Source organism: Ruegeria sp. CI8 (assembly GCF_056536865.1).
In genome coordinates, this window is record NZ_JBQFQL010000001.1 from 1512438 (window position 1) to 1567518 (window position 55081).

A 55081-nucleotide genomic window follows, 5' to 3' on the forward strand; every position below is an offset into this window, starting at 1 on the left:
CGGCCCCGACGTGCAGGGTAACATGGGTGAACTCGACTCCCCGATCCACAAGGGCCTGCAACAATGGCTCGTCAAAGTGCAGAGAGGCGGTCGGTGCCGCGACGGCCCCGGCCTGCCGTGCCCAAACGGTCTGGTAATCGGTCTTGTCACGCTCATCCGCCGGCCGTTTGGCCGCGATGTAGGGGGGCAAAGGCATTGCTCCGGCCTGCTCGAGCGCCCGGTCGAAATCATCGCCCTTCAGATTGAAGCGCAGATTGGCCTGGCCGTCGGCGACCCCTTCCAGAAACGCGCTGAGGTCGTCGGAGAACACGATCTCTTCGCCCACCCGGATCTTCTTGAGCGGTTTCAGCAATGCGCCCCAGGTGCCGTCCGCGCGGGGCTCCAGCAAGGTGGCCTCGATCGCGGCCGAGACCGGACCCTGGGCGCTGTCACGGTGGCGCCGGCCGCTCAGTCGGGCCGGGATGACGCGCGTGTCGTTCAGCACCAGCCGATCACCGGGGCGAAGCCAGTCGGGCAGGTTGAACACCCGATCATCCGAGATCGCGTCACCCTGTGCCACCAGCAGGCGCGCCGAAGACCGCGGACTGGCGGGCCGCGTGGCAATCAGGTCATCAGGCAGGTCGAAATCGAAATCACTCAGCTTCATGGCCGCGCCATACATCGCCCGAACAGATTCGGCCACACTCTGCGTCAGCGGTCCTCGCCCCGGCTACCCACCGACGGGCTGGGTCCGTCCGGTGCGACAGGCGTTGCGTTGGGGCCGTCGGAAACGGTTGGGGCAGGTTCTCGTAGCAAGTTGCGCAGAAACAGTGGCGCCAGACCGGACAGCGGGTTCACGGACACTTGCGGGGCCGAGATCGGGCCCACCAGCGTATAGTTGAACGCGAATACGCCCTCGCCCTTCTTGGTCAGGACGCTGCCAATCGCGTTCACCATATAGATCGGAGAGATCGCGCCGCGCAGGTTCAGGAACTTTCGTTCGGTATCCACAGTCCCGTCGAAGGACAGCCCCATCGACGGTCCAACCGCACTGCCGCTGAGAATCTTGACCTCGGTCGGCGTGATCCGCATCTCGCTGTCGATTGATGAGAAGTAGATCCCCTGCCCGGCCATCTCGGTCAGTAGACCGACCAGACTGATGGCATTCAGCAACGCCGCCATGGCCGGAGCATCCTGGATCCGCGTGTCCGTGATTTTCAGGGTCAGATCGTAGTTGCCGGGGCCAGCCACCGGATTCAACCGGAGTTGCAGCTTTCCCCCTCTGGCCTGGGTTAACAAACCGGCAGACCGCAGTACCGCACCGGCGTCCACGGACTGCAGGCTGACCGCGCTGCGCGAACCGCTGGGCACAACCTGCCCCTGGACCGGGGCGCCTCCGTTGACCTGAGCGGAAAATCCACCCTTCAACCCTCCGGTCGTTTCGAAATTGCCCTTCAAACCGGTCAGGGCTACTTCCTCGGTCACCTGCAGCCGGTCCAGCGCCACGTCAAGGTTCGGGCCTCGACCGGATGACGCGCCGCCGCCGCTGCTACTGCCGAACGTCGCTTTGCCCAGGTTGAGAACGCCCCCCAGAACGCGGATATCCGGCGCCGCGGCGCCACGGCCGATCAACTCGGCCGGAACAGCCAACCAATCGCCCAGTTCAAAAGAACTGAACTGAACCCGATCCAAAGCGCCATTTGCGATCGAGATCGAAGCCACCGCGCGCAATCCGGCGGCATCAATCCGCAGGCTGTCCACTCGCAGTTGATCGCCCAGCGTCGCCTCGGTGACCAACGTCCCGGCAGTGGCTGCGGATTTTTGCCAACCCAGTTCGGGAATTGCCATTCCGACGCCGACCAGATCAGAGGTCGCGGTCAGCTTTGTCGGCTCTCCCCCTCCAATTCCAAGACTGATCTCCGCCACGCCTTGCCCAGTCAGCATACCGGACGGCAATCCGGCCTTCAGTTCATCCATCAGCCGCGGGGACAGTTCGATCTGCCCGCTGAGTGTGCTGCGTTGTGCTGTCTTGCCGCCGATCAGTTGTCGCCAAGTTGCCTTTATCGGCACCTCTCCGAACAGACCGTCTCCGTCTATGGCCACCTGGGTCTGATCCCCGCTCAGGCGCAGTTTGGCAGCGCTGATGCGAAAGCCCGGAACCAGTTTTTCCGTATCCAGATCAATCAATTCACCCAGAAAGTGAAATTGCGTGTCCTCGAATTTCAGCCCCTTGATCAAGGGCAGAGACAGAGTGCCGCCCAGTCGCACGCTGCCCGAAGCCAGATCAACCGGAAGGTTTGCCTTGGTCAGCAATTGCAGTGGCGCCCGGTCAAGCAACGACAAGGCCGAGGTCACACTGCCACTGGCCTGAACACGCACGATGCCCGGTGTGTTCTTTTTGATGTCGGTATCTGGGATGATGAACGACGTCCCAGAGGCATCAACCGCGCCACCGTCATCAGCGATCACGACGCCCTTGCGGGCCGTCACCGTGAACCGACGGCCAATCAGCGTGGCCTGCCCACGCCCGCCTTGGATCGGCGGCAAGGTCTTGGCAAACCGAACCAGAGCATTATCGAAATCGAAATCAAGATACAGTTCGGGCTTGGAGTCTCCGGGCCGCAGCCTCAGAACAAAGTCCATGTCCGACAGATTGCCTTTGTACAGGTTCTCGGTCACCCATTTGCGCGGCTTCGGAGCCAATCGGGGCGGCCAGTAATGCAGCAGCTTGTCCGAAGCCATGTGCCCCAGCCGCGCGTTCAGATCCACGCTCCACCCCTCCGGCAGGCCCACAAGCTCGCCCGAAGCGCGCAACAGGTCTTCGCCATCTTCGACCACGACCTGCCCCAGCTGCAGCCGGAACGGGTTCAGGCGCACTTGGAAGTCCAGATCGGCCTGCTTGACCTCTAGCGCATCAACGAACAGGTCGGCTGGGTTCACCCGGATACCGTTCAGACGGAACTGCACCGCCATGCTTTCCAGCGCGCCGGCCTCTACACCCTTCAGATAGGCTTTGCCCTCGCCCTGTACGCTGCCCCAGCCCGACACCACGGAAACCTCGTTGAAATCCAGAACCTGCTGCGCCGGGTCATAGGTGAAATACGTGCGGGCCGAGTCGAACGGAACCGGTCGGGTCTCGGGGTTGGGCTGAACGGCCCCGGCCCCAAGGTTCAAGGTTGCAAATACCGGCCCGAGCGCCCCGGCCCCGTCGATACTGCCGCGCAATGCGCCCGAGATCGGCGTGTCCAATACCTGCAACCAGGCCAGTGCCGGGGATTGCGCCGCCACGTCGGTCGCCGGAAGATCGGTGATCGAAATCCCGAACTGCGCCTCGGGTGAGCCGAGCGTGCTGGTGTAGTTCGCTTCGATCATGCTGACATAGTCACGGCCCGCCAACACCGAGAACCCGGTCGCCAAGCGCAGGGCGCCTTCGCTCCGCGTCGCCAGAATATGCCCGCCGTCCAGAACCCAGGACCGCCCAAGGCGCAGATCCCGATAATCCAGCGTAATGGCGTCAAGCTCGACCGAGGTCAGGGCCGACAGGACCGGTGACAGGAACACCTGATCGGACTGTTCGATCAATTCGGCCAAGGTTGGCGCATTCTGCACGGGCGCGCTGCCGGAACCGACGGTCAGCGAGAGCGATCCGTCCTCGGCTCGGGTCAATGCGATCTGCGCGCCGTTGAGGGTGATCCGCTTGGGCCGGACATGGCCGCGCAGCAGCGGGCGCATCGCCAGGCTGGCCTGCATGCTTGAGACCTGAGCGATTTGGCGCCCCTCGGCGTCGCTGATCGAAACATCGCTGAGCCGCAGACGCGGGCGCCATTCCTGATTGATGATAAAGCTGACATCGCCGAACCGGATCTGCAGGCCGCCCAAAGCGTTTTCCAGACGCGTTTCGACCCGGTCGCGCAGCCATTCCGGCGCGTGGATCCGATGGCCAAACACCATGACCCCGGACAGGACGGCCAGAAACACCAGCAGGAACACCCCGCGCAATGCCCACAGCCCGGCTGTCCGCCGACGGGATCGGGGGCGCGGCGGTTTCCCGCCCTTCTCAGCCTCGTCCTGTTCGTCTTGCGCCAATTTGCCGTCCACGTCTTTCAACCTGCCCGAGCCGCCCTATGATACGCGGCATCACCTACAAATCCTGACCGGAGTTCAAAATGCCTGACGTTGCAGACATCGCCCCCGATTTCACCTTGCCCCGCGATGGCGGCGGCACGGTTACCCTGTCGGACCTGCGCGGTCGTCCCGTTGTTCTGTTCTTTTATCCCCGCGATGATACGCCGGGCTGCACCAAGGAATCCATCGGTTTCTCGGAGCAGCTTCAAACCTTTGCAGACGCCGGCGCACAGGTTTTCGGCATCTCTCGCGACAGCGTTGCCAAACACGACAAGTTCGTCGCCAAGCACGGGCTGACCACTCCGCTGCTGTCCGACGAAGGTTCGACCGTGTGCGAGGATTACGGCGTCTGGGTCGAAAAAAACATGTATGGCAAGAAGTCGATGGGGATCGAGCGCTCGACCTTCCTGATCGACGCCGACGGAAAGATCGCCCGCGTCTGGCGCAAGGTCAAAGTTCCCGGCCATGTGGATGAGGTGCTGGAGGCCGTACGCGCGCTTTGACGCTGCGGGCCATCCGGTCTAAGAGGCGGCAGTTTTCATCCAACCCGAGGATTACCGTGGCCAAAACCCTGACCCAGATGGCAACCGAGGTTCTGACCACTGCGGATGGGCGGTCCAAGACCGCCCTTTCCAAACGCTATGCCGCCGAATGGTTTGCAGCGCGCAACGGCGACGCCCCCGCGATCGAAGTCGGAACAGCCACGCCACCGTTGCATCCGTCGCGTCCTGACAAGCCCGAGCTGCTGTCGCCGCGCGACGTGCCGCGCCGTCGCCCCGGCTCGGAGGCTGGACGCATCGCGCTGCTGCACGCTGTGGCCCATATCGAGTTGAATGCCGTGGACCTGCACTGGGACATCATCGCCCGGTTCGGGCATGTGCCGATGCCGGTCGGTTTCTACGACGACTGGGTAAAATGCGCCGAGGAGGAATCGCGCCATTTCGAAATGGTCTGCGACTGCCTGGAAGCGATGGGAAGCCACTACGGCGCCCTCCCGGCCCATGCCGGGATGTGGCGTGCGGCCGAGGACACCGCCGAAGACCTGATGGGCCGGCTGGCGGTGGTGCCGATGGTGCTCGAGGCGCGCGGCCTCGACGTGACACCGGGCATGATCGACATCTTCCGCAAGGCCAAGGCCGATCAGGCCGTGGCCGCGCTTGAAGTGATCTATGCCGAAGAAGTCGGGCATGTAGCCTATGGCTCGAAATGGTTCCACTTTCTGTGCGGCCGCGAGAATGCCGACCCCAAGGACGTGTTCCACCAACTGGTCCGGCGCTATTTCCATGGCGCGCTCAAGCCGCCCTTCAACGAGGAAAAGCGGGCCGAAGCCGGCCTGCCGCCCGATTTCTATTGGCCTTTGACCGAGGATCTGCCGCCCCCGGGAGACGCGTAACGCTGACGGAAACGCGCCGCTTTCGGCAATTTTCTGCCGATGACGTGCGGGAAAACACCGTAATTGTCGACCAATCGGTTAACAAACTTGCCCAACCGGGACCGGCCCTTTAAGCAATCGGCCCAAGGGGCGGCGATCCACTCACGACCGGTCCCGACATTGGGGATGAGAGGTAAGGCGCGTGAGAACACGTCTGGCAATCAAACTACACTCACTGCTCGAACGGCACTTCCCGGAACGCCGGGTCTTCCTGAAATCCGACAATGACACGCGCTTCATCCGGCTCAGTTCGGAGACACAGATCGTGGCCGCACTTGGCGTTTCGATCATGGTCGGCTGGACGGCGGTCGCCACGGCGATCCTGCTGATGGACAGCATCGGGTCGGGCAATTTCCGTGAACAGGCCAAACGCGATCAGGCGACCTATCAGGAACGGCTGAACATCCTGTCGCAGGAACGCGACGCGCGGGCTCAGGAAGCACTGGCCGCACACGCCCGGTTCAACTCGGCGCTTCAGCAGATCTCGGCGATGCAGTCGGAACTGCTGGAATCCGAAAACCGTCGACGCGAGCTGGAAACCGGCATCGAGGTCATTCAGACCACCCTGCGGTCGACCATGAAGCAACGTGAGGAAGCCCGGGCGCAACTCGCCGAGCTTCAGGAGAAATCCGATGGCGCATCGGTTGCGATGTTCGCCTCTGCCGCTCCGGCACAGATCGAATTCATGGCTGACGCCCTGACCCGGACAGCACAGCAGCGGGACCAGATCGCAACTGATGCACAGGCGGCACTGGACCAGCGCGATGAGCTTGAGCTGGAAATCCTGCTGATGCAGGAACGCAATGACGAGATCTTCCGCCAGTTGGAAGAAGCCATGGTGATCTCGGTTGAACCGCTGGACAAGATGTTCCGCGAGGCCGGAATGCCCACCGACCGGATGCTTGACGAAGTGCGGCGCGGCTACAGCGGCATGGGCGGCCCGCTGACGCCGATTTCCTTCAGCACCCGCGGCGAAGAGCTTTCGGCAGATGAGGTGCGCGCAAATCAGCTTCTGCAGCAGATGGACCAGCTGAATCTGTATCGCATAGCGGCCGAAAAGGCCCCGTTTGCCACACCGGTCAAATCGGCGTTCCGGTTCACCAGCGGATATGGTTATCGCCGCGACCCCAAAACCGGCGGGCGCCGGATGCACAAAGGCACCGACTTTGCGGCTCCGACAGGCACGGATATCTTCGCCACCGCCGACGGTGTCGTGGCCCATGCGGGCTGGCAATCCGGCTATGGCCGTCTGGTCAAGATCAAGCACGCCTTCGGGGTTGAGACACTTTATGCCCATAACTCGAAGATCCGCGTGAAGGTCGGCCAAAGGGTCTCGCGCGGGGATCACATTGCTGATATGGGTAATTCCGGACGGTCGACCGGAACGCATCTGCACTACGAGGTGCGCGTGAACGGAAAACCTGTAAACCCAATGGACTTCATCAAGGCTGCGAACAATGTTTTCTAAAAGCAAAATCAACGAGCCCGCACCCAAGGCATCCGAAACGGCCAAGCCGGCAGCCCCGGCGCCTCAGGCGACCCCTGCCCCGACCGAACAGAAGGCCGCAAGCACCGCGCCCAAGCCCAAGCCGCCGGCATCGGTTCTGTCGTCGGACCTGCACATCACCGGCAATATCAAGACCACCGGTGACATCCAGGTCGAAGGAACCGTCGAAGGCGACATCCGTGCGCATCTGCTGACTATCGGCGAAACCGCGACCATCAAAGGCGAAGTGACCGCGGACGACGTGGTTGTGAACGGCCGCATCGTGGGTCGTGTACGGGGTCTGAAAGTACGTCTGACCTCGACCGCCCGGGTTGAGGGCGACATCATCCACAAGACCATCGCCATCGAAAGCGGCGCGCATTTCGAAGGCTCGGTTCAGCGTCAGGACGATCCGCTGAACCCGGGACGCAGCGGCAAAACCGGAGCCAATCCGGCGGCTGAAGTCAGCCAGTAAACCGCTCCGAGTACCGAATTCCAAGAACGCCGCGGCCACTGTCCGCGGCGTTTTTCTATGCCCATCAGGCAACAATCCGGACCCCTATCAGGGCCGCAAAGCCCTGCACGCGCGATACATTTTCACAAAAGGTGTTTTTTGAATTAAACTTCACCTCGTTGAAATTGGGAGGTTTTATCATGCGAGCAAAACTGATGGCCGAATTCTTCGGCACGTTCTGGCTGGTTCTCGGCGGTTGTGGCAGCGCAGTGCTGGCTGCCGGGGTCGCCGATGTGGGCATCGGATGGCTGGGCGTGTCGTTCGCCTTCGGCCTGACGGTCCTGACCATGGCCTTTGCGGTCGGCCACATATCGGGTGGTCACTTCAACCCCGCCGTCAGCCTCGGGCTGATGATCGGTGGGCGTTTCCCGTCCAAGGATCTGCTGCCCTACTGGGCTGCGCAGGTGCTTGGAGCGATACTGGCCGCAGCCGTTCTGTACGTGATCGTCAGCGGCGCACCCGGCTTCGAAGGCGTTGGCAGCTTTGCCTCGAACGGGTATGGCGAGGCCTCGCCCGAAGGATACTCGATGATGTCGGCGCTGGTGATCGAGATCGTTTTGACCGCCTTCTTCCTTATCATCATTCTAGGCGCGACATCCGAAAAGGCTCCGGCCGGGTTCGCGCCCATTGCCATCGGTCTTGGGCTGACGCTGATCCACCTGATTTCGATCCCGGTCACCAATACGTCGGTGAACCCGGCCCGCTCGACCGGGGTGGCGCTGTTTGCCGATGGCCCCGCCTTGGCGCAGCTGTGGCTGTTCTGGGTCGCCCCGCTGATCGGCGGCGCTTTGGGAGCCGCGATCTGGAAGATGATGGCCTCGGACGAATAGAAACTCGTCCTACTAATGCAAGACCCCTCCCGGCCCACGCCGGGAGGTGACTCTGTTATACGGTTGCGTGGGCCACACCCGCGGCAAGAATTCGACCGGTCGGATCAGGGTGGTTGAATTTCCGGAACGAACCGCCAGAATTCGCAGAACTCTGTGAAAGACCTGATCATGATTTCCTGGCCAAAGTTCCGGCGCCCCGCTTCCGCAATTCCCGCATCCACCGCCTGGATTGCGATGGCCAGTATTCCGCTGGTTCATTATCTCTGGCCAGACCTCGGCGCGGTCTCTGATCGGGATCAGACTGTTCTGTTCGCTCTGACGATCTTTGCCATTCTGGCCCTATCCGAGATTTTCATAGCGCGAATTCATCGCAAGCCGGGCAGCGGCTTGGTCTACAACCCGGAAAACTTCAAAGACCCGGCGTATCTGGCTGATTTCTGGATCAAACTTATTGGTCTGTCGGCCAGTCTTGCGCTGCTTGCGCTGTTCTACTCCACCGCCGACCTCTACCGGGATGAATGGTATCAGCCGTTCTTTTCGCTGTTCGGCGACTACTGGCCGCTGATCCTTGCGATTGTCCTTTCCGTTGTCACGGCGGTTCATTTCTCGATGCGACATCCTCGCGACGGCATGTGGCATCTGGGGCGTGTGGTTTTGTCTTTTGGTCGCCAATCCACCGGGGCCCGCGAGTTGAAATCCTTTCTTCTTGGGCTGGGCGTCAAAGGGTTCTTTCTGCCACTGATGTTCTGCTATCTGGTTTATGACTGGAGCTTTCTGCAGACCCGTTCGCTGTGGGATGCGCAGGACTTTCAGCAGGTCTATGCATATCTCTACCGCTTTGCCTTCTTTCTGGACCTGACAATCGTCACCATCGGCTATGCCACCGCCACACGGCTTCTGACCTCTCACATCCGCTGGACCGAGACGACGGTGAGCGGATGGCTGGTCTGCGTGATCTGCTATGCCCCGTTCTGGCAACTGCTGTCGCGCAGCTATTTCAACTATGTCGAGGATGGCTTCGCCTGGGGTGTCTGGCTGTGGGATTACCCTGTCCTCTACGGATTGTGGGGCGGCACCATCCTGTTCTTCCTGGCGGTCTATTGTCTGACCGCCGCGCGCATGGGTCTGCGGTTCTCGAACCTGACCTATCGCGGGCTGGCCTGCGACTTTCCCTACAACATCAGCAAACACCCGTCCTACATCAGCAAGAACATCACCTGGTGGATGATTTCGATCCCGTTCATCGCGGTCGACTTCTGGGCAGGTCTGGCCAACTGTCTGGCCCTGCTGGGTGTGAACCTGATCTATTTCGCACGGGCCTGGCACGAAGAGCGCTGCCTGTCACGCGCACCGTCCTACCGAGCCTACAAAAAGCATGTGAACGAATACGGTCTTTTGGCCCGCATCCGACGCGGCCTGAGCGGCTGGACGCGGAGCGTTGCCAGACAGGTGAATTGATCGCGCGGCGCGCGGGTCAGCGCCCTGTCATCCAGATACCGTCGGGCCAGAAGGCGTGGAAGGCAAACGCGAACATCACATCATGCACGACATCCCGTCCGGCACCATCCATGACGCGGATCGATCCTATGTCACGTCCCTTGTCGACGCGCCCGGCGTCCAGAGCCGAAGCCTGCCCCGCCGACCAAACGATGACAACGCCTGCTTCTAACAATCGCCCAGCCGCACGCAATCGCGTCAGAGGCCAGGCCCGCTCACCGACACGCACCACCCGTTCGAGCGGTTGAATACCATGCGGAGGCAGCGCGCCGTCATACAGGAACGGTCTGCGCGCGCTGTCATACCCGCGATAAGGGTTGCGCCCGTAGTCCCGCGCAAAATTCGGCTCGGCCATCACCAGACCGTCGGGATTGCGCTTGCGGAACTGATCCCACCCTTCCATCCACGCTGGCAGCGCTGTCAACTGAGCACCGGTCAACTGGCCCACAATCGCCTCGCCGGTGGCTTGCTGCCACCAGCTTTCGGTTTCGCGGTCATACATGATCATGTCCGAATTTCGCAGCTTGCCGGACACGCCGAAACTGAGAACCCGTCCCGGGATACGCCGATCAAAAACCAGCCCCGAATTGCACAATGGGCAATATGTAACCGCGACTGGACGGTTGCCGATCCGATCATTCACGATTTCATGCCAGATCAGGTAACGCAGGGGATAGGCGCGCGGGCGCGTACCGGGCAGTTCCACCGTGATCACGGCCTCGGTCAGCCCCAGCACGGTTTCCGCCGTAGCTGGGCCAAACTCGGGCTTGTCGATGGCCGGGATGCCGTCTTTCGGCGGTCCGCCGGACCGGACTTCGGACCAGTCACCGATCGTGGTGACCGAAAAATCGGTTTTGGGCCATTCGTCGCGCCACAGGTTCGGGTCCGCGGACACCGCGGTTGCGCAGAACAGCAGAAGGGCAAACAGACGGCATCGCATGAGGCACCTTTGGCTACCTGCCATCGTGCGTCAGGCCGTGCGGCCGGGCCAAGCCCCTTACACAGGGACGTGAAGCGCCGTGCGCGGGCAACCCGGCGCGCAATCCGCGCCGGGTCTAGAGATCATTCGGTGACGGTCACCTTGGTCATGACGTCCGGTTGACCGACCACAGCGCCGTTCGGGCCTGTGCCGCGTTTGATCGCATCAACCACATCCATGCCGTCGGTCACCTTGCCCACCACCGTGTACTGGCCATTCAAGGTCGGGGCCGGTTCAAACATGATGAAGAACTGCGAATTTGCGCTGTTTGGATTGCTTGCGCGAGCCATTCCGACAATTCCGCGCTCGTATGGAACTTCGGAAAACTCGGCAGGAAGGTCCGGACGGCTTGAACCGCCGGTACCGGCGCGACGCATGTCGCTGCCCAGTTTACCGTATTCCACGTCCCCGGTCTGTGCCATGAACCCCTCGATCACGCGGTGGAACACCACCCCGTCATACTTGCCTTCGGCGGCCAGAGCGGTGATCTGCTCGACATGCTTGGGCGCGACGTCTTCGAACAGGTCGATGGTGATCGTGCCGTTGGCCTCACCCTCGACTTCGATCTGCAGGCCTGCGGCCAGCGCGGGGCTGGCCAACAAGGTAAAAACGGCGGCCAGCTTATACATCGGCGGCCACCTTGACGCTGATCATGCGGTCGGGGTTCGCAGGCGGCTCGCCCCGGGTGATGGCATCGACATGCTCCATCCCCTCGATCACACGGCCATAGACGGTGTATTGGCCGTTCAGGAAATGGTTGTCCTTGAAGTTGATGAAGAACTGCGAGTTGGCCGAGTTCGGGTTGGCCGAACGGGCGGCACCCAGCGTGCCTCGGTCATGCGGCAGCTTGGAAAACTCGGCCGGCAGGTTCGGCAAAGACGACCCGCCAGTGCCTGCCATGCGGATGTTGAAGCCGTCTTCCATGTCGCCGTGCTGCACGTCGCCGGTCTGCGCCATGAAGCCGTCGATCACCCGGTGAAAGGCCACGTTGTCATACTCGCCCGCGCGCGCCAGTTCCTTCATGCGCTCGCTGTGCTGAGGCGCCACGTCTGGCAGCAGCTCGATGACGACGTTGCCGTCCTTCAGCTCGATGATGATGGTGTTTTCGGGATCCTTGATCTCGGCCATGGGGCCCTCCTGTGGAATTGATTTGCGCAAATACCTATGCGCCGGACGCGCGAAAGCCAAGTGACGCATTGACCTGAGGGCAAAATGCAGGAAAAGAACCGCTTACGCGTGGTGACAACGGCGAGGATGACACGATGGGCTGGAAAACTCTGGACGACATGGATTTGCAGGGCAAACGCGTTCTTGTGCGCGTGGACATCAACGTCCCGGTTTTGGATGGCGCCGTGACCGATGACACCCGGATCCAGCGGATCGTGCCCACGGTGCGCGACATTCTGGCCGCTGGCGGCAAACCCATCCTGCTGGCCCATTTCGGCCGGCCCGGCGGTGAGCGTCGGCAGAACCTGTCGCTGAAACAGCTGGTGCCCGCGCTGGAAGCCGCCTTTGGAACCAAGGTCCGCTTCGGAGAGGATTGCGTCGGATACGAGGCTGAAATCGCTGCCGCAAACCAGGGCGACGGCGAGGTCTTGCTGCTGGAGAACACCCGCTTTCACGCCGAAGAGACCCAGAACAGCATGACCTTGGCCGAAGGTATGGCCAAGATGGGAGACATCTACTGCAATGACGCTTTCTCGGCGGCTCATCGGGCGCATAGTTCGACCGAGGCACTGGCGCGCCTTCTGCCCTCCTGCGCCGGGCGCCTGATGCAGGCAGAGCTCAGCGCACTCGAAGCCGCTCTGGGCAACCCTCAGCGTCCGGTGACCGCCGTGGTCGGTGGGGCCAAGGTATCAACCAAGCTGGATCTGCTGGGCAACCTGATCGAGAAGGTCGACAACCTGATCATCGGCGGCGGCATGGCCAACACCTTTCTGCTGGCCAAAGGGCTGGACGTTGGTAAATCGTTGGCCGAGCACGCGATGACCGATACCGCAGCCGAAATCATGGCAAAAGCAGACAAGGCAGGCTGCCGGATCGTCCTGCCCAGCGATGTTGTCGTTGCAGAGAAATTCGAAGCACACGCCCCACACAAGGTCGTCCCAGCGCACAAGTGCCCCGCAGATTCGATGATCCTCGACGCCGGGCCGGACAGCGTCGCCGCAATCTGCACCATCTTCGAACAGAGCAAGACTCTGATCTGGAACGGCCCATTGGGGGCATTCGAACTGGAACCCTTCGACGCGGCGACAAATGCCGCTGCATTGAAAGCCGCAGAACTGACGCGGGCGGGCAAACTTGTGTCGGTCGCCGGTGGCGGCGATACGGTTGCAGCCCTCAACGCCTCGGGTGCCGCGCAGGACTTCACCTACATCTCGACCGCCGGCGGTGCGTTCCTGGAATGGATGGAGGGCAAAACTCTGCCCGGTGTGGCAGCGCTGGCCCAATAAACCCATTCTAGTTGGTGATCTGCATTCGTGGTATTCTCCTACAGACCGGGAGATGGGCCATGAAAGCCGTTGCCACGTTCGCTGTTATCCTCTTGCCCAGTGTTTCTGGCGCGCAGTCCCATTGCGCCGGTCAAACTCAGATCGACGCCACTTTCTGTGCCAAAGAGAAATGGGAAATCGCTGATAAAGAACTGAACCGCCTCTGGAAAGAGGTCAAATCAGCGGCGGACAGGCGCGGAAACGGTGAGGCTTTGTTGAACGAACAGCGCGCTTGGTTGAAACGCAGGGACGCAACTTGTGACCCCGAACTCAAAAGCGATGGCAGTGCCGCGCAAATGTTCTATTGGTCTTGCATGGAAGAACAGACCCTGAATCGAAATCAGGAACTGTCCGCTTTGCGTTGAGCGGATACCTACGCGGTCATGGCTCTTCGAGCATCACTTTTTTCGTCGAATTACAAAAAGTGCGAATCGGGGGATTCACAACCCGAATCACCTGTGACATAGTGCTGACAGATGCCCGCAAAGGGCACGTTTTTGAGGCAGTATTCATACGGCGGTCAACAGAGTGTCCCGTTCCAATCGGCCCGGTCTGGGCGCAGTCGCATTCTTTTCGGTGGCTTTCATGCTGGGTGTCTATTTCACCTTTGCTGCCGTTCAGGGCGACTACGGCCTGTTCCGACGGATCGAGATTTCAGCGGAACGGGACGCTCTGTCACGCGACCTTGCGGCGCTGAACGCCGACATCGCTCGGATGGAAAACCTGACCCGACGCCTTTCAGACACCTACCTGGATCTCGACCTGCTGGATCAGCAGGCCCGAACCGTTTTGGGAATGATCCGGGCTGATGAAATCGTCATCCGTTAATAAAATACCCATGGCTGTAAGGCACGTTATAATCTAGTGCCGCTATTTCAGCGGAGAAAACATCAGCAACCAAGTCTACGTTTCTGCTACGCCAGTTTCTTCCATAGAACAGGTCCAATCGCCTTGTTTTCCGGATACCCGCTTTTGCTTGAACCTCATTTAGCGACACATCACCAATTCCGACTTCTTGCATAAGCTCACCGAATTCTGCTGCAAGTCTTTCGTACCTAATTACACGATCAACAACTATTTCTCCATCCGTCGAGTATAGGTCGAAGTCAGAAAAGAATTGTAACTGCTCTTGGCAAAATCGCGTGAACATCGCATGGGGATCGACGACTTCAATTCCACGTCTGTACATCCAAAAGTAGAAAGCCGAAACGGCCTTGTCCCACGGATTGCGTTCCACGCAAAAGCTGAAACATCCCTCCGCAATATCTGACAAATAGGTCGCGACCACTGAGTGGGGGTTGTGGGGTTGACGGGCCCGAACCTGGCCGTTTGATCGCTCTCGCAACAGTCGGACCGATTGACGCACAATGGGTCTTTTTCCGGGCCTTTGAGCCTCCTCCTCCGGTAAAAGCGGGGACGCGAAGTCACCATTTTTCAGATGCTTGCTCAGTGCAATTTCGATGGATGATCCGGCGGTTTTCTTCGTTTTGATGAAAACCAGCTTCGGCTCTCTGAGGATCATCATGCCAATTTGTCTCCGGCGCCTGTTCAAAACTGCCTGCCAATGGAAGCATACTAACCGTGCATAGGGCGAACCAAAAGGCGAAAACCTGCCGGATTTCGGGTGGAAACAGATACTCCTATCCGGTCCAGGACGCTGCGTCACATTTCCGCTCGCCAGAAAGCACGAAATGCTTTATGAGATAGTTTAACGCTAAACTATCTTGCCGGAAGGGAGAGGTCGCCACGATGGCTGCGCGAAAAACCACAAAGAAACCAAACGTTTCTGCGGAAGAACTCAAAACCTACTACCGCGAGATGCTGTTGATCCGCCGATTCGAGGAAAAGGCCGGTCAACTATACGGCATGGGTCTGATCGGCGGTTTCTGCCACCTCTACATCGGTCAGGAAGCCGTCGTCGTGGGGCTCGAAGCTGCGGCCGAGGATGGCGACAAGCGCATCACCTCCTACCGCGACCACGGCCATATGCTGGCCTGCGGGATGGATCCGGGCGGCGTCATGGCTGAATTGACCGGACGCGAAGGCGGCCTGTCCAAGGGCAAAGGCGGCTCGATGCACATGTTCTCGAAAGAAAAGCATTTCTACGGTGGCCATGGCATCGTCGGCGCACAGGTTCCGCTGGGTGCAGGCCTGGCCTTTGCAGACAAGTATAAAGACAACGGCCGCGTGACCTTTACCTATTTCGGTGACGGCGCAGCGAACCAAGGTCAAGTCTATGAAACCTTCAACATGGCGGCCATCTGGCAATTGCCGGTGGTCTTCGTGATCGAAAACAACCAGTACGCGATGGGCACGGCGCAGTCGCGCTCGACCTCGACCAAGGACATCTATCACCGCGGTGAGGCGTTCGGCATCCCCGGCGAGATCGTCAACGGCATGGACGTTCTGGCGGTGAAAGAAGCCGGTGAAAAGGCCGTGGCGCACTGCCGGGCTGGGAAGGGCCCGTACATCCTCGAGGTTAAGACCTACCGCTATCGCGGCCACTCGATGTCGGACCCCGCCAAGTACCGCACCCGCGAAGAGGTGCAGAAGGTGCGCGAGCAAAGCGACCCGATCGAACACGTGCGCGAGCTGCTGCTGACCGGAAAGCACGCCACCGAGGATGACCTGAAGGCGATCGACAAGGAAATCAAGGAGGTCGTCAACCAGGCCGCCGAGTTCGCCAAGGAAAGCCCCGAGCCGTCGCTGGACGAGCTCTGGACCGACATTTACGCCTGAGAGGACGAATAAGACATGGCAACCGAAATTCTCATGCCCGCCCTTTCGCCGACCATGGAGGAAGGCACACTGGCCAAGTGGCTGGTCAAGGAAGGCGACACTGTAAGCTCTGGCGACATTCTGGCAGAGATCGAAACCGACAAGGCCACGATGGAGTTCGAAGCCGTCGATGAAGGCATCGTCGGCAAAATCCTGATTGCCGAAGGCACCGAAGGCGTGAAGGTCAACACGCCGATCGCGATCCTGGTGGAAGAGGGCGAAGACGCCTCGACCGTGACCGCGGCTGCCCCCGCAGCCGCAGCGGAGGCCGAAGCCGCCCCGGCGGCGGTTGAGGCCCCCGCTCCTGCCCCTGCTGCACCGGCCGCGCCTACCGTGGACCTGTCGCCGGACTGGCCAGCAGATGCGGAGATGAAATCGATGACTGTCCGTGAGGCTCTGCGCGACGCGATGGCCGAGGAAATGCGCTCGGACGAAGACGTCTACCTGATGGGCGAAGAAGTCGGTGAATACCAAGGCGCCTACAAGGTGAGCCAGGGCCTGCTGGACGAATTCGGCGCAAAACGCGTGATCGACACGCCGATCACCGAGCATGGCTTTACCGGCATTGCCGTGGGTTCCGCCTTTGGCGGCCTGAAGCCGATCGTCGAGTTCATGACATTCAACTTCGCCATGCAGGCGATCGACCAGATCATCAACTCTGCTGCCAAGACGCTGTATATGTCCGGCGGTCAGATGGGCTGTCCAATCGTGTTCCGCGGCCCCAACGGCGCCGCCGCGCGCGTGGCAGCCCAGCACTCTCAGGACTATGCCGCCTGGTACATGCAGATCCCGGGCCTGAAGGTGGTGATGCCCTATTCGGCAGCCGATGCCAAAGGTCTGCTGAAATCGGCCATCCGCGATCCCAACCCGGTCGTGTTCCTGGAAAACGAAATCCTCTATGGCCGCTCGTTCGACGTGCCGCAGGTCGATGATCTGACCGTGCCGCTGGGCAAGGCCCGCATCTGGCGCGAAGGCACCGATGTGACCATCGTCAGTTTTGGGATCGGTATGCAATACGCATTGGAAGCCGCCGACAAGCTGGCTGAGGATGGCATCAGCGCCGAGGTGATCGACCTGCGCACCATCCGCCCGATGGACACCGGTGCGATCATCAACTCGGTGATGAAAACCAACCGTCTGGTCACAGTGGAAGAAGGCTGGCCGCAAGGCTCGGTCGGCAGCTACATCAGTTCCGTGGTCATGCAGGAAGCGTTCGACTATCTCGACGCGCCCGTCATCACGCTGACCGGCAAGGACGTGCCCATGCCCTATGCGGCGAACCTGGAAAAGCTGGCGCTGATTACCACCGACGAAGTGATCGCCGCCGTCAAACAAGTGACCTATCGGTAAGGAGCGACTGACAGATGCCCACCGAAATTCTGATGCCCGCCCTTTCGCCGACCATGGAGGAAGGCACGCTCGCCAAATGGCTGGTCAAGGAAGGCGACACCGTCTCCTCCGGCGACCTGCTGGCCGAGATCGAGACCGACAAGGCCACGATGGAATTCGAAGCCGTTGACGAAGGCGTCGTCGGCAAGATCCTGGTTCCTGAAGGCACCGAGGGGGTCAAGGTGAACACCCCCATCGCCGTGCTGCTGGAAGAAGGCGAAAGCGCCGATGACATCGCCGAAGCCCCGACCAAGGCACCCGAGGCTGCGCCCGCAGCCGACGCGGGCAACGAGGCTGCCGCCCCTGCGGCATCCGAGGCGCCCGCCCCTGCCCCGGCACCGGCGGCCCCGGTCAAAGCCGATGGCGGACGCATCTTTGCCTCGCCGCTGGCCCGTCGCATTGCCGCCCAAAAGGGTCTGGACCTGGCGCAGATCAAGGGCTCGGGCCCGCATGGCCGCATAGTCAAAGCGGATGTCGAAGGCGCAACCGCTCCGACAGCGGCACCGGCTGCTTCGGCAAGCGCGGCGCCCGCCCCTGCCGCTGCTCCTGCAGGCCCCTCGGCCGACATGGTGGCCCGCATGTACGAAGGCCGCGAGTACGAAGAGGTCAAGCTGGACGGCATGCGCAAGACCATCGCCGCCCGTCTGGCCGAGGCCAAGCAGACCATCCCGCATTTCTACCTGCGCCGCGACATCAAGCTGGACGCGCTGCTGAAATTCCGCAGCCAGCTGAACAAGCAGTTGGAAGCCCGCGGCGTTAAGCTGAGCGTCAACGACTTCATCATCAAGGCCGTCGCCAACGCGCTGCAGCAGGTGCCCGAGTGCAACGCCGTATGGGCGGGCGACCGGGTTCTGCAGTTGAAACCTTCGGACGTGGCCGTGGCCGTGGCGATCGAAGGCGGGTTGTTCACCCCGGTCCTGCAGGACGCCGACACCAAATCTTTGTCGGCCCTTTCGACCGAGATGAAGGACCTGGCCGCGCGTGCGCGCGAACGCAAGCTGGCCCCGCATGAGTATCAGGGCGGCACCTTCGCGGTTTCGAACCTGGGCATGTTTGGCATCGACAATTTCGACGCCATCGTGAACCCGCCGCACGCAGGCATCCTGGCCGTCGGTACCGGCGCCAAGAAGCCGGTCGTGGGCGAGGACGGGGAACTGACCGTGGCGACCGTGATGTCGGTCACCATGTCGGTGGATCACCGCGTGATCGACGGCGCGCTTGGAGCACAGCTCCTGCAGGCCATCGTGGACAACCTGGAAAATCCGATGGTCATGCTGGCCTGATCCACGCCACAAGAATCAAAAGGCCGCCTCGGACCCCGAGGCGGCCTTTTTCGTACCTGAGAACAGGCTTACTGATCCTTGCCCAGCATGTGATCCATCGAGATCGAGGGCTGGTCACATCCCGCCTCACCCACGATCTTGGCTGGGATACCCGCCACGGTTTTGCAGGGCGGCACGTCCTGCAGCACCACCGAACCGGCGGCGATGCGGCTGCAATGACCGACGCGGATATTGCCAAGAACCTTGGCCCCGGCCCCGATCAGAACGCCATCCTCAATTTTGGGATGGCGGTCCTCTTCTTCCTTGCCGGTCCCGCCCAGGGTCACCGAATGCAGCATCGAGACATTGTCACCCACAACCGCAGTTTCACCGATTACGATAGAATGCGCGTGGTCGATCATGATGCCCTTGCCGATCTTCGCGGCGGGATGAATGTCGATCCCGAAGATTTCCGAACTGCGCATCTGGAAGAAATAGGCCAGATCGTGCCGGCCCTTCTGCCAAAGCCAGTGGGCCACGCGATAGGCCTGCATGGCTTGGTAGCCTTTGAAATACAGAATTGGCTGCAGCAGACGGTGGCAGGCCGGGTCGCGCTCGTACACGGCCATCAGGTCCGCGCGGGCGGCATTCATCAGCGCCTTGTCATCGGCATAGGCCTCTTCGACGATTTCACGCAGAACCATCATCGACATCTCGTTCGAGCACAGCTTGGCAGAGATGCGATAGGACAACGCACGTTCCAGAGACTTGTGGTGCAGGATACAGGCATGCACCAGTCCGCCCATCAAAGGCTCTTTTTCGACGGCGGCCTGTGCTTCGGCCGTGATCCGGTCCCAGACGGGGTCAACTGACGTAACTTGGGTGCGCGTTTCAAACATGGCTTTTGATCCTCTGCTGCGCCTAGAATAGCCATCTAGGCCCAAAAAGGCCAAACGCAAACCCTTGATGGGCAACACAACAGAAAATGAACCGGTCCGAACTCAGGGAATTTGAAACACTTATCCTGTCCCGGCTGGAGGAATTGGAACGCAATTCCCTCGCCGGTCAGGACGCTCAATCCGTGGTCGAGCTTGACCAGCAGGCGGTCGGGCGGCTCAGCCGAATGGATGCGTTGCAGAATCAGGCCATGGCCAAGGCGCAACAAACGCGACGAGATCTCGAAGCCCGACGGCTGAGAGCCGCCCTCGACCGGATGGCCGAGGGCGAATTCGGGTATTGCGAGGATTGCGGTGACGACATTCCGCGCAGACGGCTGGACCTGGATCCGGCCGCCAGCAAGTGCGTCAGCTGCGCGGCTGGTTGAGTTGAAATCGGATAAGTTGGCGCAGTACCGTCTCGAAGCACCGGCAATACTCGGTGTCGCTGAAGCTCGGCTCATCTGCCGGCGGGCGGCTGCGTGCCGCTGCCATCAATGCTCCGTTCCCGTAAACGGGATGCAAACGACCCGTCGCGGTCACGTGACGGTCAGCCAACTCGGCCTCGGCGATCATGCGCGCGCACAGCCGCTCACGCTGGGCTTGCGGCACGGTCAGCAAAACCCGCGCCGCAGAACTGACATCGCCGTGCAAAACAGGGCGCATGGTCCCTCTACCCGACACTCAGCCGCGCGGCCGCGCCCGGCCCGTAGCTGGCCGAAACCTGCGCGACCTCGACCTCGTAGAGGCCCGCGACACCGTCCGAAGACTTTGTTACCGCGGAATAGGTCCAACCTGGCGTCGTGGCGATCTCTTCCCGAACAAGGGTGCCACCTGACCGAATGCGGATCAGATAGGTCTCGGACTCCTCGCCCAGCGGCACATCCAGCACGTCCCAATCGTCGCCGTCGATCCGGGCTCGGCGTACCCAGGTGAACAGGTCATCGCCCTCGTGTCTTTCGACCTTAAGATGAACTGGCGCGTAGGGGCGCAGACCGTTTCCATCAAACGCCTCGACCTTATGGACATAGGAATCGTCGTCGTATCCGCGGGTTGCAGGCCCGATCCGGTAGTGCCGGGCAATTCGGCGTTCGGTCCGCAGCAGACTGGTCTGAAGAACCCTCTCGTCAAGCAACACGAACACGGAACCCTCCGGCCAGATTTCGGGCATGACTGCGTCCGTACCCAATTGGCCACGCAGGCGGCCAGACAGGGCATAGACCCCGGGTTCCTGCAAGACGGCATCCGCGAATTGAAACACTTCCCAATTTCCGGGCGTGCCGTCTCCGATCGCGGCCAAGTTGGCGCCGGTTAGAAGTGAGTCACGCGACCGCGACTGCAAGACGCCATCGACAAGGCGCACGCGCAACGGCTCACCTTCATCCCAAACCCCTGCGCTCGCGGAAGGCAAGGCGGATTCGGTAAACCCGATCACAGCCTGACCAGTCACCAGATCGCGCAGCGCGTAGCCCTCGTCGCTGTCCGAGGAATAGACGGCGACGCTGCCTTGCCAGGGATCGGCCGTGACGGCCAGATAAGGGGCGTGCGGCTCTTCGGCGCCTGTAATGAGTGGCAGATCAAGAAAAATCGGAAGAACCGGGACTGGGGCCACAAAGGGTTGTGACACAAACCCATCATCCGCCATATCGGACGGCGAATAGACCCCGGGCTCGATCCGCACGGCATCTGCCAGCTGGATGTCAGCCTGTTCCAACCTGTCTATGCGATACAGCGCACCGGCTCCCCCATTCCAGGATGGAAGTCGAACAATGTCGCCGGCGCCCAGATTCATCTGCGACGGCGGCAGCGCAAAGCGAGCAGTATTGCGCGCGACGCGGGCCTCGGCCAGCCACCGTTCGACCGTCTGCCGTCCTTCGGCGCGAGTCATCGACAGAGGCATTTCGTTCACGGCTACAGAATGGGTCCGATCATCGGGCAGCACGGCCTCCTCCGCGACCACATCGTGGTCCGCATCCGACTGAACAAAGCGCAGACGCACGCGGCCGGCCATTTCGGCCTCGGCTTCGCGCTGGTACTGGACCCTGCCATCGACCTCGGGGCTTTCCGCGACCTGATCCAGCGACAGATCAAATGCCTGGCGCCCGGCCCTCATGCGGAATGTCAGGACACCGTCTCGCTCGATCGCATCAAATCCGTAGCGCAGCATCAGGGGTTGCAGGGCCGCCCGCGCGTCCGAAACATCTTCGATCACGTATCCACGGACAACTCCGTCCAGCGCAGACACATCAAAATCGGAAACGCCTGCAGCCTGACAAATCTCGGCCACCACCGAGGCCAGTGTCCTGGCACCAGAACGTCCGTTCAACCAATGACCACGGGCGTAGTTTTCGCCGTCGCTCCACTGTGAACGCAGGTTCGGGAATGTCGGGAAAGGTCTCGCGTCCCACACCCATACATAGGCGTTCGAAACGTCCACCATCGGACCATCGTAGATGTCCGAAACTGGGTTGATCTGCGGATCGGTCCAATATCCAAGAACTGCCTTCAAATACTGAACCTGAATGAAATCGTCGCGTTGACCGTTCGAGAATTTAGGCAGATCGGATTCCGAGGATTTCGGATCCAAAAACTTGTTGGGTTGGTTCGTTCCCTTGTCTATGGCCGCACAGCCCAATTCCGTGAACCAGATCGGCTTTGATCCCGGAACCCAATCGGTCGGGTCAGCTTTGCGCACTCCTCCGATCCGTTCGTGGTGCAAGTTCGACCACCAGTTGCGGATGTCTTTGTATCGCCACACCCATGGCTCTGCATGTTCGCCGTCCTCGATCGGATACCTTATCTGCGCGTCCTGTTCTTCGGGTGTTGGATAGTACCAGTCGTATCCTTCACCGCCTTCGATGTTGCCGCGCAAATAGTCCAGGTCGTAGATTGACCTAGCACCATCCAGCGCATCCAGATGCTCGTTGCCATCCCGCCAGTCCGAGACCGGCATGTAGTTGTCGATCCCGACGAAATCGATGTTTTCGTTTGCCCACAGAGGGTCCAGATGGAAGTATCGGTCACCGCTGCCACCGGCAGGCTGGTACCCGAAATATTCCGTCCAATCCGCGGCGTAGCCTATCTTGGTGTCTGGCCCCAGTATCTGCCGCGCTTCCGCCGCCAATGCCTTCAGCTGAGCAACGGCCGCGAACCCGGACGCGCCGCGTATCTGGGTAAGGTCACGCATTTCCGAGCCGATGCAGAACGCCTCGACCCCGCCTGCTGCCTTGCACAACGCCGCGTAGTGAAGAATGAAACGGCGCATGCTCCATTCTTCCGGTCCGGTATAGGTGACAGTGCCATTACCGATGATGAAATCCGAGGCTTGGGCTGCACCAAAAAAGCTTGCCACCTGAGCGTCCGCACCTGCGGTTCCGTCCAACGACCCCGGACGCCCTGGAGCCACGTCCAGCGTGATCCGGCCGCGCCACGGCAGATGCGGCTGATCGCCGGCATCCGACCATGGGTCTGGAAGACAATTACCCTGCATCTGATCCATCAGGATGAAAGGATAGAACATTACCCGGCTGCCGGAGCCCTTGAGGTGTTGAATGGCCTGAACCACCGACGCATCGGCCGGGGTACCGCCATAGATCGGTCGCCCGTCCACATACTGCACGACCTGGGCCGATTTGCGCTTCAGCCCAGAGACTTTCCACGGCATGTTTGCGCCGTCCACGTCATCGCGGATCACCTTGGGTCGAATGCTGCAAGTGCCGCAACGCAAGTCATCTCCGAACCAAGAGACCACCAGCGACGCAGCCTTGCAGCCCGGAAGTTCTTTGTTCAGGGCACGCACCGAGGCCACCAGATCGGGCTCGCCCGAGGGCGAATTGACGTTGGCGGCCCAGCTTTGGCCCGACCCTTTGGAATAGTTTACCTGCGTGCTGGCCAGCGTGTATTCCCCGGTGCCAGGCATCAGGGCCACGGCCCGGACAATCTGTTGCAATTCGGATTCGTAGTCTGGTGCGGATTTCTGATCAGGCCGAACAACCTCGAAAGAGAACTGGGGAACGCGATTGCCAAATTGCGCCAGCGGCAGGTCTTCAATCACAACATACGCAGTGCCGCGATAGGCCGGAACCGTTCCGGCACCTTCGATCGTTTCGATCAGTGGATCCGGCAGCTGATCCTGGCTACCGGTATAAACCCGCATGTTCAGACTGTTGCGCTCAAGCTCTTCCCCATCGGCCCATATCCGCGCGATGTCCGCGATCTCTCCGACGCCGACAGCAATCGCCAGTGATATCGAGTAGCTGTAGCTATGGGTGGTCGTGGTGACTTCGGCTGGTTTTGGCGTTCCTTTGCCGCCAGCAGACTGCGTAGACGTCGTGGTTTTGCGGGTCTCAAGGAAATCCGACGCCCAGATCACCTGCCCACCGACCCGCATTCGGCCGAACACGGTGGACAACGGCGCGCCCTCGCCTGTTTCCGTAAGTCTGAACCGGTCCAGCCGGCCAGACTCGACCACCTCGCTTCCGGCACCCATGACCGACTGGCTCATCAATCGCTGGTCGATAACCCGCCCGAGCGTCGCGCCGACTGCCCGGCCCACGATGGCCGTTGACAGCCCAGCAACGGTTCCACCGATGGATCCGCCCAGTGCGGCCCCCGCCGCAGATAAAACTATCGTCGCCATCAGTTGCCCTCCAAAGGAAATTCAAAGCAGGCGACCACCCGGCGGCGCCAAGGGTCGCTCAGTGCGTTTTCGACAACGCCATGTCCGGAATAGGCATGGATGAAGCGTGGCACGGCGCCCGCTTCACTCACGATACCAAGGTGTTTGGCCACACCGGCATCGCGCATCCGGAACAGCAGCACGCATCCAGGGGCCAGAAAGTTGCGCGGACATTCGACCAGATTGCGCCGCGCAGCCGCCCACATGCGCTCTTCGCCCTGCGGTTCGGACCAGTCCATGCTGTAGGTAGGCACCGCCTCGGGCTCGCGGCCGATGACGGATCGCCAGACGCCGCGCAGCAATCCCAAGCAATCGGTTCCCGCTCCCTTGACCGAGGCCTGATGCACATAGGGCGTTCCCAGCCAGCCTCGCGCTTCGTCCACGATATCCTGCGCCGTCACCATGACCGCCTGCTGCCTCCATTGTTCGCGTTGCCCTGTTTCGGCACGGCCATCACCCAGTCTTCGCTCGGCAGATCCGGAAAACCCTGGAAATTTATGATGTTGTTGAATTTCAACCGACAGGTCTCCATCCGCTTGTCGCAGCCCGCCAGCACCCGCACACGGTCACCGGCGGCCAGACCCGAGCCCAGAGCGGTCCAAAGGTGCAATTCCCGCCCGGTCTTGATGCTTCGGTCCGTCTTCACCGAAGCCCAAAGACCCTGAGAGCGGCCGGTCAGCACATCGACGCGGCCACGTTCGAACCAGCCGTCCTCAAACGCCTCCGCCCCCTGCAGTCTGAGGATCGGACCCTCGTCGATCTCGGCAATCTCGGCCTCGGCCCAGTAGCCGGGCGTCAACCTGTCGAAGCCGCAGGCTTTGTCACCCAAAACGGCCGTACAGGGTTTTTGGTAGATCCGCCCCAAGGGTCGGTTCAGCAGATCGGTCAGCCCGCGCAATTCGGCGTGAAACGCGCCCCCTGCGCGGCGCAGCTCGCCGATTGAGCCACGAAACTGCAACATGCGCTGTTCCGGCGCGGCCCAGTTGACCAGCCATGCTCGGACATCGGCACCGTCAAAGCGGCCGTCTTCGATATCCTCGTCGCGCACGGCCGCATCAGACAGCGCCCCCATGGCCTCGGAATTGTCGATCGACAGGCCCGTCGCCTGTTCGATGGCCGAGGCTGTGAGACCGGTGCTTGCCTTGAAAACCAGCCCGTCAAAGGCCAGTTCGCGGTCATGGTCGGTGAACCCGAAGGACATGCCATCGGTTCGGGTGATCGCCCAACAGCGGCAGACCGTAGTCATGCCGGACTGAAGATGGGTCAGCAATGCCTGCTTGTCGCCGCTCATCAGACCCGCACCTCCACCACCGGAACATTGGGTACGTCGCCTGCCTGAAAGCTGGCCACGCTGACTTGGATCCTGTCGGTGTCAAACCGCACCGGCACATCGAATTCAAACCCGGCGGTCACGTCGACCCCCTCGGATGGCGGGACGACGAATTGGATCAGACCGCTATTCAGGTCCACCTCGAAATCGACGCCTTCTCGGGCCTCATCCTGATCCAGCCCAATCTTGACCGTACCCAGTACCGGCTTGACGATGGGCCTGACATAGCTGACCCCGCCCGAGGCATAGATCTTGACCAACTGGAACTCGGTCGTGACCCCGTCGCCTTGCCCGATCACCTGGTCGCCCTTGTCGACCTCGGCGGATGCGGCGCAGGACTTGTAATCCGACCAGTCCTTCCAGCGGAACCCGTACATCTGCCCCTGGCGCGCCTCGAAAAAGGCGATCAGCGTCTGGATGTCGTCCAGCGACCGCATCCCCAAACCGGCGTCATAGCGCCGCCGTGAATGCGCCCAGGGCGTGTTGCGCTCCTCGAACCCGTTGGCCAGCGTCACGATATCCGTGCGTCGCTCGGGTCCGCCGACCGAGCCGAAACTCAGGCTGGCGGGAAATCTGACTTCGTGGAAATTCATGTCCTGCTCCCCAAACTACCGGTTGCGATTGCCGCGCCCCAGGGCGCGGCTCATCTGGGCCGCGATCTGGCCCTGGCTGCGGCGGAAACCCTGCACGTCGGGCGTGGTGATGTTCATCACCACGTTCACCGCCCGTCCGCCGCCCGAATTGCGCACGCCCAGCTTGCCGTCGGGTCCGCGCGCCAGCGGCATGATCGCCTCGGGGCCGGCCTCACCCATCAACCCGGTCGCACCGCGCATCGGAAACATGGTGGGCCCGGTAACCACGCCGCCATTGGCAAAGGGCATGACGCGCCCTTGAACGAAACTGCCGCCATCCGCAAAGGGCAGCAGCCCCTGCACCAGGCCGCCGACCGTATTGGCCAGCATGCCGCCGAAGTGATCCGTCACCGGCTTGATCGCCGCCGAATAGGCCGTGCGGATCATCGAGTTCTTCAGCACGTCCAGCGCATCCGACAGGTTCATGCCGTCCAGAACCACGCCGTCGAAGGCCTTGCGCAGGCCGCTCGACATGCCGCGCTCCAACGTGGCGACATCCTTCCCGGTCTCTTCAAAGGCGGCGCTGATCCGCTTCATCTGGGCGTCGAAGGCCGCCGCCATCGTGGCGGCATCGCCCAGGGCATCGCCCAGCGCCTCGCCGCGCTCCTGCAGGTCGTCAAACCCGTCCCGATCCGTCATCACGCTCTCCTTGTATCTTGTCGGGCCAGGCGGCCAGCAGCTTGTCCAGCCGTGCCCGGTTCATCGCCGGAATCCCGCGGCCCTGCCCCAGCATCAGCCGCAGTTCCGCCGGGGTCAGACGCCAGAACTGATCCGGCGTCAGCCGCAACCCGTGCAGGCCGGCCCGCATCAGGCCGGGCCAGTCAAAGCCGCTCATGACTCACCCGGCACCATGAAGGCCCGCGCCAGCAGCTCGGCCGCCGCCCGCGCCGCGGCCATCGGTCCGCCCTCGATCTCGGCCCGCAGCATGTCGGCGCGGGTCACATCCGTGCCGCCTCCGCGCAGCCCCGCAACGATCAAGCCCAGCACGTCGCCACTGGAATAGGCGCCGCTCTCGAACCGCTGCACCAGTTCCACCAGCGACCCTGCGCCCAGCTCCTGCTCCAGCTCGGCCAAGGCACCCAGCGTCAGCTTGAGCACCCGGCGCTGGCCATCGACCACCAGCGCCACCTCGCCCGTCCACGGATTGACCATCACAGCGCCGTAAAGGTCAGGGCGCCGGCGCTGGCCAGGCTCATCTCATAGGTCGCCTCGCCATTGTGCGAACCGGCATATTCGATCCCGGTCACCTGGAACGGGCCTTCGACGATGCCGAAATCGGGTATGATCACCTGGAAGGCGGGCGTTTCGCCGTCAAAGAACAGCTGCCGCGCGCGTTCATCCGTTCCGGCGTCTTTGAACACGCCCGATCCCGAAATCGAGGCCGACTTGACCCCCGCCCCCGACAGCAACTCGCGCCAGCCGCCCTGGCTTTCCAGCGTCGTGACATCCACGCTTTCCGCGTTGAAGCTGATCCGCGTGGCCCGCAGCCCCGCGATGGTCTGGAACAGACCCGTGCCGTTCATGTCCACCTTGACCAGCAGGTCCTTACCGTTCTGGGCACCCATATGCTCTCTCCATTGATTGCTTAGTTGTCTTCCACGCGGGCGCGGAATCTCAGGTCGATCTGGCGGATCGCACCGCCCGTTCCGGTGCGCCGGGCCGAGGCCCGCTCGAACCACAGCCCCACCAGCCGCCCCCGATCCAGAGTCAGCGCGGCGCCGTCCAGCGCGTCGCACACCGCACCGGCCAAGGTCTTGGCCGCACCGAACCCGGCGGCCTCCGAAACCACCGATACGGTGAACCGATGCAACGTACCCTGCCCCGTCTTGTCCGAGGCCTCGCGCACTTCTTCCGGGCCGAGGGTGATGTAGGTCTGCGGCAGAACCCCCGAAGGCACCGCGTCAAAGACCGCGTCGCCGACCTGGGATGAAATGCCCCTGTCATTGACAAGTTGCTGAAACACAGCGGCCTGCAGCGCCGCCGAAACGCCATAGCTCATGCCGCCACCTCCTCATCCGCGAAACAGGTCAGATAGCGCCCGGCCGCGTCGTATTCGGCCACCGCGCGGATCACGAAACGCCGCTCACCCTCCCGGAACCTCTGATCGGGCGCCGGACGCATCGACGACCCCTCGGGCGCGCCACGCACCACGATGCGGTAACTCACGCGCGATACCGGAACATTCGCGACCGAGCGCTCGGTCCCGGTCCGGGCAGACACCTCGGCCCACAGCGTGCCCAGCGGCGCCCAGGTCTCGGCATAGCCGCCCGCGCCATCGGCCACCCGCATCGGGGCCTCCAGCACCAGTTGCCGGTTCAGACGGGGCGCGTTCATTGCATCACCCCCGCGCCAAAGCGCACCATGCGATAGCGCTGGATCAGGCTGGTCACACCGAAGGGCATGCAACCGTCGCCCAGGCTGGTCTCGTCGCGATACTCATAGTAATGCGCCGCCAGCAGCAGCACCGCCTGCCCCAGATCCGCCGGCAGCCCGCCCCAATCCGCCGCCATCCCGGCGGTCAGGGCAATGGTCACCTCTCCACCGGCGGGAATGGAGGGCAGGCAAGCCCCCATCGGGCGCAGGCAAGGGCGCTGGTTGTCGCGCTCCAGGCGATAGGCCCCGGGCGCCACCACCTGCTGGGCGCCCTGCGCGTCGGTCAGCGTCACCGCGTAGATACTCGTCACCGGCGCGACCGGCAGAACCTCGCCCGCGTCGTTGCGCCAGCGGCTCAGGGTCCAGGTGAAACTGCGCGATATCAGCACCTTGCCCGTGCGCGCCTCGATCGCGGCCATCGCCGCCCTCAGGAACCCTTTCAACACGTCGTCCTGCAGGCTGGTCTCGGCAAATCCCGTGCCCAGCCGCAGATGCGCCTTGAACTGATCCACCGGCAGCGCCGCATCCGCGATGGCGGTTTCTTCGATCAACATCATCCATTCACTCCGCAATCTCGGACCCCTCCGGGGGCCGCATCCTTGGAAAATGGCGGGCACGTGCCGCCCCACGTTGCTCGGACGGAGGGGAGCAGCTAGACAACGCGGGGGATCTCACCCCGGCCCGCGCCCGCCTACCGAGGGACCGGCCCACCGGCCCCCCGGATCCGTCACCGCTTATGCGATGCCGAATTTCACCAGCTTGATCGCGGCAAAGTCGCTGATGTCGCCGCCCACGCGCTTGGTGGCATAGAACAGGACATGCGGCTTGGCGCTGAACGGATCACGCAGCACGCGCAGGTCGGGGCGCTCGGCAATGGTATAGCCGGCCGAGAAGTCACCGAACGCGATCGAGAAACTGTCGGTGCCCGGATCGGGCATGTCCTCGGCGATCAGCACCGGATAACCCATCAGACGCGCGGGCTCGCCGGCCGCCAGGCCGTCCGACCAGAGGAAGCGACCATCGGCATCCTTCAGCTTGCGGATCACGCCCGCGGTTTTCGAATTCATCACGAAGGTGCCGTTCACGCGGTACTGCGCGCCCAGCGCATAGACCACGTCCACGATCGCATCCGCATCGATGCCGCCTGCGACACCGGTGGGCACATAGCCCAGGTTGCCCCAGGTCCAGACATCATTGTCCACCGCCGGATGGCTCAGGATGCCCTTGGGCTTGTCGATGCCGTCACCGTTGATGAAAGCCGCCGCCTCGGCGCGGGCGAACTTGTCGGCGATACGGCCGGCCAGCCAGCCCTCGACGTCGAATGCGCTGTCATCCAGCAGCCGCTGCGAAGCCTTGGGCAGCGCGCTCAGCTCGTGCAGCGGGATCGAGATGCGGTCGATCGACGGGGTGCCGGTCTCGGCGGCGGTGGCGTTCTCGGCAGCCCAGCCCGCGCCCACATCGGTATGATCGATTAGCACGTCGAATGAATTCGCCTCGACATTCACGACCGACGCGATCGAGCGGATCGACGCGGTGGATTTCAGCACCGACTTGATCATCTCGGCAGTCTGCGGATCGACCAGGTAGCCGCCATCGCTGTTGACGGCCGTCGACAGCGACTTGGCCTCGATTTCCAGCCCGCGCAGGGCATCGTCATCGCCCGAGCGCACATAGGCGTCAAAGGCCTTCTGGTGCGGCGCTTCCTCCAGGGTCGAGGCCGCAAGATGCGGGCGCGCCGCGATGGTTGATTTACGATCCAGCATGGTCAGTCGCTCTTCTGTTTGTTGCATTTTCTGTTGAACTTCAGTCTTCAAGCCCTTGAATTCACTAACGAAGCCAGCCATCGCCTGCTTCACCTCCTGAACCAGGGGCACACCCTCTCCGGTCAAGGCCGCGGTCTCGGTCTTGCTCATCAGCACTTCCTTTCTGGGTGGGGGTTGAGGCGCGCTAGGGTCGCGCCAGCTCCTGCCGGGCGCTCTGGAACACCTCGGCAATACTGCGCCAGGTGTCCTCGGCATCGGGGTCCGTCCCCTTTGCCGCCACCCGCGCACTGGGCAGCATCGGGAAGGTCACCAGCGACACCTCCCACAGCTCCAGTTCCGTCAAGAGCCGCCGGCCCTTGTCATCCTTCACGGCCCGCTTGGTGCGATAGCCGATCGACAGCCCGTCCAGCGCACCCGCGCGGATCAGCTCGGCCGCTTCGCGCCCCTTCTGGGTGCTCTGCAGCAACCGCCCCTTGACCCACAGGCCGCGCTCATCCTCGCGCACCTCGTCCCACACGCCGATGGGCTGGGCCGGGTCGTGCTGCCACAACATCTTGACCCGCTGACCGGCCGCCTTAAGCCCGGCCAGCGACGCGGCATAGGCACCTTTCTGCACCACGTCGCGGCCCTGATCGACCTGGCCGAACAGGCTGGCATAGCCCTCGATCACCGCGTCTTCGGTCACCGACAGCCCATCGCCGAACCGCGCGAACTTGCGTTCCAAATCCATGAACAACTCCTCGTAAGCCACTGAATTCATGGCGCTACCGTCAGGAAAGACTGGAACGCCTGCGCCAGGATCACCGCCGCCACGCCATAGACCGTCAGCCACAACCGCCGCTCCAGCCGTTCCATCATTTCCTCGATCTGATCCAGTCGCCTGCACAGATGCGCATGCTGGATCTCGGCCACCCTCTCGTGCGCGGCCAGACGCAGGCCCGGCGCGCAGTCAAAGGGCGGGTATCCCGGCGTGTCAGCCATCCGCCGTCTCCGCCAGCGCCGGCAGGCCCAGCAGAGCACGCTTTTCGGCATCCGTCAGGAAATCGGCATTGGCCACCCGCGCCCATTGCGCGTCACGCTCCGTCGCCAGCGCCGGCACCTGGTCCAGATCGGGCTTCAGCACCCGATCTTCGCCGGTAAAGCCCGACAACCAGTCCGACAACGCCGCCGCCACCCGCGTCACCAGGGGCAGAACGGTCAGGCGATAGAACGCCCGGTTGGCCTCCTGATAGTTCGAATAGGTCGCGTCCCCCTGGATCCCCAGCAGCATCGGCGGGACACCGAAGGCCAGCGCGATCTCGCGGGCGGCGGCTTCCTTGGTCTTCTGAAACTCCATGTCCGAGGGGGAAAAGCCCATCGGCTTCCAATCCAGCCCCCCTTCCAGAACCATCGGACGCCCGGCGTTGCGCGCCCCGCGATAGTTCGCCTCGATCTCGTCGCTCAGGCGGCGGAACTGTTCCTCGGTCATCGCGCCCTGCCCGTCGCCGCCCTTCCACACCAGCGCGCCCGAAGGCCGCGCGGCATTGTCCAGCAGCGATTTCGACCAGCGCGAGGCGCTGTTGTGCACGTCGATCGCCATCGCCGCCGCCTGCATGGGCGAGAACCCATAATGGTCATCCTGCGGGTGGAACGACTTGATATGGCAGATGGCTTCAGCCGGGAACCGGTGCGTCTTGCCCCCGGCGGTATAGTCATAGGCCTTGGGCCAGCCATCCGCCCCCGGCACCACGCTCATCCGGTCCGAGCGCAGCACATGCAGCTCGACCGGCAGCCCGCCCTCGGCCCGCACCGCCTCGACATAGGCGTTGCCCGACAGCAGCAGCTGCCCGAACAGCGCCTCCAGCAGCTCGGCCTTGCCCTGCGCCGCGTTCGGACGGCGCATCAGGCGCAGAACCGGGTGCGTCTCGTACCGCTGCGCATCGTCCTGCAGGACCAGAGGCAGCGCCGCCGCGGCCTCGGCAATCAGCTTGACCGACCGGAACCCCACCGGGTTGCCCGAGAACCCCGTGCGCGTCAGCGAGACGGTGTCCCGCGGGCTCCAGGCCACGCGGCCGCCGGTCTGCCAGGCCACCACCGGCCCGGCTGCGCTTGCTTTTGCCTCAGGGGCTTTCTCAGCCGATCCACGACGCAAGAAATCGAATACCATGTCCAGATGCTCCTTTCTGCCGCCGCTCTGCCCGGCTTGTTGAAAGGAGTTATGACGGAAAGATCTTTAAGCCTCGGGAATGGGGCGTTCGGCGGTTGCGCAACGGCTCTGGAACGTGTGCCCGCAGGATAAACCTCGGCATCCGACGGAAATGCGCTATCCTCTGCATTTGAGCATCACGAGGGGCCAGCCATGTATGAAAGCGCAGTGAAGACCGGAGGGATCGCTGTCGTGACCGGCGCCGCCAGCGGAGTCGGTCGCGTCGCGGCACAACGTTTTGCCCAGGCCGGGCTGGACGTCATACTCGCCGACCTTCCGGGACAGGCGCTCGACGCAACAACGGAAGACCTGAAGGCAGGTCTTGACGCAGTAAACATCACCGCGGTGCCGACGGATGTCACCTCGCAAGCCGACATGGAAAACCTGGCCGACACAGCTTTCGCCGCCGGGCAGGTTGCCGTCTTGACGAACAATGCAGGGATCAGCCTGCCGACGAAAGCATGGGAGTCATTCGACAACTGGCAGAAAATTCTCGACGTAAACTTTCTAGGGGTCCTGCGCGGCATCCACGCCTTCCTGCCCCGCATGATCGAGGCGGACCGCCCGGCCGTCGTCATCAACACCGGGTCAAAGCAGGGGATCACCGCCCCGCCGGGCAACCCCGGCTACAATGTCTCAAAAGCCGCCGTCAAAACGCTGACCGAACAGCTCGCGCACGAGCTGCGCGAGTCCGGCGCGCCGATCACCGCGCATCTCTTTGTTCCGGGCTTCACCTATACCGGCATGATCGCGTCATTCCTGCCGGAAAAACCAGCCGCAGCCTGGACCAGCGAGCAAACCGTTGACTATTTCCTCGACCGCATGTCCCAGGGCGATTTCTACATCCTCTGCCCCGACAACGACGTCGATGCCGAACGCGACCGCCGCCGGGTTCAATGGGCTGCCGAGGACATCATCCACAATCGCCCCGCCCTCTCGCGCTGGCACCCCGACTACGCCGAGGCCTTCGCCAAGTTCGAAAAGCCCGAGGGCTGATCACAAAACCCGCACCCTCGGCCGCCGGTATGCCGCTGCCGGCGCCACCACCAGCTCATGCAACGCCCAGACCAGCGCATCGACCCGGTCGGGCGAGCCCTGCCCCTCGAACCCCCGCGCGGTCATCTGGCACATCTGCTCCTCCAGCGCGTCCAGCCCGGCCACATGGAACACCCGTCCCTGTTCATACAGCGCCGCCACCGGCTCGGCCCGCGCCACCTTCCCGCGCGAGGCCCGCACCGCCCGGAACGGAACCAGAGGGTCCACCTGCCGCACCACCTCTTCCACCAACTGCCCGCCCTGGTTGACCTCGGCCACCAACCGTTCGGCCCCGAACTCGTCCATCGCGTCGATCGCCGCGCGCGCCCAGCCCGCCGGGCCAGCGCCCTGCACCGTCCGGTCGGCCAGCACATAGGCGCGCCAGTCCTCGGGCGGCCCCTGCACCTGCGCGCCGACCACCACGATCCCGCAGGCATCCGCGCCCGATCCGCTCGTCACCGCCGGGTCCAGCGCCACCACCACGCGGTCCAGCTCGGGCACCGCCTTGACCCGCGCCGCATCCAGCATCGAGCCAGTCCACAACGCCCCCTCGGCATCGGCCAGCAGCACCCCGTCCAACTCCTGCCGCCCCAGCCGGGTGCCCGCATAACGCGCGCGCACCTCCTGCAAAAAGGACTCCGCCAGGTTAGCCCGGTTCGCCTCGGTCGGCGCATGGGTCATCACCGTCGACGGTGCCGCCAACAGGTCCTTCAGCACCTTCACGTTGCGCGGCGTCGTGGTCACGCAGACCCGCGGCCGCTCACCCAGTCGCAGCGCGAATTGCAGCATGTCCCAGGTCTCGCCTGCCTTTTTCCACTTGGCCAGCTCATCCACCCAGGCCGCATCGAACTGCGGCCCCCGCAGCCCCTCGGGGTCATGAGCCGAAAAGGCCTGTGCCTCGGCACCGTTGGGCCAGACCAGCTTGCGTTCCGACGCCTTCCACTGCGGTCGCCGGTCAGGCGGAGAGCACTGCATGATTCCGCTGTCGCCAAAGATCATCACGTCCCGCACCTGGTCAAAGGTCTCACCCACCAGCGCCACGCGCCGGGCCTCACCCTCATCAAACGGCTTGGCCCCCTCGACCACGGATCGCACCCACTCTGCCCCGGCCCGCGTCTTGCCCGCGCCACGCCCGCCCATGATAACCCAAGACCGCCAGTCGCCCTCGGGCGGCAGTTGATGCGGCAGCGCCCAGAACTCGAACAGGAAAGGGAGGGCACATAGCCCTCCCTCCCCGATCTCACTCAGAAACCTGTCCCGCACCGCAGCAGGCGCGGAGGCGAGCCAATCGGCACCCGATCTCAGATCGGGCCCGCTCCAGGTCGAGCGCATAGCCCCCTTGGGCAATTCCCGCTTGTCTGTGACATTGTTCGACAAAGCTTGTCTCCACTTTCTGGCAACTTCGGATCAGCCCCTCTAGCTGCCCGAGTTGTCTGGCTGAACTCGCCAGGTCTGCATCCTCCCCGGTCTCGATCCGCTTGCGCAGGTCTTCCGCCGCTTGCCGCAAACCGCGAATAGACACCTCCAACGACTGCAACAGCTCGGCCGTCCGGGACATCCGCTCTTCCGGGGTAATCAAAGTCATGTTTGCCTGTGACCTCATGCGTGAGTGATCTCCGCACGAGAGAAATGAAAAACGGCCGCCGGGTCGCCCCGGGGCCGTTGCCCACTTCTTCTAGCATGACACAACTTATACGCGAAATCGGGCGCTCAGTCAAGCTCCGACGCAACAGCGCGCAACAAGTAACGCACTGCCAGTGTTAACAAAATCCTTATCCAGCTCAGGGACCGCAACCAATTCTGTGATCGGCAAGATTTCCGCGACGGAGTAATTCCCGTCGTGCGTTTCAAAAACGGATTGCACACGCAATCTGCATAAACACCAAGAACCGCAAACATACGAAAAACTTCTGAAGGACAAAAAATGTACCATCCCCTCAGCTATGTCTCGGTAATCTGTCTGGGAGGCCTGATGCTCTTCGGCACAGTGGCGCAGGCTCAGACAGGGCACCGCGGACCTGATCTTGGCAAGATCGCCAGCGAGATTGGCGTTCCGCAATCTGCGCTCCAAAGCTGCCTGGGCGATCGTCCCAAGCCCGGCAAGCGCCCCGAGCGCCCTGACGCGGGTATAATTGCTTCGTGCCTGTCCAAGGCCGGGCACCCCTCCACCGCACAGGCAGTCGAAAAGGCGCTGGCTGCCGCCGCCTCGACGCCTCGTCGTTGACCATCCATTTGCAACGGATAGGACACCGGCAGCCTTGACTGCCGGTGTTGGCTTGACATTCGCCTCAGCAGCGCTCATCTACGCCACAGCGCTGCCGCGTGAGCACGCGGACCGAACCGAGGTCCGAGATAGCGCCCAATTTTCCCAGTTCCCATTCACGCAGGGTTCTTGACGCAAAAGCCGGATGTTGCGGGACTCGCCCGCAAATCCTGAGGCTGCGCACACTCCCTGCCGGTCGTGCAATCCGCACGGCCAGCTACTCTTGTTCGCGCACGGCCAATGCCGGCGCGGATTACAAAGGAAGACGACTTGTTCGATTTCGACATGCTCGGCCTCGCGCCGGCACTGAACGACGCGCTCGAGCGCGCAAATTTCACTCAACCCACACCGATCCAGAACCAGGCCATCCCGTTGGCCTTGGAAGGACATGACATTCTGGGCCTTGCCCAGACCGGCACCGGCAAGACGCTGGCCTTTGGCCTGCCGCTGATCGACCACCTTCTGGCGCAGCCCGGCAAACCGGCGCCGAAGACTGCCAAGGCCCTGATCCTCGCCCCAACCCGCGAACTGGTGAACCAGATCGCTGAAAGCCTCCGCACGCTTACCAAAAAGACGAAACTGCGCGTGGCCACAGTTGTTGGCGGACAGTCGATCAACAAACAGATCATGTTCCTGTCGCGTGGGACCGATATTCTTGTCGCGACCCCCGGTCGTTTGATCGACCTGATGGAACGTGGCGCGGTCGATCTCGGCTCGGTTCGGCACCTAGTTCTGGATGAGGCCGACCAGATGCTGGACCTCGGCTTCATCCACGCTCTGCGCAAAATCGCGCCGCAACTGGGCACTCCGCGCCAGACCATGCTGTTCTCGGCCACCATGCCGAAGCAGATGGAGGAACTCAGCCGCGCCTACCTGACCAACCCGCAACGGGTACAGGTCTCGCCTCCGGGCAAGGCGGCCGACAAGATCACCCAGTCGGTGCATTTCGTTGAAAAGCCGGGAAAACCCGCTAAGCTGCGCGAGATCCTTTCGCGTGATACCGACGCCCTGACGCTTGTGTTCTCCCGGACCAAGCATGGTGCGGAAAAGCTGATGAAAGGGTTGGTGGCCGACGGCTACAACGCAGCATCGATCCATGGCAACAAGAGCCAGGGCCAGCGGGATCGCGCCATCAAGGCCTTCCGCGCCGGCGAGATCACAGTTCTGGTTGCAACCGACGTGGCAGCCCGTGGCATCGACATTCCCGGGGTGGCCTATGTCATCAACTATGACCTGCCGGACGTTCCTGACAACTATGTGCACCGCATTGGCCGCACCGCTCGGGCCGGCCGCGAAGGCGAAGCCATCGCCTTCTGTGCACCAGATGAATTTGATCTGCTGCGTCAGATTCAGAAATTGATGAAGATCGAGATCCCGGTCGCCAGCGGAGCGGCACCCGAAGCCGCAGAGGCCGCCAAGCCCGGCAATCGCCAGCGCAATCGACGCCGTGGCCCGAAACCGCAGGGCACAAATGGCCCCGCCAACCGTCGGCGCCGTCCGCGCCGCAAATCGGCCGCATAAAAAAACTGCGCGCATGTCTCCATGCGCGCAGTTTTTTTCCAGGATTTTGACTTTTTATTTCTCAGGCGGGTTGTCCGCCTGATTTATGCCGGCTCTGCTCTCGACCAGCGAGCGGATCAGTTACCCGAATTGTTCCGCTCGGCTTCGATCTCACGCCATTTGGCAACGTTTCGGTTGTGTTCCTGCAGTGTCTTGGCGAAGGCATGGCCGCCGGTTCCATCTGCGACGAAGAACACGAAATCGGTCTCGTCTGGCGCCACGGCAGCTTGCAAGCTGGCCAGACCCGGGTTGGCAATCGGTGTGGGCGGCAACCCATCGATCAAATACGTGTTCCACGGCGTATTCCGCCGAAGCTCGCTGCGGCGAAGGCCTCGGCCCAGCGTGCCCTGACCCTTGGTCACGCCGTAGATCACCGTGGGATCTGTCTGCAGCTTCATGCCTTGCTTCAGGCGGTTCACAAAGACGCTGGCAACCTGACCGCGCTCTTCCGGAATGCCTGTCTCCTTCTCGATGATCGAGGCGAGGATCAGCATTTCTTCGGGGCTGGACAGGGGCAAACCGTCTTGACGCGTCTCCCAAACCCGCGCAATCCGCTCTTGCTGTCGGTCCTGCATCTTTTGCAGCAAAGCCGTTCGCTCATCACCCGGTGAGATTTCGTAGCTGTCCGGGGCCAACATGCCTTCAGGCGGAATTTCCGAGACCTCTCCGGTCAGGGCATCCACCGCCTTCAGCCCCTCAACGACCTGCCAACTGGTGACACCTTCGGCCAAGGACACGCGGTATCGCGTATCGGCTTGGTTACGCTTTTCCTGATAGACTTCAGGGACTTCGTCCTCACCAACGACAAATGACGCGACTTCGACGAAATTCAATGTTGCAGGGTCCAGCTCGCGAACCCGCGTCTGAGTGCGGGTCACACCGATGCGGTACTCGACCTCGGTTCCGCATGTGCTGGCGCCGCTGCGGGTGACTTCGTCGATGATTTCCGCCATCGAAGCGCCTTCGGGGATCAGGAAACTACCCGCTTTCAGCTGCTGCGACTTGTCGGTGTAGTCTGCCGCCATACGAAAGATCGTTGCGCTGCTGATCGCGCCCTGATCTTCAAGATCACGGCTGACTTTGTTCATGTTCGAACCACCCTTCACCCTAAGGCAAATGGCGGTATCGAGCGGGCCCTCGGCCTTGTACTGCGACTGCCCCCAAAGGATCAGACCGCCAAGAAGAAACATGGCGACCACAAGAAAGGTCAGCGCATTGGATGCCAGAGCCCGCCACATTTACGATGCTTTCCCGAAAATCACGCTGGCATTGGTGCCACCGAAGCCGAATGAATTCGACAGCGCCACGTTGATTTCCCGCTCGCGCTTGGCATTCGGCGCAAGGTCGATCGGCGTTTCCACCGCCGGGTTGTCCAGATTGATCGTCGGCGGGGCGACCTGATCGCGGATCGCAAGGATCGAGAAGATCGCCTCGATCGCGCCCGCGGCCCCCAGCAAGTGCCCGGTGGCCGATTTGGTCGAACTCATCGTCGCCTTGCTGGCATGTTCGCCCAGCAGCCGTTCAACGGCCCCCAGTTCGATCGTGTCGGCCATGGTCGAGGTGCCATGCGCGTTGATATAGTCCAGATCCTTCGGCTCGAGCCCTGCGCTGCGCAGTGCCGCCTTCATCGAGCGTTCCGCCCCGTCGCCATCCTCGGCCGGCGCCGTGATGTGATAGGCATCGCCCGACATCCCATAGCCCAGAACCTCGGCATAGATTTTGGCGCCGCGGGCCACGGCATGCTCGTATTCCTCCAGAACCACGATGCCGGCGCCCTCGCCCATCACGAAACCGTCGCGGTCGACGTCATAGGGGCGGCTGGCGGCCTTGGGGTTGTCGGCATATTTGGTAGACAGCGCCTTGCAGGCGTTGAAACCGGCAATCCCGATCTCGCAGATGCAGCCTTCGCCGCCGCCGGCGATCATCACGTCGGCATCTCCCGACCGGATGATCCGGCTGGCATCGCCGATCGCGTGGGCACCGGTCGAACAGGCGGTCACCACCGAATGGTTCGGACCCTTGAAGCCAAAGCGGATCGAGACCTGACCCGAGGCCAGGTTGATCAGCGCGCCCGGGATGAAGAACGGCGACACGCGGCGCGGGCCCTTGTCACGGATCAGGTTGGCGGTTTCCGCGATCGAGCCCAGACCACCGATGCCCGACCCGATCAGAACGCCGGTGCGCAGACGTTCTTCCTCGTCCTCGGGCAGCCAGTTGGCGTCCTTGCAGGCCATCTCTGCCGCAGCGATCGAATACAGAATGAAATCCTCGATCTTGCGTTGTTCCTTGGGCGGCATCCAGTCATCGGGGTTGAAGGTCCCGTTGGTCCCGTCACCGCGGGGCACCTCGCAGGCATAGGTCGTGGTGACCCCTGCGGCTTCGGCATCGAACAAGGTGATCGGGCCGGCACCTGACTCTCCGGCCAGCAGCCGCGACCAGGTTTCCTCGACCCCACTGGCCAGTGGAGTGACCAATCCCAGACCGGTTACAACGACTCTGCGCATGAAATGCCTCTTGCCTGCTTCCTGTTTGAGAAACGCTCATACCCCGGCCCGGGGTCCGGGGGCAAGAGCAACAGCGTATTCCGCACCGGCAGCTTGCCGCCTGCCCCCGCGCCATACGCCGCGCCCGGCCAGAGGAGAACTACGCGGGTCGCCCCCGACGACCTGTCAGGGGCGGCTCGGATGGATTAGGCTGCGTTACTGGAACTGTGCCACTGGTTCATGGGCGGTTTTGGCCACTGCCAATGCCTCGGACAGGTCGACCGTCTTACGGAACAGCGCCCGCCCGACCAACGCGCCCGAGATATTGGGAATGTAGGCCAGACGCGAGATGTCGTCGCTGCTGCGCACGACGCCGCTGGCGATCACCGGTGTGCGCGAATGCGCGGCCAGCCCCGAAATCAGGCCCAGCTGCGCCTCGACATCCACCATGTCGCTGTCGATATCGGTGACCAGAATGGCAGCCATCGGAGCATCCGCAAAAGCTTCGATGAAAGCCTCCGGGGTGAACGCGCTTTGGGTGCGCCAGCCATCCGTCATCACGTAGCCCTGCCACACGTCCACCGCCAACACGATCTGGTCTGGGTATAGCTTGGCCAACTCTTTGAACAGATGGGGATCACGCGCCGCCAAGGTGCCGATCACGATGCGGCCCGCCCCTTTGTCGATCCAACGCTCGACCTGCTCGCGCGAGCGGAACCCGCCCGCCAGTTGAACAGGCAGCTCGGCGCTGCGGATGATCTGTTCGACCAGCGCAGAGTTCGTGTCCCGCCCCTCGATCGCATCGAAATCGGTCAGGTGCATCCACTCGGCACCTGCGGCGGCCCAGCCTTGGGCCGTTTCCACCGGATCGACATGCCAGATCATCGGTTCGTCCAGACGGCCCTTGTCCAGCGTGACACAGCGGCCGCTCTGCAATTCCATTGTAGGATAAACCCTCATGAGCACACTCCTCCGCTCAATCGTTCCGGATATCCACAATAGCATACTGGTCGCGCGCAGGTTCGCGTTTCTCAGTTTCGGCAAACGACGATCCGTTTGCGTCACCGCGAAAAAAGAAGCGTTTCAGTTCCGGGCCGGAGGGCCGTCGCGTCGAAACAGTTTCACCGGGCTGTCCCGATACTCTGTCTCGCGCAGCAATTTATACCCAAGCTTGGCCGCCAACTTTTGCGAGGCCTCATGATCCGCGTCAATCATCGACACCAACGGCCCGGGCATGATCCGGTCGAACCAGTCATGCGCGGCCTGAACGGCCTCGTGCCCATATCCCAGGCCATGCGCCTCGGGCGCCAACACCCAACCGGCCTCGGGGAAGGTGTCGAAATCCTCGCCCAGACAGCGGTTGCCGTAAAAGAACCCTGCCTGACCTATCAATTTGCGATTCGCCTGCAAGAACACGGCCCATTGCCCGAATCCAGCCATCTGCCAGTGTCCCGCATTGCGCAGGAACGCGTCCCACGCCTCGCCACGGGTGCGGGGTTTGCCCCCGATATGACGCACCACGCAGGGGTCACGCCAAATCTCCGCGAACCGTTCAAAGTCCTCGGGGCGCATTGCGCACATCATCAGGCGCGCGGTGTTGATCATCGGGGCGGATCTTTTCATGCCCTTACCCGGTGTTTTGTTGCCTCATCGCAAACAGTGCAAACCGATTTTCCACGAGGCAAGCGGGAATTCGAGCGGGCAAAAAAAAACGGCGCTTCCGTTGCCCGGAAGCGCCGTTTTCGGTCAAATTCAAAGCGATCAGGAAGCTTCGCTGATGAACTTCACGGCGTCGCCGAAGGTTTGGATGGTCTCGGCTGCATCATCGGGGATCTCGATGCCGAACTCTTCTTCGAAAGCCATGACCAGCTCAACGGTGTCCAGGCTGTCCGCGCCCAGATCGTCGATGAAGGACGCGTTCTCGGTGACTTTGTCCTCTTCAACACCCAGGTGCTCAACAACGATCTTTTTAACGCGATCTGCGACGTCGCTCATGTCTATTCCTCATTCCATTTCAGGGCGGTCTGCCCGGTTCTGCCCTTGCCCGCTCGGGGTGGCCTTGGTTTGCCCGATCCGGGCGGTTTGGGTCCCGGGTCTCCGGGAAAGTAGAAGGCCGACCTGAACGACCGGCCCCTGATTACATGCGCCGCCTATAGCACAGACGACGCAAGAGGCAAACGCTTTCGCATCTGCCCCTGGCTGCGCCTACAACATGGCCATGCCGCCGTTCACATGCAAGGTGGTTCCGGTAACATAGCCCGCTTCGGGGCTTGCAAGGTACAGAACGGCCGCCGCAATTTCAGATGGCTCGCCCATCCGACCGGCGGGAACTTGCGTCAGGATGCCGGATTTCTGCTCATCGGTCAGCTTGTCGGTCATCGCGGTCGTAATGAAACCCGGCGCGACGGCATTGGCGGTGATGCCACGGCTCGCGACCTCGTAGGCCAGCGACTTGGTCATGCCGACCATGCCCGCCTTGGACGCGGCATAGTTCACCTGACCCGGGTTGCCGGTTGCACCAACAACGGACGAGATGTTGATGATGCGGCCCCAGCGCGCCTTCATCATGCCCCGCAGCACACCCTTGCACAGCTTGGCGGTAGCGGTCAGGTTCACGTCGATCACGCTCTGCCATTCCTCGTCGGACATGCGCATGAAGATGTTGTCGCGGGTGATGCCTGCATTGTTGACCAGAATATCAACGGACCCCATGGCATCGGCGGCCTGTTTCGGCAACGCGGCCACGGCCTCGGGATCACCCAGATTGCACGGCAGGACATGAGCGCGCTCGCCCAGTTCATCCGCCAGCTTCTGCAGCGGTTCGACGCGCGTGCCGGACAGACCAACAGTAGCCCCTGCGGCGTGCAAGGTGCGTGCAATCTCGCCCCCGATCCCGCCCGAAGCCCCGGTGATAAGGGCGCATTTTCCAGTCAAATCAAACATACCGGTATCCTTTTCGAGTGTCCTGTCGGACCAGCTTTGAGTTAATCGCCTGCCTGCAGCGCTTTTTGAACGTCTTCCGGCGTGCCAACGGCGGAGCAGGCCACGGACCGATCGATCTTGCGGATCATGCCCGACAGAGCCTTGCCCGCACCGATCTCCCACGCTTCGGTCACACCCTGCGCCACCATGTACTGAACGGATTCGCGCCACCGGACCGAACCGGTGACCTGCTCGACCAGCAATTGCCGGATCAGGTCGGGATCGGTGACCGCCTCGGCGCGGACATTGGCAACCAGTGGAACCGCCGGCGCCTTGATTTCGACTCCCGCCAGAGCTTCGGCCATCACGTCGGCGGCAGGCTGCATCAGGGCACAATGGAACGGAGCGCTGACCGGCAGCATCACAGCGCGCTTCGCGCCCTTTTCCTTGGCGATTTCAGCGGCGCGTTCAACGGCAGCTTTGGCACCCGAAACCACGACCTGCGTGGGGTCATTGTCATTGGCAGCCTGGCACACCTCGCCCTGTGCGGCCTCTTCGGCCACGGCGCGAACGGCGTCGAGATCCAGTCCCAGGATCGCGGCCATCGCGCCCTCGCCCACTGGAACGGCGCTCTGCATGGCTTGACCGCGAGTGCGTAGCAGGCGGGCCGTATCGGCCACGCTCAGCGCGCCGGCTGCGGCAAGGGCCGAGTATTCGCCCAGCGAATGACCGGCCACGAAGGCGGCCCGTGTCACATCGACCCCTTCGGCCTCAAGCGCGCGCATCGCCGCCATCGATGTGGCCATCAACGCCGGCTGCGCGTTCTGCGTCAGAGTCAGGGTCTCGATGTCGCCATCCCAGATCAGGCTGCTGAGGCTTTCGCCCAGCGCTTCGTCCACCTCGTCAAACACGGCCTTGGCGGCCGGATAAGCGTCGGCCAGCGCCTTGCCCATGCCGATGGTCTGGGCGCCCTGCCCCGGAAAAACGAACGCAAGTGTCATTGCAACCTCTTGGATGACGTTAGGTTGCGCCGGGGTGTAAACCGAGTGAGGTTCCGGCACAAGCACTGCCTGCACTCTGCGTGACGGCACCGGGTCTGTGCGCCACACGCTATTGTCTATGTGCGTCACACGGTTACCTTGGCCACAGCAGAAAACCCGGAGCGCAAGATCAATGTCCCTAACCAACACCAATGTCAGCTATGGCAGCGTGACCAAGACATTCCACTGGCTGACCGCATTGTTGATCTTCACCGCCTTGCCCTTGGGGTGGTTCGCCAACAACCTGGCCCATGCAATCTATGACCCGACCATCCCCACCACCGAGGCCGATCTTGCCCAAGCCGCACGGCTGTTTTCCCTGCACAAAACCGTTGGGATCACCGTCTTCTTCGTTGCGCTGGCACGCATTCTCTGGTCGCTCACCCAAACCAAGCCCGGACTGCTGAACGCCGACAACAAGCCCGAGGCCTTTGCGGCTGAAACGGTCCATTGGCTGCTGTACGGGTCCTTGGTTCTGGTTCCTCTGTCGGGTTGGATCGACCACGCTGCTACCGAAGGCTTTGCGCCCATCCTCTGGCCATTTGGGCAGAACCTGCCACTGGTGCCCAAGTCCGAGCATCTGGCCGAGGTGATGGCAACGCTGCACTGGCTTTTCATGCTGGTTCTCGTCGCAGCTTTGACCCTGCATATCGCCGGAGCACTGAAACACCACGTCATCGACAAGGACAGCACCCTGCGGCGAATGTTGCCCGGGGCGTCCGCTGCGCCGGTTCCGCCGGAACAGAAGCACTCGATGGTTCCCGCCGCGGCTGCTGGGCTTGTCTGGGTTGGCGTTCTGTCAGCCGGCCTACTGACCGGCAGTTTTTCAGGTAAGCCTGATGCCGAGGTTGAAACGGCCGAGTTGGCGGCGGTTCAATCGGATTGGCAGGTGGAAGAAGGCACGCTTACCATCACGATCACTCAGTTGGGCAACCCTGTTACCGGTCAGTTTTCAGACTGGACCGCCGCAATCACGTTTGACGACCCCGTCGAACCCGGTCCGGCCGGGTCGGTAGAGGTCAGGGTCTCCATCGGGTCTTTAAGCCTGGGTACGGTAACCGATCAGGCCATGGGAGCTGATTTCTTCGACAAGTCGCAATTCCCGACGGCCCAGTTCGATGCCGAGATCTACAAAACCGAAACGGGGTATGAAGCAAGGGGCCCGCTGACCATCCGCGATCAAACACTGGACGTTGTATTGCCCTTCTCTTTGGACATCAAAGGCGAGACTGCCAAAATGTCCGGCAGGATGGACCTCAACCGCCTCGACTTCGGGGTTGGCCAATCGATGCCGAAAGAGGATTCGTTGGCCTTCGCCGTCACCGTTTCGGTCGAGTTGACGGCAACACGTAACGCTCAGTAAGCCGACGACACGAAAAAACCGCCGGGGCATCGGCCACCGGCGGTTTCTCTAGTTCTGAAGCCCGGATCAGTCGGCCTTCTGCGCCTCGACCGAAATCGCGATGGCAACTTCATCTCCGACGAAAGGCGCGAACTTGCCCAGTTCGAAATCGCTGCGCACCAGGGTGGTGGTGGCATCGAACCCGGCCCAAGGCTTGCCCGCCATCGGATGCTCGCCGACCTGATTCAGCTTGGCGTCCAGAACCACTGGCTTGGTCACACCATTCAAGGTCAGGTCCCCGGTGATCTTTGCGGTGTTCTCACCCGTCACCTCGATCGAGGTCGAGGTAAATGTCACCATTTCCTCGGCGGTCGCCGCGAAGAAATCTTCGGACATGAAATGATCTTCACGGGGCTTCCAGCCGGTGATCATCTCGACCACGGGCATCGAAACCGTCACGCTCGACGCTGCAGGATCTTCCTGATCAAACATGATTTCGCCCTCGAAACCCGAGAACATGCCGGTGGTGGTCGAAAAGCCAAGATGGTTGTAGCTGAAAACAACCTGGCTGTGGCTCGGGTCCAGAACGTATTTTTCCGGGGCCGCGATGGCCGAGGTCGCCGCCGTGGCAAGTGCTGCTGCAATAAGGGTGGATTTCATGACAATCTCCGAAAGTTTTCAAAGCGCAAACCGGTTGGGTTGCTCCAAAACAAAGATGTGCCGCCCATGGGCGGCACACAACCTTCATTCTCTCACAAATTCTGTTCCTCAATGAACAGAATAAAATTCAGGCGAAAATTGTTACGCTTCCGCTGAGTTGCCCTTTCAGCGCTCGGCTGACATCCGCCGATTCCAGCGGCAGCTTCATCAGAAGGCTGCCATCGACTTCAAAGAGTTCAACCTGGTCGTCCACGAACCGGGCTCCGCCCAAAGTATCGTAGCTGCGGCGCAGTACGGTCTGCGGACGCCCGTTTTCGTTCTTCTGCAGCACCCGAACCTCGCGGCGGATCGGGTCGAAATATGCGTCGGGGCGCGGATCCAGAACCTCGATGGTCAGCAGGCTCACCCCGAGGATCAGGAACATCAGAGACGCGGCCAGCTTGATGGTCCAGACGTCGGCCCCGATGACCGAACCCGGCATCAGCCACATCGAAAAGGCCGATACGATCAGAAATGCACCCAGCACACGGAACAGGACCAACCGGGCCTTCCAATTCGGTGCAAAGGAAATAAGCACGGGCACGGATTTGTCGTATGCTGCGCCGGCTGCGGACTGTTGAAATGTGTTCGTGTTCATGACGGCCATCGCTTTTGCCCTGTCCAAGTTTCTTGAGACCCCCCGGGTAACGCCGGGCTTGCAAACAACCTCAAGCCGAAAAGCGTCAGGATTTGGGCAGCCCAAAGGTAATTGGGCGGCGTGAGAAAGGCATTCATGGCAGGGCTTGCCCCCCATCCAGAAACGTGTATACGGGGCCATCCTTCGCAATACGCATGAACCGCGCAGCCTCTCGTGGCAGGGTCGCGAAGGGTTGCTGGCCCCGCCTATGAAATGCGCCTTGATATAAACAGGAGTGAACATGCCACTGTATGAGCATGTAATGATCGCGCGTCAGGATCTGTCCAACGCGCAGGCCGAGGGCCTGATCGAACACTTTGGCACCGTACTGGCTGACAACGGCGGCAAGATCGTCGACAGCGAGTACTGGGGCGTCAAAACGATGGCCTACAAGATCAACAAAAACCGCAAGGGCCACTATGCCTTCCTGAAGACCGACGCACCGTCGGGCGCCGTTCAGGAAATGGAGCGCCTGATGCGCCTGCATGAAGACGTGATGCGCGTTCTGACCATCAAGGTCGACGAACATCCCGAGGGCCCCTCGGTCCAGATGCAGAAGCGCGATGAGCGCGATGGCCGCCGCGAGCGCCGTTGATCAACGCCTGAGGAAAGGACACCAAACCATGGCCGCAAAACCGTTTTTCCGCCGCCGCAAGGTCTGCCCGTTCTCGGGCGAGAACGCGCCGAAGATCGACTACAAAGACACCCGTCTGCTGCAGCGCTATATTTCCGAGCGTGGCAAGATCGTGCCTTCGCGCATCACCGCCGTTTCGGCAAAGAAGCAGCGTGAACTGGCCCGCGCCATCAAGCGCGCCCGCTTCCTCGCCCTGCTGCCCTACGCCGTGAAGTAAGGAGAGACTGATATGCAAGTTATCCTTCTGGAACGCGTTGCGAAACTGGGTCAGATGGGCGATGTCGTCGACGTCAAGCCCGGCTACGCCCGCAATTTCCTGCTGCCGCAAGGCAAAGCGCTGAGCGCGTCCGAGGCCAACATCGCCTCGTTCGAAGCCCAGAAAGCACAGCTGGAAGCCCGCAACCTGGAAACCAAGAAAGAAGCTGAAGCTCTGGCTGAAAAGCTGGACGGTCAGCAGTTCATCGTGATTCGCTCGGCATCGGACGCCGGTGCGCTGTACGGCTCGGTCACCCCGCGTGACGCAGCCGATGCCGCGACCGCTGCTGGCTTCACTGTTGACAAGAAGCAGGTCGTTCTGGTCTCGCCGATCAAAGAGCTGGGTCTGCACACGGTTTCCGTCAAGCTGCACCCCGAGGTCGAGGTCGAAATCAAACTGAACGTTGCCCGCTCGGAAGAAGAAGCCGAACTTCAGGCATCGGGCAAGTCGATCCAGGAACTGGCCGCTGAAGAAGAGGCTGCCGCAGATTTTGAAATCGCGGAACTGTTCGACGACATCGGCTCGGCCGCTTCGGAAGACGAAGAATTGGTTGCCGCCGACGCTTCGACCGAAGAAGACGAACCCAAAGCCTGATCCGATCAGGTCTGTTGATCTTAAAGGCCGCGCTGCATTGCGCGGCCTTTTTCTTTCTACTGGCAATTTTTGGCCACCGCAGCGCGCCGGACTTGCGACCCGGGGCCACTTTCGTATCATCCAGCCGCGTAACAACCCGGAGAAGTTGCATGGCAAAGGTCCTGCGTCGAATATTGCTTTCAGTGCTTCTGGCTGCCCCGATTGCCGCCTGCAGCGACCCATCTGGCAAAGCGACGAAGGAACAGGCATTCGAGCCGCCGCTCTACCCTAACGAAACGCCTGAATTGCGCGAGTCGATCAACAAATGGGCTGATCACTATGAACTGCCGCGGGAACTGGTCCATAAGCTGGCGATCCGCGAAAGCACGCATCGCCCCTGGGCGACGAACCGGCCATACTACGGCCTGCTGCAGATCCTTCCCGCCACCGCTCGTTCGATGGGCTACAAGGGCGACGCCAAGGGGCTTCTGGATGCGGACACCAATCTGGAATACGCGGGCAAGTATCTTCGCGGGGCCTGGATGCTGGCCGACGGCGACCAGCAGCGCGCGATCTTCCTCTATGCAAAGGGGTACTACCCCGAAGCCAAGGCTCGCGGAATGCTGGTTGAAACCGGCTTGCGGTCAGAATAGCGTCAACGGGGCAATCGACACCTGTTTATACAGCGTCCAATTTGACCGCGAATACCTCACAGGATGAAATAATCCGGAGGTTGTCTGTTGCCATTAGCACTCAATAACTCCATGTGATATGTACAAATGGGTTGCGCAATCTGTTCAGATTGACGCAACGTAGGCTGTGATACGGACAGATACGGCATTTTTCGGGGGAAATGCCGATGGGACAAAGGTTGGACGAGTGAAACTTATTGACTTGGCCACAATTGATCATGATGAACGGTCGGCTTACGACATAATTAATTCTGTCTGCAACGAACTTGGATTCGACTATGCGTCCTATGCGACGACCCATCCCGTGAATGGTGACGTCCAAGGTTACGCAAACTACCCGGATGAGTGGAAGATCCACTACGCCACGCAAGGCTATCATCACCTTGATCCCACCCTGTACCAGTCGGCGCTCAGCATCGCGCCGGTTGACTGGGGCCGCTTCAATCACGACGACAAGTTCAACGCGGTGTTCCGTGACGCTCATGATTTCGGGATCACCGACCGCGGCCTGACGGTTCCGGTTCGGGGGCCTTATGGCGAAACTGGCTTGCTCAGCGTGACCAAGGATTGCACGGACGAGGAATGGAAAAAGCTTAAAAAGCACGTGATGGGCGACCTCCAGATGGCCGCGGTTCACGCACATGACACCGTCATGCAATCTGGCCTTTTGGCCAAGGCTCTATACCTTCCGACCCTATCCTCGCGCGAAAAAGAAATCCTGCAATGGGTCGCCGAGGGCAAGTCCCAGCAGGATATCGGAGATATTCTGTGCATTTCGCACCGGACGGTCGAGGTGCATATGCGTTCCGGGCGAGAGAAACTGGGCGCACTTACGACCGCCCAGGCGATCGGTCGTGCCATTGGTCTGGGGTTAATTTACCCCGGTTAACAATTAAGGCAGAAAAATACGGGATATCCCCAATAGTCTTGTTTCGAAACTTGGTTAATCTGCTCCTTACGGTAACCAAACTGTAGGGGGATGGAATGATCATCGTTATTGATGGCATCAACCAGCATAAGTTCAAAGACGTCTTGGATGAGATGTTCAAGCTGCGAGCACGCGTGTTCGGGGATCGCTTGGGCTGGGAAGTGAACATCCAGGACGGGCGCGAATTCGATCAGTTCGACTCGCTCAATCCTGCACACGTGGTCAGCATCAACGACGAGGGGGACGTCGTTGGGTGCATGCGCCTCTTGCAGACGACCGGCCCGCACATGCTGGCCGATGTTTTCAGCTCAATCCTTGATGGCGAGCCGCCGATCCGCAGCGCCCAGGTCTGGGAAGCCACGCGGTTCTGCGTCGACACGAAACGGCTCGGCCGGGGACGTGGCAAGAATTCCGTATCCTATGTGACCAGTGAGGTCATGATTGGGTCATTCGAATACGCCCAGGAAGCTGGCGTGCTCGACTCGGTCGCGGTCATTGATCCGGTTATGAACCGGGTGCTGCAACGATCCGGAAATGCTCCGTACGACTATGTCGGAACGGCCAAGCCGATGGGCAAAGTGGTCGCAATGGCCGCTCTGATGGATTGCTCGGACGACCGTATCCAATCGATCCGCGAGTATTCGAGCATCGACTACGACGTGTTCCTGAGCGACGATCAGGCGCTCGACCTGTTCAATTCGGGTCAGCAAGCCAAGCTTGCACAGGCCGGTGCCGCAAATCTTGACCACCAGCCACTGACCGATCTTGAGAAATACTTCGTCGAGCAGATGCACGCTGCGACGACGAAAGAAGAAGTCCAGGCCGTACTCAAATTGATCGAGAGCCTGTCGGACCGCTTCACCCCAGAGCAGAAAACCGCTCTGTTGCAAACCCCCCGTGCTTTTGCTCATGAGGCCTGACCCCCTCACCTCATAAGTCCAAAAGCCACCCATGCGGAGCCGTCTCATTCCAGGCGGCTCCGCTCTAATTTTGGCAACCGATCCGCCGCTGGCGCCATACGTTCCGGTTCTCGGCGGCAACGAAAAAGGCCCTCCGAAGAGAGCCTGTTTTCATTTCATTCTGTCCGGACAATCGCCATTTGACAGACCGGGTGCGGCGGCACCCGGACCGACCAGTAAACGCGGCTTATTCCTCTTCGAGGGCTTCGATTGCCTTCTGCAGCTCTTCCTTGCTGACTTCCTTTTCGTTCACTTTGGCCAGCTCGACCACGTAGTCCACAACCTTGTCCTCAAAGATCGGCGCGCGCAGTTGCTGCTGCATCTGAGCGTTCTGCTGAACGAACTCGAAGAACTGACGCTCCTGACCCGGGTACTGGCGAGCCTGGTTCATGATCGCCTGGGTCATCTCGGCGTCGGTGACTTCGACTTCAGCCTTCTGGCCCAGCTCGGCCAGCAACAGGCCCAGACGCACGCGGCGCTCAGCCAGTTTGTTGTGCTCTTCGGTCGGCTCGATCTCATCGTGGTTGTGATCGGTCACCTCGGGGTTTTCTTCGTGCCACAGCTGATGTGCGATCTGCTTGGCTTCGGCTTCGACCAGGGTCGGCGGCAAGTCGAACGACACTTTCTCGTCCAGCGCGTCCAGCAGGGCGCGCTTCATCACCGCGCGCGACGCACCCGCGTATTCGGCTTCCAGACGTTCGGCAATCTGTGCCTTCAACGCAGCCAGATCCTCAGCGCCGAACTTCTGTGCCAGTTCGTCATTGATCTCGGCGGCAACAGGTTCCTTCACCTCTTTGATCGTGCAGGTAAACACGGCCTCTTTGCCGGCCAGGTGCTCGGCGCCGTATTCTTCGGGGAAGGTAACGGTGACGTCTTTGACTTCCTCGGCCTTCACGCCAACCAGCTGATCCTCGAAACCGGGGATGAAGCTGTTCGAGCCCAGCACCAGCGGGTAATCCTCGGCCGAACCGCCTTCGAAGGCCTCGCCGTCAACCTTGCCGACGAAATCGATGACGACCTGATCGCCTTCCTTCGCCTTTGATCCCTTGCGGCGGGCTTTGAAATCCTGAGCGGTTTCAGCCAGGTTCTGCAGGGCTTCTTCCACGGCTGCGTCGTCCGCCTTGACGACCAGCTTTTCCAGCTCGACCGATTTCAGGTCAACTTCGGGGATTTTCGGCAGGGCTTCATAGGACATTTCTACGTGAACGTCGTCGCCTTCTTTCCAGTCTTCGTTGGTCATCTTGACCTGGGGCTGCAGCGCCGGACGATCACCACTGTCTTCGAAGTGCTTGTTCATCGCACCGTCGATGGTTTCTTGCATTGCTTCGCCCAACAGGCGCTGGCCAAACTGCTTTTTCAGCAGTGCCATGGGAACCTTGCCCTTGCGGAAGCCTTTCATCTCGATTTCCGGCTGAGCTTCGATCAGTTTCTCATTGACCTTCTCGTCCAGCTCGGCGGCGGTGACAACGATGTTGTAGCCGCGTTTCAGACCCTCGTTCAGCGTCTCGGTAACCTGCATTCTGGTAGTCCCCATAGGATTCGGGGCGCGCAAAACGGGCGCGCCGGGCAAATTTGACGCCTTCTATTTGCCTAGCCGCCGAAGGGCAAGGGGCAAGGTGCCAGATTGGCCTTGTTTTGCCACCCTGCCCCACAAAAAACGCCCCGGACAGAGCCGGGGCGCCACGAATTCACAACAACATCAGGATCAGAACTTCCAGCGGGCCCCCAGGACCCAAGCTTCGTTCTTGTCAAACGACGTTCCGTCGTTGAAGTCGTGGTTGCGATATTTCAGGTAGGCATCGGTGTTGATGCTGTCGATGCGCTGCACCACTGCGATACCCCAGGACTCGGTGCTGGACCCGTCCGTGTTGAAATCGGAACCATCATAGTAGTCGATGCCGATACCAGTCTTACCCCAGGACACCCAATTATCCTCGTAGGCGATCTTGGTGTACCAGAAGTTGGGATCGCTTTCGCCCGACACGTTGTTTCGAGTACCGGCAGCAGCGGTGAAGCTGAAGCCGCTGGGCAGCAGCACCGATGCCGAGCCGATCGTGTCTTCACGGTCGCCGGAACCATCGTCGAAATCACGCACTGCATAGGCCACGCTTGCCGCGAACTCGACGCCACCGGCAAAGGTGTTGTTGTAGTTCAGAGCAACGTCGTAATAGTCGTCGTCATCACTGCTGGACAGGATGTTCTGACCATAGGCGAAGCTTGCCGAAAAGCCGCTGAAATCCGGCGTGTCATACCGCACGCGGCCACGACGCGCGCCGTCAAAGTTGCTGCTGGAGTCGCCGACGGTGATGTCGCTGAGGGTTCCGTCGGTTCCGCGGTAGAAGAAGCCCGAGTTTTCATCGTTGGTGAACGAATACAGCGCGGTGCCGACATAAGACAGGTCAGTTTCCGCTGCACCGTCAGACGCCATGCTGCCCTGACCGGCCGAGAATTTACCCCAGCCACCTTTCAGCGCAAAATCCACGTGACGAATGTCTTCCCGGGTCCAGCCGCTGAAATCGGTACCCAGCTGGTTCCACTCACTGGAGTTCGGCAGACCCAGCGCGGTTTCAAAGCGGAAGGTGAATTCGTTCTGGCCAAACGGCTGCATCAGGCTCAGGCCGACGCGGCTGTTGGACAAGTCGTTGTCCAGCAGGCGGGTATCGGTCTCTTGGCCGTCGTCAACCGAGATAATTGCCGGGTTGAACTGCCCATATAGCAGAACATAGCCACCGCTGTTGTTCTCGTATTTCAACTCTGCCGCGGCGGGGATGGCCGTGGTGGCCGCAAGAACAGCGGCGACTGAGGAGAGTTTGATATTCAATGTCATAGCACTCACCATGAAAGGTTCGGGTTTCAGGTACTGCCCAGATGTTCAGTGGAACTGTCCGGTTCCAGAGGCCCCTACGCCATTCAGCTCGATCATTGCAAATCCGCCACAAAGACAGAGTGGCAGCAAAGCAAAATTTCCGTGTTATCAATATTTTAACAACAAACGCATGCAGGCTTCAGACGGCCCGCAAGAGAATTCTGCCATCCGGCCATGCGTTTGGCAAACACTCGCTATGCATTTGCGCAGTCTTGACAGCAAAATCCTGCCGATATTCTAGCCTTGCGCCTTGGGAACACGCAAGAACTTCATATCTGAAGACGTTTGAGCACACCGGGCAGTTGCTCGGGAAGGTCTTCCGCGATCAATCCCGGGCCAAAAGCGCGCGCGCATTCCACGTGAAGCCAGACGGCGGTTTCGGCGGCATTCAGCGGGTGCAATCCACGTGCCAGCAGCCCGGTCAAAAAACCCGCCAACACGTCGCCCGCTCCTGCGGTCGCCAGCCACGGCGCGGCCCGATCATAGTGGGCTGAATGGATCGAGCACCGACCGTCCGGACCCGCAATCACAGTGTCCGGTCCCTTCAAAAGTACCACGCAACCTGCCCTGCCGGCCGCCTCGCGCACGGCATCAACCTTTGAGAAAGCTGGGCCATCCTTGGGGTGCAAGGAAAGCTTGGCCGAGATATCGGGGAACAGGCGGGCGAATTCGCCGCCGTGCGGTGTCAGGACGCAGTTTTCATGCAGGATCGCCATCAGTGACGCTTGATCTTCAGCAAATGCCGAAAGAGCGTCGGCATCCAGCACGGTTGCCCTTCCGGACTCCAATGCCACGGGGACCAGCGATCGGGCCTTGTCCAGGCCCAATCCGGGCCCGAGGCACAGCGCGTTCAGGCGTTGGTCCCGCAATGCAATGGCCAGCCCATCCGCGCCTGCGATCTGCTCAATCATGAGGGCGGTGACTTGGCTGGCGACTTCCTGCAATGCGGCGGGAGGGACACCCAGCGTGACAAGACCAGCGCCCACGCGCAACGCTCCGCGGGCAGCCAATCGCGGGGCACCTGTTCTACCTGTGTCGCCTGTCAGGATCAGCGCATGACCGTGGCCGTATTTGTGATCGAGAGCCGATTTCCGCAGATCAGGCAGATTTTCGGGGCCCAACAACACGCTCGGCCGTTGATCTGGCGTTTCTTCAACTGACAGAGCCGGCAGACCGATATCGACAACGGACATCCTGCCACAGCACTCTGGTCCCTCGGCCAGATAATGGCCCGGCTTTGCGGTATGAAACGTCACCGTCAGGTTGGCCGAAACGGCGCAGTCTTCGGGGGCAAATCCCTCGGACACCAGACGCCGACCACTGTCGGCACATAGGCCGCTGGGAATGTCCACACAGACGACACGTGGGCAACCACCTTCCGACTGTGACGCTCTCCACTGGCCCAGTTTACGCATTGTGCGGGGCAGCCCGGCTACCGGTCTCGTCAGCCCGGTTCCGAACAAGGCATCAACCGTCAGAACAGTATCTGAGCGGGCCGCGGCATAGGCATCAAGCGCGTCATCGGACAGCGCA

General features: G+C 61.5%; 59 protein-coding genes (2 of these 59 only partly in view). 23 read left to right on the plus strand and 36 right to left on the minus strand.

What is annotated here, in order from left to right; translation table 11 throughout:
- Together queA and ACR0DA_RS07440 are read right to left on the minus strand one after the other, a co-directional pair.
- A protein-coding gene (gene queA / locus ACR0DA_RS07435; RefSeq protein ID WP_480753912.1) for a tRNA preQ1(34) S-adenosylmethionine ribosyltransferase-isomerase QueA crosses the window boundary here: on the minus strand, positions 1–646 show its 5' portion. Its footprint begins 401 nt before the window's first position; only the first 646 of its 1047 coding nucleotides appear in the window; the start codon lies at positions 644–646; its stop codon lies beyond the left edge, outside the window.
- 44 nt (positions 647–690) lie between these two features.
- Entirely contained in the window at positions 691–4077 is a 3387-nt protein-coding gene (locus tag ACR0DA_RS07440; RefSeq protein WP_480753470.1) for a YhdP family protein, read from the minus strand.
- 68 nt (positions 4078–4145) lie between these two features.
- Here ACR0DA_RS07440 and ACR0DA_RS07445 point away from each other — a divergent pair, with 68 nt between their 5' ends.
- The 6 genes from ACR0DA_RS07445 (at position 4146) to ACR0DA_RS07470 (ending at position 9824) form a co-directional block, all read left to right on the plus strand.
- The gene (locus ACR0DA_RS07445; protein WP_480753472.1) at positions 4146–4607 is read left to right on the plus strand and encodes a peroxiredoxin; all 462 of its coding nucleotides are present in this window, start codon (positions 4146–4148) and stop codon (positions 4605–4607) included.
- Positions 4608–4684: 77 nt separating this feature from the next.
- A complete protein-coding gene (locus tag ACR0DA_RS07450) occupies positions 4685–5497 on the plus strand; it encodes a ferritin-like domain-containing protein (RefSeq protein ID WP_480753913.1) in 813 nt (270 codons plus the stop codon).
- A 181-nt stretch (positions 5498–5678) separates the two neighbouring features.
- Entirely contained in the window at positions 5679–7004 is a 1326-nt protein-coding gene (locus ACR0DA_RS07455) for a M23 family metallopeptidase (protein ID WP_093962376.1), read from the plus strand.
- The gene (locus tag ACR0DA_RS07460) at positions 6994–7497 is read left to right on the plus strand and encodes a bactofilin family protein (RefSeq protein ID WP_170338122.1); all 504 of its coding nucleotides are present in this window, start codon (positions 6994–6996) and stop codon (positions 7495–7497) included. The genes ACR0DA_RS07455 and ACR0DA_RS07460 overlap by 11 nt, the downstream gene beginning before the upstream one ends.
- A 179-nt stretch (positions 7498–7676) precedes the next feature.
- The gene (gene aqpZ, locus ACR0DA_RS07465) at positions 7677–8366 is read left to right on the plus strand and encodes an aquaporin Z (protein WP_170338120.1); all 690 of its coding nucleotides are present in this window, start codon (positions 7677–7679) and stop codon (positions 8364–8366) included.
- Between the two features lie 234 nt (positions 8367–8600).
- The gene (locus tag ACR0DA_RS07470) at positions 8601–9824 is read left to right on the plus strand and encodes a hypothetical protein (protein ID WP_480753473.1); all 1224 of its coding nucleotides are present in this window, start codon (positions 8601–8603) and stop codon (positions 9822–9824) included.
- Positions 9825–9840: 16 nt separating this feature from the next.
- Here the strand turns inward: ACR0DA_RS07470 and ACR0DA_RS07475 are convergent, their stop codons facing one another.
- The 3 genes from ACR0DA_RS07475 to ACR0DA_RS07485 form a co-directional block, all read right to left on the minus strand.
- Positions 9841–10803, minus strand: coding sequence for a DUF3179 domain-containing protein (locus ACR0DA_RS07475; protein ID WP_480753475.1), 963 nt, complete (start codon positions 10801–10803; stop codon positions 9841–9843).
- 122 nt (positions 10804–10925) lie between these two features.
- On the minus strand, positions 10926–11471 hold the full coding sequence (locus ACR0DA_RS07480) for a peptidylprolyl isomerase (protein WP_170338115.1): 546 nt from the start codon (positions 11469–11471) through the stop codon (positions 10926–10928).
- The gene (locus ACR0DA_RS07485; protein ID WP_093962382.1) at positions 11464–11970 is read right to left on the minus strand and encodes a peptidylprolyl isomerase; all 507 of its coding nucleotides are present in this window, start codon (positions 11968–11970) and stop codon (positions 11464–11466) included. Before ACR0DA_RS07485 ends, ACR0DA_RS07480 begins: the two co-directional genes overlap by 8 nt.
- A 134-nt stretch (positions 11971–12104) precedes the next feature.
- Here ACR0DA_RS07485 and ACR0DA_RS07490 point away from each other — a divergent pair, with 134 nt between their 5' ends.
- From ACR0DA_RS07490 to ACR0DA_RS07500, 3 genes are all read left to right on the plus strand, one after another.
- Positions 12105–13295: a phosphoglycerate kinase gene (locus tag ACR0DA_RS07490; protein ID WP_170363247.1), complete on the plus strand. Its 1191-nt coding sequence runs from the start codon at positions 12105–12107 to the stop codon at positions 13293–13295.
- Positions 13296–13354: 59 nt separating this feature from the next.
- Positions 13355–13699: a lysozyme inhibitor LprI family protein gene (locus tag ACR0DA_RS07495; protein WP_170338113.1), complete on the plus strand. Its 345-nt coding sequence runs from the start codon at positions 13355–13357 to the stop codon at positions 13697–13699.
- Between the two features lie 163 nt (positions 13700–13862).
- The gene (locus ACR0DA_RS07500) at positions 13863–14162 is read left to right on the plus strand and encodes an FtsB family cell division protein (protein WP_170338112.1); all 300 of its coding nucleotides are present in this window, start codon (positions 13863–13865) and stop codon (positions 14160–14162) included.
- On the opposite strand, the gene ACR0DA_RS07505 is transcribed toward ACR0DA_RS07500, so the two are convergent.
- On the minus strand, positions 14152–14859 hold the full coding sequence (locus ACR0DA_RS07505) for a hypothetical protein (RefSeq protein ID WP_170363246.1): 708 nt from the start codon (positions 14857–14859) through the stop codon (positions 14152–14154). The two genes, ACR0DA_RS07500 and ACR0DA_RS07505, sit on opposite strands and share 11 nt — an antisense overlap.
- Before the next feature lie 224 nt (positions 14860–15083).
- On the opposite strand from ACR0DA_RS07505, the gene pdhA reads away from it, so the two are divergent.
- Genes pdhA through ACR0DA_RS07520 form a run of 3 tightly spaced genes read left to right on the plus strand, consistent with a single transcriptional unit; the run spans position 15084 to position 18784 of the window.
- A complete protein-coding gene (pdhA, locus tag ACR0DA_RS07510; protein ID WP_093962386.1) occupies positions 15084–16073 on the plus strand; it encodes a pyruvate dehydrogenase (acetyl-transferring) E1 component subunit alpha in 990 nt (329 codons plus the stop codon).
- Positions 16074–16088: 15 nt separating this feature from the next.
- Positions 16089–17462 carry a pyruvate dehydrogenase complex E1 component subunit beta gene (locus ACR0DA_RS07515; protein WP_170599510.1) on the plus strand — a complete coding sequence of 458 codons (1374 nt, stop codon included), beginning with the start codon at positions 16089–16091 and terminating at the stop codon, positions 17460–17462.
- Positions 17463–17476: 14 nt separating this feature from the next.
- Positions 17477–18784: a pyruvate dehydrogenase complex dihydrolipoamide acetyltransferase gene (locus ACR0DA_RS07520; RefSeq protein ID WP_170455658.1), complete on the plus strand. Its 1308-nt coding sequence runs from the start codon at positions 17477–17479 to the stop codon at positions 18782–18784.
- A 68-nt stretch (positions 18785–18852) separates the two neighbouring features.
- Here the strand turns inward: ACR0DA_RS07520 and cysE are convergent, their stop codons facing one another.
- Positions 18853–19662, minus strand: a complete 810-nt coding sequence (gene cysE, locus ACR0DA_RS07525) for a serine O-acetyltransferase (protein WP_093962389.1) — start codon at positions 19660–19662, stop codon at positions 18853–18855.
- Between the two features lie 86 nt (positions 19663–19748).
- Here cysE and ACR0DA_RS07530 point away from each other — a divergent pair, with 86 nt between their 5' ends.
- Complete coding sequence (locus ACR0DA_RS07530) at positions 19749–20087, plus strand: TraR/DksA family transcriptional regulator (RefSeq protein ID WP_170338608.1); 339 nt, start codon at positions 19749–19751, stop codon at positions 20085–20087.
- Here the strand turns inward: ACR0DA_RS07530 and ACR0DA_RS07535 are convergent.
- The 16 genes from ACR0DA_RS07535 to ACR0DA_RS07610 all read right to left on the minus strand — a co-directional run bounded on the left by ACR0DA_RS07535 (position 20068) and on the right by ACR0DA_RS07610 (position 32620).
- The gene (locus ACR0DA_RS07535) at positions 20068–20364 is read right to left on the minus strand and encodes a DUF7742 family protein (RefSeq protein WP_170592483.1); all 297 of its coding nucleotides are present in this window, start codon (positions 20362–20364) and stop codon (positions 20068–20070) included. The two genes, ACR0DA_RS07530 and ACR0DA_RS07535, sit on opposite strands and share 20 nt — an antisense overlap.
- A 7-nt stretch (positions 20365–20371) precedes the next feature.
- A complete protein-coding gene (locus tag ACR0DA_RS07540; RefSeq protein ID WP_480753478.1) occupies positions 20372–24337 on the minus strand; it encodes a baseplate multidomain protein megatron in 3966 nt (1321 codons plus the stop codon).
- Positions 24337–24780: a C40 family peptidase gene (locus ACR0DA_RS07545; protein ID WP_480753480.1), complete on the minus strand. Its 444-nt coding sequence runs from the start codon at positions 24778–24780 to the stop codon at positions 24337–24339. The genes ACR0DA_RS07540 and ACR0DA_RS07545 overlap by 1 nt, the downstream gene beginning before the upstream one ends.
- Entirely contained in the window at positions 24774–25667 is an 894-nt protein-coding gene (locus ACR0DA_RS07550) for a DUF2163 domain-containing protein (RefSeq protein ID WP_480753481.1), read from the minus strand. Before ACR0DA_RS07550 ends, ACR0DA_RS07545 begins: the two co-directional genes overlap by 7 nt.
- Positions 25667–26299 (minus strand): DUF2460 domain-containing protein, encoded by a 633-nt coding sequence (locus tag ACR0DA_RS07555; RefSeq protein ID WP_170595420.1) that lies wholly within the window; start codon positions 26297–26299, stop codon positions 25667–25669. Before ACR0DA_RS07555 ends, ACR0DA_RS07550 begins: the two co-directional genes overlap by 1 nt.
- Positions 26300–26314: 15 nt before the next feature.
- Positions 26315–26977: a phage tail tape measure protein gene (locus ACR0DA_RS07560; RefSeq protein WP_170599505.1), complete on the minus strand. Its 663-nt coding sequence runs from the start codon at positions 26975–26977 to the stop codon at positions 26315–26317.
- Complete coding sequence (locus tag ACR0DA_RS07565; protein ID WP_170390416.1) at positions 26955–27173, minus strand: rcc01693 family protein; 219 nt, start codon at positions 27171–27173, stop codon at positions 26955–26957. The genes ACR0DA_RS07560 and ACR0DA_RS07565 overlap by 23 nt, the downstream gene beginning before the upstream one ends.
- On the minus strand, positions 27170–27490 hold the full coding sequence (locus ACR0DA_RS07570; protein WP_170523288.1) for a gene transfer agent family protein: 321 nt from the start codon (positions 27488–27490) through the stop codon (positions 27170–27172). The genes ACR0DA_RS07565 and ACR0DA_RS07570 overlap by 4 nt, the downstream gene beginning before the upstream one ends.
- Positions 27490–27903, minus strand: a complete 414-nt coding sequence (locus ACR0DA_RS07575) for a phage major tail protein, TP901-1 family (RefSeq protein ID WP_149774855.1) — start codon at positions 27901–27903, stop codon at positions 27490–27492. Before ACR0DA_RS07575 ends, ACR0DA_RS07570 begins: the two co-directional genes overlap by 1 nt.
- A 20-nt stretch (positions 27904–27923) precedes the next feature.
- The gene (locus ACR0DA_RS07580) at positions 27924–28337 is read right to left on the minus strand and encodes a DUF3168 domain-containing protein (RefSeq protein WP_005982485.1); all 414 of its coding nucleotides are present in this window, start codon (positions 28335–28337) and stop codon (positions 27924–27926) included.
- Positions 28334–28672: a phage head closure protein gene (locus ACR0DA_RS07585; RefSeq protein WP_480753484.1), complete on the minus strand. Its 339-nt coding sequence runs from the start codon at positions 28670–28672 to the stop codon at positions 28334–28336. Before ACR0DA_RS07585 ends, ACR0DA_RS07580 begins: the two co-directional genes overlap by 4 nt.
- Positions 28669–29268 carry a head-tail connector protein gene (locus tag ACR0DA_RS07590; RefSeq protein WP_480753485.1) on the minus strand — a complete coding sequence of 200 codons (600 nt, stop codon included), beginning with the start codon at positions 29266–29268 and terminating at the stop codon, positions 28669–28671. Before ACR0DA_RS07590 ends, ACR0DA_RS07585 begins: the two co-directional genes overlap by 4 nt.
- Before the next feature lie 177 nt (positions 29269–29445).
- Positions 29446–30624 (minus strand): phage major capsid protein, encoded by a 1179-nt coding sequence (locus tag ACR0DA_RS07595; protein WP_480753487.1) that lies wholly within the window; start codon positions 30622–30624, stop codon positions 29446–29448.
- A 34-nt stretch (positions 30625–30658) separates the two neighbouring features.
- The gene (locus ACR0DA_RS07600; protein WP_170363230.1) at positions 30659–31204 is read right to left on the minus strand and encodes an HK97 family phage prohead protease; all 546 of its coding nucleotides are present in this window, start codon (positions 31202–31204) and stop codon (positions 30659–30661) included.
- A gap of 26 nt (positions 31205–31230) precedes the next feature.
- Complete coding sequence (locus ACR0DA_RS07605) at positions 31231–31455, minus strand: GTA head formation protein, RCAP_rcc01685 family (protein WP_093962401.1); 225 nt, start codon at positions 31453–31455, stop codon at positions 31231–31233.
- Positions 31448–32620 carry a phage portal protein gene (locus ACR0DA_RS07610; RefSeq protein ID WP_480753488.1) on the minus strand — a complete coding sequence of 391 codons (1173 nt, stop codon included), beginning with the start codon at positions 32618–32620 and terminating at the stop codon, positions 31448–31450. The genes ACR0DA_RS07605 and ACR0DA_RS07610 overlap by 8 nt, the downstream gene beginning before the upstream one ends.
- 192 nt (positions 32621–32812) lie before the next feature.
- Here ACR0DA_RS07610 and ACR0DA_RS07615 point away from each other — a divergent pair, with 192 nt between their 5' ends.
- Positions 32813–33655, plus strand: a complete 843-nt coding sequence (locus ACR0DA_RS07615) for an SDR family NAD(P)-dependent oxidoreductase (protein ID WP_480753489.1) — start codon at positions 32813–32815, stop codon at positions 33653–33655.
- On the opposite strand, the gene ACR0DA_RS07620 is transcribed toward ACR0DA_RS07615, so the two are convergent.
- On the minus strand, positions 33656–35026 hold the full coding sequence (locus ACR0DA_RS07620) for a DNA-packaging protein (protein ID WP_480753915.1): 1371 nt from the start codon (positions 35024–35026) through the stop codon (positions 33656–33658).
- Positions 35027–35618: 592 nt separating this feature from the next.
- Here ACR0DA_RS07620 and ACR0DA_RS07625 point away from each other — a divergent pair.
- Both ACR0DA_RS07625 and ACR0DA_RS07630 read left to right on the plus strand, forming a co-directional pair.
- A complete protein-coding gene (locus ACR0DA_RS07625; RefSeq protein WP_480753490.1) occupies positions 35619–35918 on the plus strand; it encodes a hypothetical protein in 300 nt (99 codons plus the stop codon).
- Positions 35919–36227: 309 nt separating this feature from the next.
- Positions 36228–37478 carry a DEAD/DEAH box helicase gene (locus ACR0DA_RS07630; RefSeq protein WP_170340027.1) on the plus strand — a complete coding sequence of 417 codons (1251 nt, stop codon included), beginning with the start codon at positions 36228–36230 and terminating at the stop codon, positions 37476–37478.
- Positions 37479–37594: 116 nt separating this feature from the next.
- On the opposite strand, the gene mltG is transcribed toward ACR0DA_RS07630, so the two are convergent.
- The 7 genes from mltG to fabD form a co-directional block, all read right to left on the minus strand.
- Positions 37595–38755, minus strand: coding sequence for an endolytic transglycosylase MltG (mltG, locus tag ACR0DA_RS07635; protein ID WP_170338572.1), 1161 nt, complete (start codon positions 38753–38755; stop codon positions 37595–37597).
- Positions 38756–40021, minus strand: a complete 1266-nt coding sequence (fabF, locus tag ACR0DA_RS07640; protein WP_170338075.1) for a beta-ketoacyl-ACP synthase II — start codon at positions 40019–40021, stop codon at positions 38756–38758.
- Between the two features lie 195 nt (positions 40022–40216).
- Positions 40217–40960, minus strand: a complete 744-nt coding sequence (locus ACR0DA_RS07645) for a 1-(5-phosphoribosyl)-5-[(5-phosphoribosylamino)methylideneamino]imidazole-4-carboxamide isomerase (protein WP_480753492.1) — start codon at positions 40958–40960, stop codon at positions 40217–40219.
- Positions 40961–41083: 123 nt separating this feature from the next.
- On the minus strand, positions 41084–41623 hold the full coding sequence (locus ACR0DA_RS07650; RefSeq protein ID WP_093962408.1) for a GNAT family N-acetyltransferase: 540 nt from the start codon (positions 41621–41623) through the stop codon (positions 41084–41086).
- A 138-nt stretch (positions 41624–41761) separates the two neighbouring features.
- On the minus strand, positions 41762–41995 hold the full coding sequence (locus ACR0DA_RS07655; RefSeq protein WP_005982462.1) for an acyl carrier protein: 234 nt from the start codon (positions 41993–41995) through the stop codon (positions 41762–41764).
- Between the two features lie 210 nt (positions 41996–42205).
- Complete coding sequence (gene fabG / locus ACR0DA_RS07660) at positions 42206–42943, minus strand: 3-oxoacyl-[acyl-carrier-protein] reductase (RefSeq protein ID WP_170338567.1); 738 nt, start codon at positions 42941–42943, stop codon at positions 42206–42208.
- 41 nt (positions 42944–42984) lie between these two features.
- Entirely contained in the window at positions 42985–43923 is a 939-nt protein-coding gene (gene fabD, locus ACR0DA_RS07665) for an ACP S-malonyltransferase (protein ID WP_170338067.1), read from the minus strand.
- Positions 43924–44095: 172 nt separating this feature from the next.
- Here fabD and ACR0DA_RS07670 point away from each other — a divergent pair, with 172 nt between their 5' ends.
- Positions 44096–45325 (plus strand): cytochrome b/b6 domain-containing protein, encoded by a 1230-nt coding sequence (locus ACR0DA_RS07670; protein WP_480753494.1) that lies wholly within the window; start codon positions 44096–44098, stop codon positions 45323–45325.
- Positions 45326–45391: 66 nt separating this feature from the next.
- Here the strand turns inward: ACR0DA_RS07670 and ACR0DA_RS07675 are convergent, their stop codons facing one another.
- Both ACR0DA_RS07675 and ACR0DA_RS07680 read right to left on the minus strand, forming a co-directional pair.
- Complete coding sequence (locus ACR0DA_RS07675; RefSeq protein ID WP_170599482.1) at positions 45392–45964, minus strand: YceI family protein; 573 nt, start codon at positions 45962–45964, stop codon at positions 45392–45394.
- Positions 45965–46091: 127 nt separating this feature from the next.
- Positions 46092–46601 (minus strand): hypothetical protein, encoded by a 510-nt coding sequence (locus tag ACR0DA_RS07680; protein WP_254430700.1) that lies wholly within the window; start codon positions 46599–46601, stop codon positions 46092–46094.
- A gap of 280 nt (positions 46602–46881) precedes the next feature.
- Between ACR0DA_RS07680 and rpsF the strand changes: the two genes are divergently transcribed.
- From rpsF to ACR0DA_RS07710, 6 genes are all read left to right on the plus strand, one after another.
- Positions 46882–47235, plus strand: coding sequence for a 30S ribosomal protein S6 (gene rpsF / locus ACR0DA_RS07685; protein WP_093962413.1), 354 nt, complete (start codon positions 46882–46884; stop codon positions 47233–47235).
- Between the two features lie 28 nt (positions 47236–47263).
- Positions 47264–47491 (plus strand): 30S ribosomal protein S18, encoded by a 228-nt coding sequence (gene rpsR / locus ACR0DA_RS07690; protein ID WP_005608650.1) that lies wholly within the window; start codon positions 47264–47266, stop codon positions 47489–47491.
- Positions 47492–47503: 12 nt separating this feature from the next.
- Complete coding sequence (rplI, locus tag ACR0DA_RS07695; protein ID WP_093962414.1) at positions 47504–48124, plus strand: 50S ribosomal protein L9; 621 nt, start codon at positions 47504–47506, stop codon at positions 48122–48124.
- A gap of 149 nt (positions 48125–48273) precedes the next feature.
- Positions 48274–48756, plus strand: a complete 483-nt coding sequence (locus tag ACR0DA_RS07700) for a lytic transglycosylase domain-containing protein (RefSeq protein WP_170372326.1) — start codon at positions 48274–48276, stop codon at positions 48754–48756.
- A gap of 226 nt (positions 48757–48982) precedes the next feature.
- Positions 48983–49684: a helix-turn-helix transcriptional regulator gene (locus ACR0DA_RS07705; RefSeq protein WP_170338055.1), complete on the plus strand. Its 702-nt coding sequence runs from the start codon at positions 48983–48985 to the stop codon at positions 49682–49684.
- A gap of 95 nt (positions 49685–49779) precedes the next feature.
- A complete protein-coding gene (locus ACR0DA_RS07710; protein ID WP_480753495.1) occupies positions 49780–50643 on the plus strand; it encodes an acyl-homoserine-lactone synthase in 864 nt (287 codons plus the stop codon).
- Between the two features lie 226 nt (positions 50644–50869).
- On the opposite strand, the gene tig is transcribed toward ACR0DA_RS07710, so the two are convergent.
- The 3 genes from tig to ACR0DA_RS07725 form a co-directional block, all read right to left on the minus strand.
- Positions 50870–52201 (minus strand): trigger factor, encoded by a 1332-nt coding sequence (gene tig / locus ACR0DA_RS07715; RefSeq protein ID WP_480753497.1) that lies wholly within the window; start codon positions 52199–52201, stop codon positions 50870–50872.
- 186 nt (positions 52202–52387) lie between these two features.
- Positions 52388–53509, minus strand: coding sequence for a porin (locus ACR0DA_RS07720; RefSeq protein ID WP_093962418.1), 1122 nt, complete (start codon positions 53507–53509; stop codon positions 52388–52390).
- A gap of 308 nt (positions 53510–53817) precedes the next feature.
- Positions 53818–55081 carry the 3' portion of an NAD(P)H-hydrate dehydratase gene (locus ACR0DA_RS07725; protein WP_480753499.1) on the minus strand. It continues 329 nt past the right edge of the window, so 1264 of the gene's 1593 nt are visible here — the last part of the coding sequence; the start codon falls outside the window, past its right edge; the stop codon is at positions 53818–53820.

What these genes read in the sequence shown, in the direction of transcription:
- ACR0DA_RS07445 (WP_480753472.1), top strand. Translation starts at nt 4,146, where the DNA reads ATGCCTGACGTTGCAGACATCGCCCCCGATTTCACCTTGCCCCGCGAT.
- ACR0DA_RS07450 (WP_480753913.1), top strand. Translation starts at nt 4,685, where the DNA reads ATGGCAACCGAGGTTCTGACCACTGCGGATGGGCGGTCCAAGACCGCC.
- ACR0DA_RS07460 (WP_170338122.1), top strand. Translation starts at nt 6,994, where the DNA reads ATGTTTTCTAAAAGCAAAATCAACGAGCCCGCACCCAAGGCATCCGAA.
- aqpZ (WP_170338120.1), top strand. Translation starts at nt 7,677, where the DNA reads ATGCGAGCAAAACTGATGGCCGAATTCTTCGGCACGTTCTGGCTGGTT.
- ACR0DA_RS07470 (WP_480753473.1), top strand. Translation starts at nt 8,601, where the DNA reads ATGGCCAGTATTCCGCTGGTTCATTATCTCTGGCCAGACCTCGGCGCG.
- ACR0DA_RS07475 (WP_480753475.1), bottom strand. Translation starts at nt 10,803, where the DNA reads ATGCGATGCCGTCTGTTTGCCCTTCTGCTGTTCTGCGCAACCGCGGTG.
- ACR0DA_RS07480 (WP_170338115.1), bottom strand. Translation starts at nt 11,471, where the DNA reads ATGTATAAGCTGGCCGCCGTTTTTACCTTGTTGGCCAGCCCCGCGCTG.
- ACR0DA_RS07485 (WP_093962382.1), bottom strand. Translation starts at nt 11,970, where the DNA reads ATGGCCGAGATCAAGGATCCCGAAAACACCATCATCATCGAGCTGAAG.
- ACR0DA_RS07490 (WP_170363247.1), top strand. Translation starts at nt 12,105, where the DNA reads ATGGGCTGGAAAACTCTGGACGACATGGATTTGCAGGGCAAACGCGTT.
- ACR0DA_RS07495 (WP_170338113.1), top strand. Translation starts at nt 13,355, where the DNA reads ATGAAAGCCGTTGCCACGTTCGCTGTTATCCTCTTGCCCAGTGTTTCT.
- ACR0DA_RS07505 (WP_170363246.1), bottom strand. Translation starts at nt 14,859, where the DNA reads ATGATGATCCTCAGAGAGCCGAAGCTGGTTTTCATCAAAACGAAGAAA.
- pdhA (WP_093962386.1), top strand. Translation starts at nt 15,084, where the DNA reads ATGGCTGCGCGAAAAACCACAAAGAAACCAAACGTTTCTGCGGAAGAA.
- ACR0DA_RS07515 (WP_170599510.1), top strand. Translation starts at nt 16,089, where the DNA reads ATGGCAACCGAAATTCTCATGCCCGCCCTTTCGCCGACCATGGAGGAA.
- ACR0DA_RS07520 (WP_170455658.1), top strand. Translation starts at nt 17,477, where the DNA reads ATGCCCACCGAAATTCTGATGCCCGCCCTTTCGCCGACCATGGAGGAA.
- cysE (WP_093962389.1), bottom strand. Translation starts at nt 19,662, where the DNA reads ATGTTTGAAACGCGCACCCAAGTTACGTCAGTTGACCCCGTCTGGGAC.
- ACR0DA_RS07530 (WP_170338608.1), top strand. Translation starts at nt 19,749, where the DNA reads ATGAACCGGTCCGAACTCAGGGAATTTGAAACACTTATCCTGTCCCGG.
- ACR0DA_RS07535 (WP_170592483.1), bottom strand. Translation starts at nt 20,364, where the DNA reads ATGCGCCCTGTTTTGCACGGCGATGTCAGTTCTGCGGCGCGGGTTTTG.
- ACR0DA_RS07540 (WP_480753478.1), bottom strand. Translation starts at nt 24,337, where the DNA reads ATGGCGACGATAGTTTTATCTGCGGCGGGGGCCGCACTGGGCGGATCC.
- ACR0DA_RS07545 (WP_480753480.1), bottom strand. Translation starts at nt 24,780, where the DNA reads ATGGTGACGGCGCAGGATATCGTGGACGAAGCGCGAGGCTGGCTGGGA.
- ACR0DA_RS07550 (WP_480753481.1), bottom strand. Translation starts at nt 25,667, where the DNA reads ATGAGCGGCGACAAGCAGGCATTGCTGACCCATCTTCAGTCCGGCATG.
- ACR0DA_RS07555 (WP_170595420.1), bottom strand. Translation starts at nt 26,299, where the DNA reads ATGAATTTCCACGAAGTCAGATTTCCCGCCAGCCTGAGTTTCGGCTCG.
- ACR0DA_RS07560 (WP_170599505.1), bottom strand. Translation starts at nt 26,977, where the DNA reads ATGACGGATCGGGACGGGTTTGACGACCTGCAGGAGCGCGGCGAGGCG.
- ACR0DA_RS07565 (WP_170390416.1), bottom strand. Translation starts at nt 27,173, where the DNA reads ATGAGCGGCTTTGACTGGCCCGGCCTGATGCGGGCCGGCCTGCACGGG.
- ACR0DA_RS07570 (WP_170523288.1), bottom strand. Translation starts at nt 27,490, where the DNA reads ATGGTCAATCCGTGGACGGGCGAGGTGGCGCTGGTGGTCGATGGCCAG.
- ACR0DA_RS07575 (WP_149774855.1), bottom strand. Translation starts at nt 27,903, where the DNA reads ATGGGTGCCCAGAACGGTAAGGACCTGCTGGTCAAGGTGGACATGAAC.
- ACR0DA_RS07580 (WP_005982485.1), bottom strand. Translation starts at nt 28,337, where the DNA reads ATGAGCTATGGCGTTTCGGCGGCGCTGCAGGCCGCTGTGTTTCAGCAA.
- ACR0DA_RS07585 (WP_480753484.1), bottom strand. Translation starts at nt 28,672, where the DNA reads ATGAACGCGCCCCGTCTGAACCGGCAACTGGTGCTGGAGGCCCCGATG.
- ACR0DA_RS07590 (WP_480753485.1), bottom strand. Translation starts at nt 29,268, where the DNA reads ATGATGTTGATCGAAGAAACCGCCATCGCGGATGCGGCGCTGCCGGTG.
- ACR0DA_RS07595 (WP_480753487.1), bottom strand. Translation starts at nt 30,624, where the DNA reads ATGAGCAAGACCGAGACCGCGGCCTTGACCGGAGAGGGTGTGCCCCTG.
- ACR0DA_RS07600 (WP_170363230.1), bottom strand. Translation starts at nt 31,204, where the DNA reads ATGGATTTGGAACGCAAGTTCGCGCGGTTCGGCGATGGGCTGTCGGTG.
- ACR0DA_RS07605 (WP_093962401.1), bottom strand. Translation starts at nt 31,455, where the DNA reads ATGGCTGACACGCCGGGATACCCGCCCTTTGACTGCGCGCCGGGCCTG.
- ACR0DA_RS07610 (WP_480753488.1), bottom strand. Translation starts at nt 32,620, where the DNA reads ATGGTATTCGATTTCTTGCGTCGTGGATCGGCTGAGAAAGCCCCTGAG.
- ACR0DA_RS07615 (WP_480753489.1), top strand. Translation starts at nt 32,813, where the DNA reads ATGTATGAAAGCGCAGTGAAGACCGGAGGGATCGCTGTCGTGACCGGC.
- ACR0DA_RS07620 (WP_480753915.1), bottom strand. Translation starts at nt 35,026, where the DNA reads ATGCGCTCGACCTGGAGCGGGCCCGATCTGAGATCGGGTGCCGATTGG.
- ACR0DA_RS07625 (WP_480753490.1), top strand. Translation starts at nt 35,619, where the DNA reads ATGTACCATCCCCTCAGCTATGTCTCGGTAATCTGTCTGGGAGGCCTG.
- mltG (WP_170338572.1), bottom strand. Translation starts at nt 38,755, where the DNA reads ATGTGGCGGGCTCTGGCATCCAATGCGCTGACCTTTCTTGTGGTCGCC.
- fabF (WP_170338075.1), bottom strand. Translation starts at nt 40,021, where the DNA reads ATGCGCAGAGTCGTTGTAACCGGTCTGGGATTGGTCACTCCACTGGCC.
- ACR0DA_RS07645 (WP_480753492.1), bottom strand. Translation starts at nt 40,960, where the DNA reads ATGAGGGTTTATCCTACAATGGAATTGCAGAGCGGCCGCTGTGTCACG.
- ACR0DA_RS07650 (WP_093962408.1), bottom strand. Translation starts at nt 41,623, where the DNA reads ATGAAAAGATCCGCCCCGATGATCAACACCGCGCGCCTGATGATGTGC.
- ACR0DA_RS07655 (WP_005982462.1), bottom strand. Translation starts at nt 41,995, where the DNA reads ATGAGCGACGTCGCAGATCGCGTTAAAAAGATCGTTGTTGAGCACCTG.
- fabG (WP_170338567.1), bottom strand. Translation starts at nt 42,943, where the DNA reads ATGTTTGATTTGACTGGAAAATGCGCCCTTATCACCGGGGCTTCGGGC.
- fabD (WP_170338067.1), bottom strand. Translation starts at nt 43,923, where the DNA reads ATGACACTTGCGTTCGTTTTTCCGGGGCAGGGCGCCCAGACCATCGGC.
- ACR0DA_RS07670 (WP_480753494.1), top strand. Translation starts at nt 44,096, where the DNA reads ATGTCCCTAACCAACACCAATGTCAGCTATGGCAGCGTGACCAAGACA.
- ACR0DA_RS07675 (WP_170599482.1), bottom strand. Translation starts at nt 45,964, where the DNA reads ATGAAATCCACCCTTATTGCAGCAGCACTTGCCACGGCGGCGACCTCG.
- ACR0DA_RS07680 (WP_254430700.1), bottom strand. Translation starts at nt 46,601, where the DNA reads ATGAACACGAACACATTTCAACAGTCCGCAGCCGGCGCAGCATACGAC.
- rpsF (WP_093962413.1), top strand. Translation starts at nt 46,882, where the DNA reads ATGCCACTGTATGAGCATGTAATGATCGCGCGTCAGGATCTGTCCAAC.
- rpsR (WP_005608650.1), top strand. Translation starts at nt 47,264, where the DNA reads ATGGCCGCAAAACCGTTTTTCCGCCGCCGCAAGGTCTGCCCGTTCTCG.
- rplI (WP_093962414.1), top strand. Translation starts at nt 47,504, where the DNA reads ATGCAAGTTATCCTTCTGGAACGCGTTGCGAAACTGGGTCAGATGGGC.
- ACR0DA_RS07700 (WP_170372326.1), top strand. Translation starts at nt 48,274, where the DNA reads ATGGCAAAGGTCCTGCGTCGAATATTGCTTTCAGTGCTTCTGGCTGCC.
- ACR0DA_RS07710 (WP_480753495.1), top strand. Translation starts at nt 49,780, where the DNA reads ATGATCATCGTTATTGATGGCATCAACCAGCATAAGTTCAAAGACGTC.
- tig (WP_480753497.1), bottom strand. Translation starts at nt 52,201, where the DNA reads ATGCAGGTTACCGAGACGCTGAACGAGGGTCTGAAACGCGGCTACAAC.
- ACR0DA_RS07720 (WP_093962418.1), bottom strand. Translation starts at nt 53,509, where the DNA reads ATGACATTGAATATCAAACTCTCCTCAGTCGCCGCTGTTCTTGCGGCC.